A 57,671-nucleotide genomic window follows, 5' to 3' on the forward strand; every position below is an offset into this window, starting at 1 on the left:
TAACTGATTTGAAATTTATCTTTTAATATTGTTTTGTACTTTATTATCATTGATTAAGATAGGCTGGTATAAAACAAAAAATAGTACTAAAGATAGATGGCTCTGTTATTAGTCCGATTGTATACCAGCGAGGTAACCACTTAATATCATTGTCTATTTTATTTCCGATCTAATATTCCTTCGTTTTAGTTGCTCATACAATCTTTTTAGCGTGCTCAGGTATTTTGCTTTCGCTGTGAACGGTTTATTATGCTTTGATAAATCAATGTGTTTCTCTTCAGCGTAAGAGCTTGTTTTAAATTTATCAGTATTTTCAGCGAGAAATTGACAAACATCTTCGAAACGTTTCAAACAGATAGGATCTAAAACATGTATATTTTTGTCTTTCACTCTCTTGATCCACTCAAACGAATGCATAACAAGGACACAACAATATTGTTCATTAGCCCAGTTCGATAGTAAAACATCCTTTATCTCTGAAAATGAACAAGCAGATAACTGTAAATGACGATAATGATTAGGGTAATCAAAAAACTGTGTAATTGGATATTCTGTTGTTTTTTCAGCTGTATATGGAGATGTTTTAGTGCTTTTTTCAATGTTACACGGAGAGCCTAAATAAGAATGGTTGTAACTAGTATCATATCTAATACCAATGTTATGAAGTGCCTTTAATGTATTATTATCTGCACCATAGTTACCAGCCCTAAAGCAGTCAATTTCTCCACCTCCACACATCTGAAGAAGCTTTAACCCATCCTTCAGAATAGCCTCTTGTTCCTTTAATTCAAACTCTCCAATATTGTTGTAGATTTCATTCACTTTGAAGTCTAATTCATTTATCCCTTGAAGCCATTCTGTATGCACATGAAGACCTAGCTCTTGATTAAAACTTCTAATTTGTGTAATGGCTTCTAGTAAAGGTTCTGTACCACTATGATAAGAAAAAAAAGGCTCTAAAAAAAAGGTAGCTTTGAGGTTGTACTCTCTGAATTTTTCAAGTTGAAACTTTAAACCATATTCACCAGTATTTGTTATACCCCATAAACCACTATTGATATTATCATTAATGTTTTCATAAAACTCCCAAACTTCTGTATCTATGGTAATAAATACCTTTAATTTATCTTTCATTTCCATATTATTGAGATCCAAATACGTTGATATTAAATTGATTGATAACTTCTAAAAATAATGATTTGACTATATTATTACAATAATCGACTAAATTGAACTAAAGTGAACTAAAGTGAACTAAAGTGATCATGAAGCATAATTTGAATTATCAATTAGGGGAAATAATCCTTTATAAAAAACAAATACCTATATCAACAAGAATAGAAACGGACTTTTTAAATGATACTGCTTTAACTGAATTTCCAAATTATGATAGCCCCCTTCCTCTTTTACTTCCTCGAATTGCGATTAATAACGAATTAGCAAAGAAGAAAATAACCATTAATAATAATAAAATATATTACATACGATCTTCTTTTATCAATCATTTTATTAAATTAACTGAATTTACATCTTTTGATGATTATTTGCAGAAGTTTTCATCTAAATCTAGAGCCACACTCAAAAGAAAGGTTAAGAAAGCATTAAAAAATGATTTCATTGTGAAAATTTATCAAAAGGAAATTGAAGTTGACGAGTTTCACACTCATGCATGTACTGTGGGCAGAAATACATATCAAAATAAACTATTTAACGCATCATTACCTGAAGATATCAGATATAAAAACAAAATTAAGGAACAAGCTAAAAATGATCTGTTTTTAGGATTAGTACTATTTAAAGAGAGTAAACCTTGTGCTTATTTGTACATTCCTATTATCAATGATAGTTATCAATATGAATACTTAGGATACATACAGGAATACTCAAAATTCTCTCCTGGTACCGTATTACAATATTTTGCATTAGAAAATATTTATAATGATAAGCCAAAAGCATCTTACTTTGACTTCACTGAAGGTGATGGAGCGCATAAATCTTTCTTTGCTAGCCATAACAAACTATGTTGTAACGCATTGATTTTACCTAACACTTTTTTAAGTAAATTTTGGGTATCCTTACAAGTGATTCTTGATGATTTTTCATCTTTTATTGGGAATACATTAGAACGATTCAATTTAAAAAATAAGCTAAAAAAAATAATCAGGAAAGTATAAATGTTCAAAAAATTTATTAAAAAGGTGGCAAAGTCAATTTCTTTAAAATATGACATTTATAAGATTTTCAAAATAAATAAAAATAACACCGATAATTACGTGATGATGAACAACGTTCAGTTTATAGAACTTAACCAGACTTCTGAAGATAAATTCGACTCAACCTTGTTAACAAAATATAATTCATACCTAGGCAATGGCTCTCATTGTTTTGTATGTTTAAAGGAAGATGACATTGTAGGTATTTGTTTTTATTGGGTTGGAACAAGGTATCTAGAAAGGAATTTCATTCCACTTTTATCAACTGAAGCTAAACTAATTCAAATTGAAGTACTTGAGTCTGCAAGGGGCCATGGAATAGCTCCAAAATTAATAGATTTCTCATCTCAAGAGATGTTTAAAAAAAATTATAAATCCCTCTATGCACGTATTTGGCATTCCAATAAAGCTTCAATTAGAAGTTTTAGAAAGTCAGGGTGGCTTTACCAAAAAACAGTTATCGCCTTATCAATAGGAGGAATCAATTTAAAGTTTCATATTCCCCGTATCTTTAATAATGCATAACCCTCTAAAAATTAATCTAACGGGCTAACGATAACTAATTCCCTGCTTTTTACGGTATCGATATAAACCTGAACAGCACATATATTATGCTCGACTAGATTATATCACTGTTATTTCAATCCATTTTTTACGTGATTTGCTACTTGCTCTATTTCTTTTTTTTGCTGATCTGTTTGTTGTAGGTTTATCGCTTCATCTCTTGCATTGTCAGCAATGAATTCATTAATATTCAATAATTTCTTATAGCCATCACCAAAATTTAATAATGCTCGCTGTAATGCTGTTGCTGCATATTCAGCAGCATAATCTATTGTACTTTTAACTAGGTTTTCAATTATTGAGAGTAAATTTAAATTTTCTTCCTTTAATTTTTTATTTTCTTTTTTTAAAGAAGTATTTTCTAAATAATTTTTATCTTTTTGTTTTGCCAAATAATTAGCCGTATTATATTCACGATCAGCAATTCGCTTTCCTGCATCATTTTTAATAACTTCACGCTCAATATCTTTATGTAAAATGCTTTCATATTCTTTTTTAACAAACATAATATTGTGGTTTATTGATTTTTCATTTGCGAAATAATAAAAGTCTTCTTGTAATAATTTACCGATTTCTTGAACTTGCCGATTCCGGCACTTCGAATAGTTGTCAGGAAAATCTAAAAGCCCACATTTATTTTTTATGTATTCATATTGTTTTTGTACGAAATCACATTTTTTTGTTTGCTTGTTCATTCCATCAATTATTACGTGAACATGATCCCTAGTGGCTTCATCTTTATGAATCGATGACAAAATCACTTCATAATTTGAAAAATTTTCTTTGTAATAACTTAATAAGATCTCTTCCTGAATTTCAGCATCGAGTTTTATTGCGTTATGCTCAGGAATTTTAAATAACAGTGAAATTATTCTGGTGTTCAATTGAGATGATGAATCAATATTTAAACCAATTTTTTGATTATGCAGATCTGCAAATGTTTCTAATGCTCGTTTTTTATCATTAAATCTTGTTACTTGCTCACTTATGCTAGAAAATTTATTTATCAATGATTTTGAGTTAACTTTTCTGTCTGAAAATTCATCAGCAATTTTTAACAATTTCTTAAACAACTTTACTTCTGCTGAAGTCGTTTTTGTTGCTTTAATCCATTTTTTAAATTTACTTTTAACTTTGCTGAATTTAATATTTTCAAAATTAGCGTTATCGTTCATAAATAACGACTCAACATACAATAGTGCTTTTTCTCTATCTGATTTTGAACTGATTATTTTATCTTTAAATTTATAAATATTTAGATGTGATTTTGAAGTGATTCTGTTTTGTTTTAGCTGTTCATCACTCTGTAAAAGAATGTCATGTTTAACTAAAGCTAAAGCTTGGTTAACATTAAATTTAGCAACTCTTATCTGTTTGTATAGTAATGTACTTTTCTCCATGTATTCTGACCTCGTAGAGCCATTTGTTTAAACTTAAACATCTTTACACGTAGTGAAAGTGGTTAGTAACAAAATGGTTTGTTTGTTAACTACTCTTCACTTTCACATAATTATTTAATTTTAAAATAGCGTTCTACGAGACGGCTTTTAAAAGATATTATTTATTGAGTTATTTAATATTCTTTACATTTTTATGAATCAAAAAACGAATAATTTAAATACAAAGAAAACGTCAAAAAACATGTGATTACTAATTGATATATGTATTTGCTTATTTATAAAATAAGAAGTATCAAAAATGATACTTTAATTATCTTCATTCGTAATATAATCGTTTTCACCATCATCTCGATAATCTTGTTGATCATAGTGATGAGCATAATTACATTTAAAACATGAATATGTTATGAGTCTATATGAGTAATCAGAAGGAAAATTTTTAGGTTTATATTCTGAATAACATTCAACTTTTAAATCTGTTTTTTCATCGCATTCAGGACAATAATTTTTCTCACCAATTTCTGTTTCTGTTTCTGTTTCTGTTTCTACTATTTTTACTTGTCTTTCTATCATTTAAGTACCTTTATTATTGTTTTTAGTTTTAATAGTTATAATTTTTGATATTATTTAAATTCATCTTCATCATGTAAATCTTTGAAAATTGTAAATCTATACTGTTTTGAAGAGATTTTTTCTAATATACCAGTATCAGTTAATTTCTTTATAGAACGTGAAGTATTTGGCTTTTGAATACCTAAATCCTTTGATAATTCAGCTTGATTAATATCAAAAATGATATTCTCACCACCTTTTTTTAGAATCCATAAATTACTATAAATTGCTATATCGTTTTTAGATAAACCACTTTCTAATAATTGACATAATAAAACAGTAATTCCTGTTTTTTGATTTGAATAATTAACTTTTTTAAACTGTTCATTTTCAAATGATAATTGTTCATCGTTGCAACAATTAGAGCATTTAAATTTATTTTTACCATACACACCATTTAAAATTTCTTTCATCTCTAAATGACCATCTAGAGCTGAATTTTCATCTTCTTTTTTACCGCATGAAATACATTCATACACTTCAATGCTTTCAAATATTTTTGTCATTCTTTTAACCTTTCTTATTATTTTTAGTAGTTATTTTTTATATTTTAGTTTTTCTAAATCATATTAATTAGCTAGTTTCGGTGCAGCATTATTTCCCCCACTTGAAATAATGCTGCACATACATAAATTTTGTGTGCTTTCTTTCTGCAATTACATTTTTGTTTTTTAACGATTTAAGCGTTCTAGAAAGGTTAGTTGTATCCATGATTAACGCTGAAGCTATAACAACTGATTTATCTGTAATATCTTTCTCGTAATGCTCTAATAAGTGCAAAAGAACTTTTAATTCGGCTCTTGTTAAATTTGCTTCATACATAGCTTTCAATGTACTTAAATGTGTATTTGTATCTTTCACTGTCAATCCTTACTTATCGATTTCTTAATTCAACAATAACGATTAAATTTGATAATACAAGCGTATTTGACAAATTAGTTAACTTAGGGTAATCCATTGTTATTTAAGTGTTTATATCATTATAAATATACTTTATATTTTTATATTGTTATCAAATTTGACAAGTAAGATATGATTATATAATTACTTTGTATTTTAATATTATTCTGAATTTGACTATTTTAGGGATTGATGGCACTTGCACATTTTGACCTGTACAAAGTCACCGTAATTTTTCAATATTGGCAAGATCGTCTTGAGGGAATTTAAATGCAATCTGCTTGTGGGATTAGACAATAAATAATAATTTATATAAAAATACCGTTTACTACATGCATAAAATTAGATTTTGTGTGGTGGGGTACGTTATTTTAAAAAATATGAAAATTTTATTTTCTTTGTTAATTTTTTTACTTTTTAAATAAAAATTGAAAATTTATTTAAAAGTGATATTTATTAAATATAACAACAGAGAAAATCATGAGTAAAAGTACACATTCAGAATTAACAGTAGAAAAATTAAAAGCAAAAAGTAGAGAGAAATACGGAATTGAAAAGTATTTCACAGATGATGCAACAATTTATCAAATAGAAGCATTAATCAATCAATACCCTATATTAAAGTTCCTTAATTACGAGGATATGTCATTAAGCTTACTTCTTTCTAAATTAGCAGAAATACTCAAACATTTTGAATTAACAGAATTTCAAGAAGAAAATGAAAGTCTAAGCATATGCTTCGATGTTAATTCAGATACAAAATTAATATCAGCAAAAGGTTTATTATTAACTATTTTGTTTTTATTAGTTTCCGAAAACAAAGCAGATAATGTAAAGCTCTACTTTTATTCTAAAAGCGATAATATTATTGATTTTCCTGTTGGAATGAAAAGTTGTGATTATATTGAAACAGAAACTTATAAATTTACTTCAAGAATTTCATTTTCAATAAGTGAGTATTTACAAAATAACTACGAAGAAAATACTATTGATGCATCATTAAAAAATATTAAAGCAAAATTTAAAAACAAATAATTTATAAAACTTTCATTTAACAGTTTTAGTTATTCTCATCATTCAGATTATTCAATCAGATATTGATCATAAAAATATTACACAGTAATTAATACTTTTTTCATTTCCTAAAGTCACTTTTCTTTAACAACAGAAACATATCGTCTCGAAAACATGCAGGTATTAATAGTAGGTTTAATATTAAGCTATAAGTGGGTTTAAAGAGAGTTAGAGTTCTTAAAAATTAAGCTATGACAGCTAGTATAGACAAATTGAATTTTCGATCACCGTAATTGTGTGACTAAAAGCCTAAATATGTTTTCGTTCACCTTGAATTAGTTGTCCAAAATGTAAAATGGTGTTTGAAATAGAAAAAATGTGACCTAAAAAGCAAAAGAAAAAAGTGACTGAAAACGCAGAAATGTGACTAAAATCGTAAGTTATAATTTGAAAACATCATCAAAATATTTTTAATATACACAGCCAAAAAGATCAAAACTATTAAGTAGTTATTGACAAGACAATCCATACATGCTAGAAATACCCCAAATTAATATGAGGTGAAAATGGATAGTATCTACAATAACAATAAAAGTCAACAAAAAAACATTGAAAGTAAAAATAGAATAAAAACGAATAGTTATAACGAATCAATCCATCTGTCACTAATCTTAGCTTCGGATATGTTTATACCGAGAACCAAAGGTTATGGCACGAATGTAATCGTGAATGGTTTTCATAAGAGAACCGATTTTGAAAGAATTTCATACATTACTCCGCCTCTAGATACTGCTAGAGATTTTCCATTATTTTCTATAGTTGTTAGTAAGTTCCAAAGAGAAAAAACATCTTCATTTATATTGACAGAATTTGAAATATACAAAGCACTAGATATAAAAAGAGAAAAAATAATATCTAAGGATTTTGACGAAAATAATTTTAAGAAACTTAAAAATTCAGAAGTAACAATTATGGAAACAAATAAAAATGGCGAAGTAATAAAGTCATACAGTACAAGCTTAATTATAGATTTTGATTGGGATAGTGATGCTGAATGTTTCATGTTCCAAATGGATAATATTTTTTTAGAATTTTTCATAGAAGAATTTCAATATGAGCGCATTTATGCTGATAAATTTAAATCATTAAAAAATGGCCATGCAAAAGCTCTATATTTATATTTAGAAACAATGAAATTCAAAAACCAACGTTGGGTAAGTTTTAATGAAGATACCCAATTTAAAGAAAGGTTCTGTAAAAATATAAACCGTAATGCCGACAAAAATTCTAGCTTAAAGAAAGCACTAGAAAGACTTAAAGCTAAAGGAATGATTTATGAGTACTTGCGATATAAATCACAAAACGAAAATAACCCTCTCTGTAAAATCTATCGAGATAAAGAATCTTTTGATTTCGATACCCTTGACCGTAATAAAGAAAAGATTCAAGAAAACTTTGATCGTTTAGAAAAAAATAAAAAGCTTATAGATGATCATAATGAATCTATAGGTAAGATTGTTCCTATTCCTCCTGAAGTTGCAAAACCAACGTATTTTGAGCAAATATTTGATTGGGAGAATGAGCATCCTTTTTAAAAATAATATTGGTTTTGAAAAACATTAAATACTGATATTATTCAATTGATTGTCATGTAGGAAATGGACTTTCTGCACGCATGGAGAAGCATATTGGTGAAATAATATATGCAGAAGCAAGCAATGGAATTGTGGGTACTAAGACCGTATTAATAGAATAGGAACGGTTTTATGACTAATCAGAAAAAAGGCACCTCAACGACTATGTATCTTTTGATGGCTGAATTTGGCTCTAGAATGATGATACCTCTCGAAGAACTTGCTCAATCAGTTCTTGGAATGAGTATTAATACAGCTAAACGTAGAGCTAAGAGCTGCGAATTGCCCTTTCCTACCGTTAAGTTGAATGAAAGTCAGAAAGCTCCTTATCTGGTCAATATTCAAGACCTAGCTACTTATATCGAAGATCGGTGTACGTTAGCTAGAATTGAATGGACGAAGATTCATGATTTTTAAGATGTGTAACATTAAGGGGACAAGAAATTGTCCCCTTATTTTTTATTATAAAGCCTGCAATGATCCCCTACCATTAAAATTCATATCATCATGGCCTTCACGATAAAAATAGTTCCCCCCTCTAATACTAATAACATAGAGGCTAGAAAAGCTTTTCTTGATAGATACGAAGTAAAGTGTCCCACTGAAAGGACTCTATAGTTAAACAGGCAAAAGATAGCAGTAAGATATTGAAAAACAAGAAATTAATTATTTAATTATAGATTTAAGGGTCTATACATGCTAACTCGTTAGCATGTATAGAGGGTAGCATTAAAGTAGATTTCTTTCTAGTGACTTATAAATATTTAAAATTTTATAATCATAACGCTTCTGTAACGTCATAATAAGGAGGAGCTAGACAAGAAAAAATGCTGAGACTATATTTCTATATACTATTGTATGTTTTGAACTTCTGCTTCAGAAGAAGCATTAATTAAATCCTGCATATTACTAGGTACAACTCCTTGTGAAAGCATTTTTTTAAATACCTCATAAACATCTGTTTTACTATTGGCTTTTCTTAATGTTTTTTCATCATTAAACCATGCCAATACTATAGATTTATTAGAAGTTGAATACTTAAAAAACAACCTATAACGATTAGGCATACCTTTTTTAGCTCTACGCCAATCTCGATTTTCTTTACCAAGAGTATTACCAAGAACAAATTCAGCTGATTTAGGGTCAATGAAGATTCTATTTTCAATACAATCAGTTACACATTCAAAAAATTTATAAATTTTTGAATCATAGAAATGATCTGGATTATTTTCTATTTCGCGTTCTACTAATGTTAATAGTGCTAGATATTTTTCTTCAAAAATAGGGTGCCAAAGCTTTTCCCAATGCATTAATTACATCTCAATTAATTCATTGTTTTGTCTTGCAACAAGTGCCTTGTGTTTTATAGCAGCAATACGATCAAAAACAGAACTTGGAATAGCTTTTACATTTCCAGAGTCAATATCATCCGCAAGTAAAGTTAAAAACTGCTTTTCAGCTTGTTTTTCTTTTCTTACATCACTTAAATTGATAACTTTGTTTTTCATAATATCCTCGCCATGGGGCGTAAAAATAACTAATTCATATTCTGTTTTATTTTCAATCTAAAATTGAAAGCATCTATTTGTAAATCACTCATAAACGCGAAATAAACATAATACTCAATAAGTGTAGCATAGCGATTAAATAAACATCAAGAAATTAAGCTAATTTTAAATTCTAATGGGTATGCTCTATTCCAATAACATTATCATCCGAGCTATGAAAAATAAACATATTCTACCTTTACCCCCCACACAATATTTTCATACCCTTTTATACCCAATAAAAACACTAAAAAACATAAACACCTGAATTAAAATCACTTTTATTACCAGTAAGTCCAATCAAGCATTGGAGCAACAGAGAGTTTGTGAGAAATCATAAGGTTATAATAAAAAATTAGAGGTATAGATGATTCAGTGACAACAAGTTGCCACTGATGTATTCGCTAAATTATAATTGATTTACCGGTGTTAAACAAAGCAAATTAGTCGCTAATGAGTTATCTGCTCGCGAACTTCAGTGGAGTACAAATCACTCAATTGATCTAACTCGAACGCAGTATTCCACTCATTGAGCAACGTCTTAAATTCCTTTCTTTCTCTATAAGATATTGTATAGTTGAGAGATTTTTCAGAAAGAAAATTTAAACGTTCAAAGCTCTTTTTATTCATTTTCACCATCCCTGATTGGTTAATATTTTAAATGTAGTCAGGAATATTGATAAAAGCAAATAACCAGCAGATCAGGCTTAACGTCCTCCAAACAGTGATTATTTTTCTGTCGCGTTTGAATAACCCATAATAAACAAATGTGGCATATACTAATTGTCTAGAATACTTATTATTTTTTATAAATCCGATGCAATCCTTGAATTGCGGTAAACGGAAAAGCTGATGATTAGCTCCAGGAATAATGACAATTTTAGCTTTTAGATTTGCTTGCTTCCAACCGGTCATTTTTTCATAAAAAGCTTGTGCATCTTTAACCATTTCAAGTTGTGACTTTAAAGATGAGAAACGTGACGGGAGGTTGATTCAATATAGGAGCTAAACCATCATCGTATTATCATTTATCAACAGAGGTTATCAATTGAAATAAGGGATAAATTTAAAGGACTCATCCCATATTTCGTCATAAATAGTTAAGGATATAAACAAACAACTATTTTACTTATAATAAAATATAAATCGCAGCCATTGAGCAAAAACTTAGTGATTTTTTGATATAAATATCAACATTAACTGCAATAACATTTACCGTAAAATGTATGAGTATTAATAGAGTTATTACTGTGGAAGTAACATGCAATATTTTCGAAAATTAATATAGCAAATTAGAGTAAATCAAAACGCTCATGATAATCTGATAATAATTGCTGCTGTTTCGTTGTTACCATCTCGACAGTCGGAGTAATCCCTTGCTGGTATTGCACTTCAAACCAGTCCAATAAATCAATTCTAACTTGGTATCCTTCTTCAATACACAGCCCTTGATTATTAACCATAACTTTAGGAGCGCCCAAACTAGCCCCTGCATACCAACCACATTCCTTGTACCCATTATCGTGTAACCAGGCTGTTAACTGCCAGCTATAAATCATCCATCCAATTAAAAACAAAGGGAAACAACCTATTATGATAAACAGCCCCGCTTTTTGATTCTTCGCTGAAGCTTGATTTTTTAGCCTACTGACAACACCACAAATCAACACTACAAAAGCTGGCATCATCACTATGAGTGGAACTACCACTGTTCGAATTTTTAACAAAACACTTTGCTCGTAAACGCGTTTGAGCATAGCTATTTCAGCAAAAAGTGTATAAAAGTAACCAACGATGATGAGCACCAGTAGTACGATAAAAAAAACTGCTTTATAAGGATTTATTAAACTTTTTTTTTCTAATTGTTTATCCATAATTAGTAACGATTTCCATAATATGGAATACCAAATAAACGATGCATGAATCCAATTGGATCTGCATCGTAAATTCTTTCTAAGCGATTAATCTTGTATTCAATTTCTAGCAAACCTTCTTTTAGTCTTTGTTCTGCTTCTCTTAAACCATCAGAAATTCTCTTTGATAGCGCATCAGAATCAATAAAAGCAGCTGCTAGCACAGTTAATGCAGCACCCACTACTACTACAGCTAACAAAGGTCCAACAGCAACCATAGCTGCGGCTCCACCAACATAAGTAGAAACGGCTCCCCAAGCAATGCCTGATGCAACCGCCGCAATTCCAACATCCACGGTAAGTCCGCCAACAAAGTCATGCCAAGTCGATTTATCATTTAACATTTGTTCGAAAGAATGGAACGTAGCAGAAATAATTACTGTTGTGATAAAGCCTCCTTTAATTGCTTTAGCAGCTCCTAGCTTACCAATGCCAAATGACACAACTTTGGGATTATTAGCTAAATATTTTGTGCCCGTTAAGTGAGATCTTAAACCTGAATAGCCTTTAAAAATAACATTAGGCTTTCCGTTATATGTTTTAATCTGATATTTTTCAAAAACATTACCACCTCTTTGCATCTCCAATGCAAGAGCACCTAAAGCCAATGCATCTAAACCTAAAGGAATCATGCCTGTCGTTGTTTTAATAGATGTTTTATATTGTTCCCATTCCTTTGAAACTACAGTTTTTTTTGCGAAAACATCATCCACCCATTCAACAACTTGTTCTCGGTTCTTTCCCTTAAGTAGCTGAATATGAAACATAAAGTCTATGAACTCATCAGAATTCATTTGAACCAAAGTATGCTGATTATTTTTTAGTACTGCTTGAATTTGTTGTTGGCGTTGCTGCTGAGCAGCCTCACGATGAGCATATGTTGACATTAGCCATTCCTTTGTAAAGTAGTTTATTCCCACGAAAGATAACACTAATAAAATCAAATGATTTTTGCAACAGAAAACATTGAGTAATAAATAAACGTGGAGCTCTGTTTTTGATTTTTAATGTATCGTAAAAATTATTATCCTCTTAGTGCATCTAGATAAATCTAATAACTTACCTCAGATAGGCTGAAACCCTAACCATAGCATTCTGCTCTACGTCATTAATATTAAGGATTGGCTTATTTTCTTTAAGGTAATTAAGTTCATATAATTAACAACAATGATTTGGTTTGAATTGAAAGCACATTCCGGCATTTGCAATAACAACTGAAATGCCGGTTAACAATTAGGGAATTGAAAAAGTTAAACACAATAAATCATCGGTCAGTTATCTTATATTTGCTGCGGCTTTATCTTTCTGTCCAACCAACGAGTAAACTGAATTTGTAATTTACTCAGTGACATGCCAAAAATCTGTTCAATGTCGTTTGCAGAGGTTTTATCACATAAATTTTGTTGCTCATATTGAATTAGTTTCGCTAGCATAGCTTTTCGCTGCTGCTGTTCAAGCATGAAATAAATAAATGCCCAGCTGTTCGCATATAATCGGATCGTTAACGGACCATTCCAATCGTCAGCCGTTGCAGAAAACAATGTGTTTAACGATATTTTTTGCACCTTAAAGAGACGCTCTTCCGTCCAGTCTTTGCTTGAAAATAGTCGTCCTACTTTGGCCTTCACTTCAATTGATTCGCTTACCTCAGCCAATCCTTCATTTAACCATCGAGGAGTATAGCCGATCACAGCACGGTTAATAGCATGTGTTGCTTCATGCGTAGCAACCCTTAATGTATCGTCATTGCTTGTATAAAGAAGGTGAGCTTTATTATCATTGTGATTATAAAAACCTCGGGTATTATCACTTAACGAGATGTTATGGTTAGCTTTAATTCGATTAAAGTCAGTTTTTGACTCGTACACTTTCAAATCAATGTTAACTTTTTTTAATGAGGATAATGGCAGAAGATCACCATACAAAGTAAATAATTTATATAATTTAACCTTAAGTTTTTGGTTAAAATCATAAGCGAGCTTTTGTGTATTCAATGTTAACGAGAAATAATCAAACACTTTTTCTCCAGCAAAGCTTAACGAACTAAAGTTACCTATTTGCGGAGGGTTATCACTAAAATGAGAGATCCCTTGTTTATCAACCCAAGTGTACACCTGCGTTGCTTTCTTGCGGTTTACCTTACCAAGGGAAGTGTCTTTGCAGCGAGGTTGATCAGTATATTCAAAATGTTGGTTTAAAGTAGTGGCTGTGGAATTTTCAAAAGTGTTGGTTATTTGAACGGGGAGCTTGGTTACGTTGTTAGTCTCTAAATCACCTTCCAATATAGACTTTAACCACTGTTTGGCTGAAATATATTGAGCGGTTACATCAAGTCGATTATCGCTGAGATAATCAGCCAGAAAAAAACTACAAACAAAAGTAAAAGTAGTGAATAGCACTATCGCAATTTTACTTTTCAATGGCATTCCTTGCTTCTAATTTATACACGTTAGGACGAGACGGTTAGTCTCGCCCTTCTACGGAGACCTCTAAATATTTAGTCTTTGCTTACAACCGCTTTTACAGTTGTTTCAATAGTAGCAACAACTCGACGGTTTAATTTATGATCTGCTGCTGTAGTGCCAGTAGTGAGCAAGCGTGACTCGCCAAAACCAATAGTGGTTAAACGACTTGGTTCAACATTAAACTGTTTAACTAAAATTGTTTTTACCGCATCGGCTCGTTTTTGTGATAGCGACAAGTTATATTGTTCACTACCTACTGACGAACTATGCCCTTCAATAACAACATTAATACTTTTATATTCATTCATAAAGTCCGCTAGACGCGCAACATCATTAACCAAAGCGTTGGTAACGTTTGAACTATCATTGTCAAACAACACGTTTAAATTCACAGAAATCTGCTTTTCTGTGTATAAAGTGCAGCCTTGCGCATCAACTTTGATATTTGCTGGCGTGTTATTACAGTTATCTTGGGTATCCAGCACACCATCATTATCCATATCGCCATTAGCTAACATTGCTGTTTGTAAAGCTGGCCCAGTGCTCACTGGCTGTTTGGCTCTTTTCTTAGCTGACGTTTTCTTTACGTCACCAAAGGCATATTTTACACCTAATTTAATACCTTGGTCTGTAAAACCATTATTAATATCACGATACACCGCAGCTTCACTATAAACAGTGTAGCGATCATTTATTTGATAGTTATAACCTGCCCCGACATTTAACGCATTGTAATCTTGTGCATTATCAAAACGCTTAACACCGGTAAAAACGTAAAAATTACTATCTTCAAGCTTATATACGGCATCTAGGCCAAAGCGTGTGCCAAAATCAATATCATGGGCACGAGGAATATCGTAATAGGTAGTGGCTAATTCAAAACGAACATTCCACTTTTCGTTGATAATTTTATGCAAATCAAGACCGTAGCCCTTACCTGCATCGATATTTTCCCATTCACTAAGGCCTTCTTTGTTAGTACTTGTTTTTATATAGTCTACAAAAATACCCGCTTCCCATGTTTCGTCAAAAGTTTCTGCTGCTAATGGGGAGCTGATCAAGGCGGCTAACAGTGTAATTTTAAATGTGTTCATGAATAAATCCTTATTAAGTTTTCTGCAATTATATTTGATTTTTATCACTAAAACGAACAATAAAACAACAAACCACCAAGTTTTTATAAAAAAAACACTTTTCAACTGTTTCATGAGGTAGGAAAATACGAATCAATACAAATTTACATAGCAAACCGCCTGTTTTAAGGCGTAGTTACCGCTCAATAGGCATGCTTTTGACATATTGGAGCAGTAATTGCTCAGAAACAGGCCGACTAATATGATAACCTTGACCAACGTGACATTTTTGTGTTGTCAGCATGGCCATAATACTATCTGACTCAATGCCTTCAGCAATAACTTTAAAACCTAGGTTAATGCCAATATCGATAATACTTTTGACAATCGCTTTCGACTTGAGATCTTCATGAATGTTTTGTACAAAACTTTTATCTATTTTTAAAAAGTCTAACTCCATATCTCGCAAGTAAGCAAATGATGAAAAGCCTGTGCCAAAATCATCAATTGCTAGCTTAATGCCATGTGATCTTAACTTTGCTATTTTTTCTTGTACATTTTTGATATCAGTAAATAAAATTGACTCTGTTAACTCTAGTTCAATAAGTGCCGGGTTAATTTTATTTTCTCTAATAATTTCAAGTACTTGCTCTGCAAATAAAGGGTCAGCAAAGTCTATAGCTGAAATATTTAGCGCAATTGACAGATTCGCTAATTCAGTCCCTTGCCATTTTCTCAGCGTTTGACACGCCTTTTTTAACAGCCAATGAGTAATGTCTTTAATTAGACCGCTTTTTTCTGCTACATGGATAAATTCATCTGGATAGATGAGCTCCGAGGGTGTTTTTTGCCAACGGATAAGTGCCTCAACACCGCAAATGCTATTATCTAACAAAGAGATTTTCGGTTGATAATGTAAAACAAAATTTTCTTTTTGAATGGCTTCGCGTAATTGGTTGTCAATCAGTACGCTATTAAAGGCAATTTTTTCTAGTTTTTCATCAAAAAAATGATAGGAGTTTTTTCCTAATTCTTTTGCTTGATACATTGCCATATCAGCCTTGCGAATAAGTTCAGCAGAGTCTAATGAGTCATCAGGTGACAGGCTAATACCAATGCTGCAAGACATATAGTACTTTTTATCTTGAATATAAAAAGGCTCTTTGCATAATTCAAGAATTCGCTCATTGATTTTAACAATATCTGATACATCCATTATATCTTCTAAAATAACAACAAATTCATCTCCGCCAAGGCGCCCGAGAATATCCTCTGCTTTTAACGAGGCTTGAACTCGATTTGCAAACTCAATGAGATATCTATCACCTTCATGATGTCCTGCAGTATCATTAATCTTTTTAAAGTCATCTAAATCAATAAAAAGCAAACCTACTTTAGTGTGATGACGATTAGCCATCTTAATGGTATGGTTTAGCACATCTAAAATTAATGATCGGTTTGGTAAGCCGGTGAGCGCATCATGGTTTGCTTGGTGTTGCAAGAGCTGTTCATTCCTTCGTACTTCGGTAATATCTCGACAACACCAAACTCGGCCAATCAGTACCCCATCAACTACCTCAGGAACCGTGTAAAACTCATGATAGCGTTGATCTATGGTTGGGAAAAAGCCATGAAGAATCGCGAGTTCATTTTCTCTTATCGGCGTTATATCGTTCGAAAATTTTTCCCTATCAGCAAGCCGGTCCATAAATAAATCACAGGTCATAACCTCGTCTTGATTGATTTGATTTGCATCTAACGCTAAAAACTCAATTGCTGCTTGATTAAGTGCTTCAATGACGTTATCACGACTAAAACTAAAGATTGCTTCGGTAGTTGCATTAAATAATGCATTTTTTTTAGCGATTAATTTTTCTAAATATCGTTGATTTTTGTTATTTTTTTCTAAATTATCTTTTAAACTGTTATTGATTTCATTAAGTTCATCTGATGACAAGGTTAGCGTTCGCTCCATAAATATTCGCTCTTCTTCTTGTTGCGCAAATATTTTGGTAATTTCACCAATAAAGTCATTAACACTTTGATCATTTTTAAATTTGTCTAAATGCCTTTTTGTAAGACGCTTTAGTACTCTATTCATCGATTTCACATATTGTTGTAATTGTCATCGTTTGGTTGTGTAGCGCACAAGAGTTACTATCTACCATTGGCGATAATTCACCATAAGAATAAAAACCGGTATAGGTCCATTGTTCACCTAAGGTATCTTTAACTACTGCCAGCTCCTCTTCACAGTAATCAGCTAAGACAATCCTTCGACCCACGCAGCTAATGAGCAAAGCTAGACCATTAGTTTGGCAAGGGTTAATATTTTTTAATGCATGCTCTGCAGCAATTTCAGCGCCATCAATAAGCTTACTGGTATTAGCGCGCATTAGCTGTACAACCGCTCCTTCTGGCACATCACCCGCAAAAATCATTGAGCCATCCTGCTCATTAATATTAAGTATGGTTCTTGTCATGCGTTTACCATCAATTTTTAACACTAAAGGAAAGAGTAAAGCAGACGAAGGCAAATCAGCTGCATGTGGGCCTAAATATTTTTTGTATAAAGTTAACGCCGGCACATTATCTAATTCATATAACACATTACTTGCTGACTTGGTAATAGCTCTGTCCGGCCCAAAGGCATCCCAACCGCCAATACAACCGTGACCTAATGATAATTTATCACCATAGAAACCTACTAGCACAATTTGCCCTAATTCAACGGCATCATTGTGCCAAACCAGTGTTTCTGTAAAATTGATTCCATCACCTGCTAAGCCACCAGTTATTAATACTCCCTCCGGTAATGATGCTTGTAAGCCATTCACTAAATCAGTCCCGTTGATCTCATGACCATTGGACAAAACCATGACATATTTAAGACCATCTTGAAATAAGTCTTCGGCCAAGCTCTGAGCAACTGCTTTGGTTGAACCACCATTAAATGGAGCACTTTTAACTGCGATGCAAGTATGAGCAAACTCGATAGCCGTTAAACACAAACTATCATCGTAAATGTTCGTGTCTACTACTTCTCCCGAGGTGGTACAACCCACTATTTCTGCTTTTGGGTAACAGAGACTAATTTGTGCCATAATAGCTTGGTTATGAATGTAATCTCGGTTACCAAACAATAACACTAGATCTGCATTTTCAATACTTTCTAAGCGTTGTTGCCAAGCCCCAGAAAGATAAACATTTTGATGGAATTTCATAGACCCTCGACAACAACTTGAACGCTAATTAACAATAACGCTCGTAATTATGTTAGGTATTATAGCACATTACCGCAGGAGTATTATGAGATCTAAGTTTTCTCACTTGGTAGTTTAGCTGAAGTGCTTGTGTGCTTGATCATGGAACAAAATATAATTAATTATGACTCAGCACGCTCTATATACAGCTATTTTTTTTGATAGCGCAATATAAACTAAGTAAGATTATGCTAGAAACTTGAAAATCAAGAAAAGAAATATAAGGATGGGATAACCTGATCTTAGCAAACCGCTAGATCTAAATTATAGATCAAGCGGTTACTAAAATTTGTGAGTCAACACATAAGCCGGGTTTTGTATCTTTTCAAAGAAAAGTGACAATCATTCGTCTAGGCCTTAAATCGCTCTAAGGCTCAAGCAACCTACCCGGTTTCCACGCGAGCCACGCTTATACAAAATTAACTTTCATTAACTTTGTCATGAAACCCTATTTGGTCTTGCTCCAGGTGGAGTTTACCCTGCAATTACTGTTACCAGCAATCCGGTGCGCTCTTACCGCACCCTTTCAGCCTTACCTGTGCTATTGCTAGCCATCGGCGGTCTTCTCTCTGCTGCACTTGTCGTCGGCTTACGCCGCCCAGGCGTTACCTGGCACCCTGCTCATTGGAGCCCGGACTTTCCTCCCCCCACTAAATAAATTAGTAAGCAGCGATTGTCTCGTCAACTCGGGGGAGCATTCTACTTGTTTTAATCAAAATGTCCATGATAAAGCGCACGTTAAGGGTTGATAACAACACGATCTGATAATCTTAAATAATTGTTACCGCTTTAAACACAAAGAAAGCTTCAGTGTCAGCTTTCTTTACACAAGCTCCCCCTCTTGTTAACGAAAAGTAAAACAGCTGTTAAATAAATCGCAAACCACTGATAATAAAGACTATAACCATATAGGAATAACTTTTGCATAATCATGGACGGGTTAAATGTAAATGGGTTATCTAGTAAGGCATTTACAATCAATAAACATATAAGAATATAAAATAAAATAGGAAGTAACATGTTGAATAAGTTAGTTTTACACGTTTTTTTATCGCTGGCATTAGCCTTTAGCTTTGCTGGTGCAGCCAACGCAACGTTAATTACACAGGATATCATCTCAGAAGTAGATGGTGTTATTGGTAACATTTCAATTAATATTGATAATGCACAAGTATGGGACATAAATGAGTCATACGTTGAAAATTTCGAGCAATTTCAAATGTTTGGCATAGACATGCTTGATTTATCAGATGCTGGTTTAAATAACATATATTTTAATGCTTATTTTAACCCTAATGATTTGCTCGCTGGAATCCATGCTTTAAGCTTTGATATAGATGACGTATTAGGATTCTTCGCATGGGCTGGAGAAATTTGGGATTCTTCATTTTGGAATGATCCGTTAGTTAATGAAAATACTGTTGATGTTTTTGACGGTCCAAATAATATTTTATACTTCGCTAATGACGTTACACTTGGACAAGCAACGGTCGATGTACCTGCACCAGCAACATTAGTATTATTTTTAACTGCTTTGATGGGACTAGTAGTTCGTCAAAAAAACAGTTAAAAAATCGATATAAATACTCAAAAAGCTCTACTTCGTTAGAGCTTTTTTGTGCCTGTAAGAACTATATAAATCAACGCTAATACAACCCATGGTATATCCCAATATCACGTCTATCGAAGCAATACTTTCTGTCTAATGAGCCCGCTAGAGATAACAGACTAGCCCTTAAAACGATAATCCCCCTCTATCGACCGTTTTTATGTGCCGTAACATGCCGTGAAGTTATTCACTCATATGACAGCTATCAACTTACCTAGCTTTTTTCTTGGCTCGATTTCAATCAATAACAAGATAACTTATGTACGTTAATCAATCCGCCTGTAGTGCACTTATTTAGCCAAGTATGAATATTCAGCGATAGCGCGCAATACCCTCTGACACTTCGAGCGTTTTCGCCATGATAAGCTCTTTTGCACAATATTAATAAAGTGCTCTTGGTGTTTAGACACAAAAAAAGCCCCCTAAGTTATACTAAGAGGGCTTTGAATTATGTTTTTTTAAGGGCGCTTAATTCAAGCGCATATTGATAAAAAACTAGTTCTGTAACTCAACAACAGTAGTGCCTTCAGCTTCACCTTCATCATTATAGTAAGTTACCGCACCCATATAGGTAGAGCCTGTTGGTAACCCTCTAGTCATGATAGTGGTGTAGTTAAATCGACCTTCAATCGCTCTACGACTTGCACTTACACGAGTACTAGTTTCAGCTTTATCGGCAATCCAACCAATCATGGTGTAATCAGTGGACTCTGCAGCGCCAGTAGAGTAGCCGTGAATCATAGTTACATAAACATTACCAACACTTACATCAGCAGCTGGCTCAGGGTTAGTTAGCACAACATCTTCATTAGAGCCTGCATTTAATGAGCTATCAACCTGTGCACAACTCCACTCAATACAGCGATAAACGTATAGATCTAAATCTGCACCATCTTCTGTTACAAATGCATCTGCTAAGCTAAAGCGAACAACTTTTGATTCAGCAGGTATTTCGAACATATGATAGTCAGTACCTGCGCCTAAAAATTCAAATGTCTGAGCAGGATCAGCTGCTACATTGCCATCTGTGCCAAACGGTGCAACTAAACCTGTGTAATCGATACTGGTGTTGCCTGAGTAAAGCATTTTAACAGGGAATCTAAAGCGACCGCGCTTCATGGTACCTGAAATTAACTCTGGCACTTCAATTTTAACCGTTGGGCTAGCTTTAATTGCAAGCGGCAGTCGGACTGAATGATCTGCAGTATCTGTCCAAGTAATCGCACCAAATTTCCAAGCACCAATTTCACTTGCTTCTGTTTTGGTAAAGGTTACAGCAAAGCTTGCAGTGCCATCAGCATCAATCTCTAGTGTGGATGCTGGTGTTTCATTACCATCGCCATCAAACGTTTTAACGCTTACTTCAAAGCCTGCTGGTGCTTGAACATTCGCTGTATATACAGATGCTGCACTGGTTGCATTAGTGACCGTTCTGTAAATAGTTTCTGGCTCAATAAGCTCAGCAATAGCAATTGAAGGTAAATTTAATTGACTGGCGTCAGTACTAAAACCACTAGCCGCTAAATCGGCACATGTTTGGCCGTAACCTTCGACAAAGCTCCCTTTATCTTGACCGCAAAGGAATGCCAAATAATCACCAAGGTTAGTATCAAATAACAAGCCTGGATCTAAGGCAGAAACTGGGTCAGCATGCCCTGAGCCAAAATCATATGGGTCGGCTTGCGTTGTACCATCTTCTTTAGTCAAATCTTGACGTGCTGTAGTCATTAATGCAGATTTAATTTGTGCAGGACTCCAAGCGCTGTTTGACTCTTTAAATAGTGCAGCCATACCAGCAATATGCGGGCTGGACATTGAAGTACCTTGTAGATACTTGAATGTTTCACCATGTGCTTCAAACATAGGAGCAGAGGTAGTTGCTGCTAATATTTTCACACCTGGTGCGGTAATATCAGGCTTAATAATATCATAGGTATTTAAGTTCGGGCCACGAGACGAGAATGACGCCATGGTATTACCCACTTCAACCGCGTCTTCTGAAGCTGCATTTTCGGTAAACATCACGGAAGTACTTTCAGCAGCAACACTTGCAGTTAAAGCTTGACCATCGGCAAATGAAATCATAGAGCCAGGAATAGCCACCGCTGGATCGGTACCACCCATAGCAAATGCTGAAGTGCCATCATAGGTATAAACAACAACACCAAGCGCACCGGCATTTTGTGCATTGATAAACTTTTCAGTAAAAGCACAACTACCACGTGCGATAAGTGCTATTTTACCTGCTAAATCAGCGGCATTAGTTAACGGATCGGCATTACACGCCTCAACAGGCTGTGCTATTGTCAGTTCACCCGCAAGCTCAGCTGCAGCTGGAGCAAAACTAGCAGGAACAGACATTAATGAAGAGCCAGCAAGGGAGCCTGTAGTCACCTCAAGTGCTTTACCAATTACTTTAGAAATACCATCATACGTCGAAGCTGCAACACTCGTTACCCAAGGAGCAGGAGTGCCAATTGTTTCAGCATCAGGACCATCATTACCCGCAGATACTGAAACAAAAACACCCGCAGCTGCAGCATTTAACATAGCAGCAGTTGATGGGATAGTTAAATCAGTTCGGCTGCCGCCAATAGAATAATTGATAACATCAACACCATCGGTTACAGCGGCATCAATAGCTGCCATGGTATCACCGTAAAAACACCCGCGTTCTTTATTGCCTTCAGGGCTCTCATAATCACTATTCCAACACGCTTTATATGCAGCAATACGCGCTCTAGGAGCTATACCTGATACAGTGCCCACAGCTAAACCTGAGAGGGCTGCATCAACATTTTCATTACCACCAGCGGTGCCGGCGGTATGGCTACCATGACCATCGGCATCACGAGGTGAATCAAATTCACCTAAAGCGTACTGGATATCGTACTGGCTTTTAAAGCTTGCATCAAAATAACGGGCACCAATAAGCTTATTGTTACAAGCAAATTCTGCATCAGTTCCTGTATCACAAACACCTTGCCAACCTAAGCTCACTGGATCAGAGTAAGAATTGTCGTCAGCAAAACTTGGGTTTTCAGGCCAGATACCAGTATCAATAATACCGATTATGACATCTTCACCTTTAATATTTAAACTATGCTGTCCTTGAGGGCTTGTTAAACCTAAAAAAGCCGGTGTATTTGCAGTATTTACAATTTCTAGTTGATCTTCCCAAACACCAATAACATCTGGGTGCGATTCTAATTTAGCTTTTTGCTCAGGTGTTAACTTAGCCGAAAAACCATTATAAGTATGTTTAAAAGAATGAAGTATATTGATCGAGCCAATGCTACCAGCAACTTTATTTTGTTTATTCTCAAGTGCGGCTGTATAAGCCATCATGGCTGGGGTATAGGCATTGTAACGATTACCCGTATTAGCCACTAGTTGGTTCGATGGTAACAATTCTCCAATATCTTGTGCTTGTGCTATGGCTGTTTTACCTTTTAATTGCACAATGAAGCCATTAACATTTTGCTTCTTATTGATAGCTGTACTACTTGTGTCTTTAAATTTACTGATATCACCAGTGACTTCATTAGCAATGACTGTTGCAGAAGTACCTGCCGTAATTGCTAGTGTAATCAAACTCCCCAGTATGGATTTTTTAAAATGCATTTTTATCTCCAGTTTATTGTTATATTTCGCTAAGCATTGTTTTTGCTTTTATATTCTCATCAATATTCATGAAAATCGCGATCCTTACTATTAAGCAAAAATAGTGCCTTTGTTATAGGGGTGTTAACAGACTGTATTCTAGGTAGGTTAAAGCGGCCTTCTTAGTTAAATTTAATTAGACAAAGTAAATAAAATGTAAATATATTTTACATTAATTTAATCTTTGCCAGCCATTAATAATTATATAAACACCATTTTAATGTTGAATATTTGGAAAAATCAAAAAACTTAGAATTTCAGCCTGTAATGACAGATGAAAACTGTTAAAAAATCATCAATTGAACTAACAGCAAACAGCAAGCTATTTGTAAAAAAAGTTGACACCCGTATAGTTAACATATAGGAAAGGCAAGTTAAGCCATTGATATAAAGTGCCTTATCTTATAAGGGAGGTGTTTTAGTAAACTGATGAATATTCTTTATAAAACGCATCGCGGCTTAAATGACATAACTCGCGGCTTAAATAACATAACCGAAAACTAACAAAATGTGTGCTGACACTCGCGCAGTTTCACTAACGACAACTCTTTTTATAGGCTTTAGTCAGTTTTTGGTGCTTTGCTTTCAATTGTTCATCGCTATAGTAACTCTGCTCACCTTCAGGTGACATTGAATAAAAGCGACCACCGTGTTCAAGCGTTGCTAATTTGCTCTTTAATACATTACAAAAGATTTGTTTTTTTCTTTTTTGCTCAGCATTTTCTTTCGCTTTTTCAGCTTTTTCTGCTTTAGTTTTCAAATAATTTTGTTGCCATTGGCTATCTGAAGTTACGGTTTTGGCAATATTAGTATTAACTTTAGGTTTAATCGTGGCGGCTTTTTGATTAATGACAGGTTTGTCACTAAAATGCACCTTGCCGTTTTCGTCAGTCCAAGTATAAATTTTTGATAAGGCATTGCCTGTGAATGTAATGCCTGCAATAAGTATCACTAAAGATAACTGTTGACGCTTTTTCATAATATTCCTTTATTAATAAATTAGAGGTGATGCATATAATTAACAATGTTCTGTGCAATATACCTTAGCATAACTTTATTCATAAATGACAGGCTGTTATGATGAATTCGTTGGTGAGGTTTGTTTAAGCAAGGAAGTTATCAATGCAAAAGCGATTATTTATCTTTATTGTTCTATTTTTACTATTCAGTAGTTCCAGCACTTGTTATGCAAAAGAACTATATAAATATAAAGACGCCAATGGTCATTGGGTATTTAGCGATCAGCCTCCGCAGAAAGATCTAAGCTTCGAAACGTTCGAATATAAACAAAAGAATAAGCCTATCAGTAAAATTGAACTGCATAACGTTAAAATGAAGTCTGGTTACACCGTGTATGCCAAGAATAACTTTTACGCGCCCATCGAAATAGCGTTCATTTCTCCTTATACTCAAGTCTTAATTCGCAAAGTAATTCCAGCACGCGCAACTGAAGCCATATTAGAAGGTACCACTAAGGCGTCTAATTTAAATTATCAATGGGCGCTAGGTGATCCAAATAGTGTTGCACAAGCATACAGCTATCATGCGCCTTTTTCTTCACATAAAGGCCATAAAATCACCCAGGCGTTTAATGGTCAATTTTCCCACAATAAAGAATATAATAAATATGCTGTAGATATTGCTATGGAGATAGGCACGTACTTAACCGCGGCAAGAGCTGGTACCGTAGTGTGGGTAAAAGATGACTACCATATGAGTGGCACCAGCCAATACTTTTTAGATAAAGCCAATGTAATAAAAGTGCTGCATGATGATGGTACTTTTTCATCTTATGCCCATGTGCTAATGGATACAGCATTAGTCAAAGAAGGTGATAAAATAGTTTTAGGTCAACGATTAGCACGCTCTGGCTCTTCCGGCTTTTCGACAGGGCCGCATCTACACTTTTCTATTTCAAAAAATTCGGGCCTAAAAAATGTAACCCTACCATTTACATTTTTGAACGCAAAAGGCCAGCCATTTACCCCCAAAACCGGTATAAAAATGGTTGGGGTTAGGCTTTAAAGCTTAATGCTAAGTCATATAAAGCGTTTTTTTTCACACCATGAATTTCAGCCGTAATGGCACAAGCTTTTTTCGGTTTCATTTCAGCTAATAACAGTTTCAGTGTTTTGACTACTTCACTTGAAATATCATTGCGATCAGCTTGATAACCTTCAATCACTAATACCATTTCTCCTTTTAACTGATTCGGGTCTTGCTCAAGCCAAGCGAGTAAGTTTTCGGCATGATCAGAGTGCACTGTTTCAAACGTTTTGGTTAACTCTCGGGCAATAACAACATAGCGTTGTGGACCTAGGGTCTCGACAATATCTTTTATCGTGTCAATAGCCCGCCTTGGGGCATCATAAAACACCATAGTTCTAGGCTCAGCTGCTAACCCTTTTAATACACTTTGGCGTGCGCCAGATTTCGATGGCAAAAAGCCTTCAAAGGAAAACCTATCTGTTGGTAAACCAGCCACACTTAATGCTGAGATAGCGGCGCACGCACCGGGTATAGGCGATACAGCTAAACCTAAACTCCGACAATGTCGCACTAAATGAAAACCAGGGTCACTGATTAACGGAGTGCCTGCATCAGAAACTAAAGCAATACTTTTACCTTCTTGTAGCAAGCTAGCAATATAATCTTGACGTTGCCGTTCATTATGATCATGCATTGATATGGTTTTATTTTTAATAGCAAAAGCCGAAAGTAATTTTTGCGTATGACGCGTATCTTCACAGGCAATAATATCAACCTGCTCTAAGGTAGCTAAGGCTCTTGCACTAATATCACCTAAATTTCCAATCGGCGTGGCGATTATGTATAAAGTACTTGGATTGATCTTATTTTCACTCATGTTAAATTACTTAATTGAATAGTTGTGACTCACTGCAATGGCGTTTATTATAACCTTACACTGAGATAAAAATGCACGGATTTCTCCACTTGAATCAAACTTATTTTCCAGTATCTAATTACATGGATGCCGTTTTAGTAAAACCAGCTAAAAATATACGTTCAGGGTTTTGTATCAGCTTGTTGTTAATTACGGCTGTCATCCTGTCTGCTTGTAGCACTCCCCCCAAAATAACAACTAAAGAAATAACGATCACTCCTGCTGAAAAAAACATCATCACCACCAAAAACGCGAAAGAAATATTGGGATTAGCACAATCAATTAATAGCAAACTTGCGTCTAGTTCCCCACAAATTCTATTACAGCAAACCAAGATCATAACGCTGTTAATTGAAGCTAGTGAGTTATATTTACAACAACACAATTATACTGAGGCACTTTGGTTAGCCAGCCAAACCGCCGAATTGGTAACAGGTGATGTTGAAAACTCCTATCGTTTATTACTAGTAAAAGCGTCAAGCTTATATGCACTTAATTACAATAAACAAGCACAACAGCAATTAGCACTGACTGAACAGTTGGTCGCTTTAACTCAAACTAATATTTCCTTCCAGGCACTTGAGTTAACCTTAGACTATTATTTATTACTGAGTAAAATATTATCAGCACAAAATAAACCGGTATTAGCTATCGCGGCACAATTACAGGCATTTGCCTTAAACCCGGAAGCATCTACCGAAGATGCCTTTGCAATTTGGCATGAATTACAAATACTTGCGCCATGGCAATTAGCACAACTTGTTGAATCTCAACCTCCTTTTATCAAAGGTTGGCAGCAGTTATTGCTTTACAGCCAAAAGTTTGGTGCCAATACAGCGCAGTTTTCTCACTATTTACAGTTATGGCAACAGCAAAATTCAACACACCCAGCCAATAGTATTATTGCCCAATTGCAATCAACTAACGCCATTGTACATAGTGTTGAGAAACCAGTAGAACAAGTTGCGATATTATTGCCGTTGAGTGGTAACCAGAAAATGGCTGGTTTAGCAGCCCAGCAAGGTGTTTTAGCGGCATATAATGATAATTCCACTACGCAGCTACATTTTATCGATACTCATCTGTTGGATTGGCAAACTCTGGCAACGCGTGTTAGCGAACTTAATATTGATCATATTATTGGCCCCTTGTTACGGGATAATGTTGATGAGTTTCTCATGTTAAGTCAGCATGAAGTTGCATTACAAGTACCAACCTTGTTACTTAACTTATCCGCTGATTATCAATTAGCATCCTATCAAGTAGCATTATCGATGCGACCCGAAGACGAAGCTGAACAAGCCGCTGAAACACTGAGTTTGAGACACTACAAAAACCCTATTGTTTTAAGTCACCAAGACAATATATCTTCGAGAATCGCCAAAGCTTTTACCCAACAGTGGCAAAAATCATCAGGACAACCGGTTGATATTGTCTATTTCAATCAAGGCAAACAAATGCAAACAAGCTTAAAGTCTAGTCTCGATATCAACACTAGCGAAATGCGAATTGCTCAGTTAAATGGCCGCTTGAAGCATAATATTAAATCTGAACCAAGAAACCGCCGTGACATCGATATGATTTATTTAATTGGCAGCGATGCACAAACTCGGTTAATTAAACCTTACATTGACGTAAATACCAGCCCGTTTGCTGACATTATTCCCGTTTATGCGAGTTCAAGAAGTCATAGTAGCTTTAATGATAAACATCACACCAATAGCACCAATGATCTGCAAAACTTAACCTTCACGCAAATACCTTGGCTGTTGCAGTCCTCACAACAGAACAAAGCGCTAGTCAAGTTAAGTGATAAATTATGGCCTAAACGAACCGACAGCTTATCCCGTATCTTTGCAATGGGCTATGACAGCTACAACTTACTTAGCACAGCTTTTAGCATGAAAGAGCTTCCTTATATTCGCCATTTCGGCCAAACAGGGACATTATCACTGAACAACAATAATATTCTTACCCGTAGTCTTATCTGGGGGCGCTATCAGGATGATAAGGTGATGCAGGTTGTTTTGGAATAAAAAGCAAACCAGCCATAGTCGAGGGGTCGCTACAGAATCGTTTGCAAGACAGTACCTAATAGAAAAAGGTCTAGCCTATATCGATTCCAACTTCCATTGTCGTCAGGGTGAAATTGACTTGATAATGCAAGATGGTTCAACTTATGTGTTTGTAGAAGTTAAATACCGTAAGAATAGTAATTTTGGTGGCGCAATTTCAGCTGTTTCCTTATCCAAACAAGCAAAGATTAAACATTGTGTTGCATTTTTTCTCCATAAAGCCAAATTAAATGAATATAATACCCCTTGTCGTGTTGATGTTATTGCTTTAGAAGGTGATATCAATCAACCACAGGTTACTTGGCTAAAAAATGCATTTTAGTCTGATTAGTTTAAAACCGGAGTTAGCTATCACCCATGTTAGAACAGATCCAGAATAATTTTACCGAAAGTATTCAAACTCAAATTGCTGCCACCGAAGCGATTTCTTCCGCTATAGAGCAGGCTGGCATGATGATGGTACAGTGTTTGTTATCCGATAATAAAATGCTAGCTTGCGGTAATGGCGGCTCTGCGGGGCATACCCAACATTTCTGCTCACAATTATTAAATCGTTTTGAAACTGAGCGTCCAAGCTTACCAGCTATTTCACTAGTAGCAGGCAGCACAACCATAACGTCCATCGCAAATGATGCTCAATATGATGAATTATTTTCTAAACAAATTCGCGCTCTTGGAAATAGTGGTGATATTTTAGTTGCCATTTCAACCAGTGGTAACTCACGCAACGTGATTAAAGCAGTTGAAAGTGCGGTATCACGTGATATGCCGATTATTGCCCTTACCGGCCATGATGGTGGCGATATAGCGGGTTTATTAGGTGATGGCGATGTGGAAATTAGAGTTCCATCCTCACGCACTTCCCGTATCAATGAGGTGCATTTAATTGTCTTACATTGTTTATGTGAGATCATCGACACCACTTTATTTCCTCAATCGGAGTCTTAATAGCCATGATGAATTATGTTTCCTTTACTCGCCAGCAGCTAACCAAAGTATTAGTTGTTTTATTATGTATTACAACATTACAAAGTTGTACTGTTGCTACAGTTGTCGCCATTACCGCTGGCGCGAGTATGGCCACAGACCGCCGCAGTATTGGTAATCAAATTGACGACCAAAGTATTGAAGTAGAAGCTTATAATGAAATCACTAAAAATAAAGCCATATACAATAATACTAATTTACACGTTGTCAGTGTTAATGGCTCGGTATTAATTGTCGGTCAAGCACCCACTCAACATTTAAAAGCCCAAGCGATAAAAATTCTAAATAATATTAATAATGTGGTACGAATTCATGACCAAATCCGTATTGGCAACAAAACCTCAGTTACCACCCAAACTAATGATGTCTGGTTGACGTCAAAAGTTAAAACCGCGTTGTTTTCAAGTGATGGCGTTAACGGTAAAAATATCAAGGTGGTAACAGAAAATGGGGAAGTGTTTTTAATGGGAATCGTCTCTAAAAAAGAGGCGGATATCGCGGTAAAGGTTACCCGTAATATCAGTGGTGTTAACCGCGTTTATAAGGCTTTCGAATATTTATAACACGTTGAATCTGTTATATATAGCTCAACGCCAATTCAACAAAGCACATGTCGCTATTGCCGGCATTCCAACCTGAAATTTTATTAAACAAGGTTGTCTGCCCATAATAGCGACATAGTTGCTTACTTGATCACCTTTAAGCTAGGTTTACCCTTGGCCGATTTTTTCGGTTCAGTACTCGCTTTAGTGGTCGAAGCAACAGTACTTAAACTCGGCTTATGCTTGCTAGTTTTAGCTTCAGGCTCATCTTTTACCACGTCTAGGTCTTGCTCTTCACTAGGGTGTTCTATGGGTAATGAAGTACCAGCACCATTTTCTTTAGCGTAAATAGCAGCAATTGCGCCGTAAGGCACAAATAAGTGCTCAAGTTTACCGCCAAAACGCGCACTAAACTCAATACCATCTGCACCTAAAGCAATTGAGCCTATCGCAGAAGATGCTATATTTAAAACAATTTGACCATCGTTTACATAAGACATTGGCACTAATACACCATACACACTGACATCTACCACTATGTAAGGCGTTAAATCATTATCTGAAATCCAGTCATAATAAGCCCCAACAATATAGGGCTTATTTGAACTCATTTTCATAGAAGACGAGTCATCCATTAATCTGTATCACCAAATCTTAATTCACGCTCAGCTTCAGTTAATGATGCTTGGAATGACTCACGTTCAAACAAACGCAACATATAAGTTTTAAGTTCTTTAGCACCTTGACCTTCTAGTTCGATACCAAAAGCAGGTAAACGCCATAATAATGGTGCTAAATAACAGTCAACTAAACTGTATTCTTCACTCATAAAATATGGCGCTTCATTTAGAATAGGTGCCACACTTAATAAGCTCTCTTTTAGTTCAACACGGGCTTTTTGCGCTTCTTCAGCACTACCTGTTAAAATGTCGTTGGCTAAACTGTACCAATCATGTTCAATTCTGTGCATCATTAATCGGCTACGACCACGTGATACAGGGTATACCGGCATGAGTGGTGGATGCGGGAAACGCTCATCTAAATATTCAATAATGATTTTAGCTTCATATAAGGCTAACTCGCGGTCAATTAAAGTCGGTACCGTGCCATAAGGATTTAAGTCGATTAAATCTTCTGGCAAATCGGCTAAATCAACATAATTGATATCAACCCCAACGCCTTTTTCTGCCAATACTATACGTGTTTGATGACTATACATATCATCAGCATGCGAGAATAACGTCATTACTGAACGTTTATTTGCTGCTACGGCCATAGGGCCTCCTATTCATTATAAAGCAAAAGCGCGATTAAACTCCTAAAGGTAGGAACTCGTTCGCGCTATAAATATCATTGTAAAATAACGAGATAATTCATCCCGTTTTTTTATTATTAATGAACGTCTCTCCAATACTCTTTCTTAAGGAAATAAGAAATAATAAAGAAGATAAACAAGAAGATTAATACCTTGTAACCCATACTTTCACGTTCAAGTTTACTTGGCTCGCCAACATACTCTAAAAAGTTAGTTAAATCACGAACCACAACATCATATTCTTCAGCAGTTAAACTACCGCCCATCGCTGGCGTCACATTCCCCTGCTCGTCCAGTGAACTAACACCTTGTAGGTCTTGTAACACGTGTGGCATACCCACATCTTTGAATACTTTGTTATTAACGCCAAATGGGCGTTTATCGTCCATATAAAAAGAACGCAAATAAGTGTATATCCAATCAGGGCTACGTAAACGAGCTTCAAGGGTTAGATCCGGTGGCGCAGTACCAAACCAGTTAGCCGCTTCTTTGCTCGGCATAGTGTTAGTAATATGATCACCGACTTTTTCACCAGTATACATGTAATTTTCAATACCATCTGCTTCATCAATACCTAAATCGGTAAAAGTGCGATTATAGCGTTGGTATTGTAACTGGTGACAGCCTAAACAATAGTTGATATAGGTTTTAAAACCATTTTTTAATGATTCTTTATCGGTTAAATCATTATTGGCTTTGTCTAAGTGCATACTTGGGCCAGCGGCGAAAGCAAATAATGGAACAAGTGCACAAATTGCTAAAAGTAACTTTTTCATTATTTAGAAATCCTCTCAGGTACTGGCTTAGTTTTTTCGTTCTTACTGTAAAACCATAACGCGATGAAGAAACCAAAATAACCAAAACTTGCTACTGTTCCTATCATGTTATTTAATGGTGTTGCTGCTTTAGTGCCTAAATAACCCAAAACTAAGAAAGAAATAGCAAACTGGATTAAGTTAACTGTGTGTAAAGTACAACGATATTTCATTGATTTAACGGTACCACGGTCGAACCAAGGTAAGGCAAACAACATAATAATTGCACCAAACATAGCAACCGCACCAAGTAACTTATCAGGCACAACACGCAAAATCGTGTAAAATGGGCCAAAATACCAAACAGGTACAATATGTTCAGGTGTTTTCAAACCATTTGCTGGCTCAAAGTTTGGCGCCTCAATAAAGTAACCACCGCCTTCTGGTGCAAAAAACATGACCCAACAGAAAACAATTAAGAACCCTGCAACACCCATAATATCTTTAACCGAGTAATACGGATGGAACGGTATAGCATCAACAATATCGTACTTATCCGTATATTGTTTATGGAATTTAAATTTACTTTGTTCTTCTGGTTTTATTGAGCCTTTTTTCTTCTTGACCTCAACCCCTTCAGGGTTATTAGAGCCTACTTCGTGTAATGCTAAAATATGTAAAAACACCAAAATAACTAACACTAGCGGCATTGCAACTACGTGTAATGCGAAGAAACGATTTAAAGTAGCACCTGAGATAACATAGTCACCTCGAATCCATTGGGTTAAATCATCACCAACAATCGGAATAGCACCAAAGAGCGAGATGATAACCTGTGCTCCCCAATACGACATATTACCCCAAGGTAATAAATAGCCCATAAACGCTTCAGCCATTAATACCAAGAAAATCAACATCCCGAAGATCCACAATAACTCACGTGGTTTTTGATACGAGCCATACATCAAACCGCGCATCATATGTAAGTAAACTACAATGAAAAATGCTGAAGCACCGGTTGAATGCATATAGCGTAATAGCCAACCGTAATCTACATCACGCATGATGTATTCAACAGATGCGAATGCGCCATCACCTGAAGGTTCATAACTCATGGTCAACCACACACCCGTTAAGATTTGGTTAACAAGTACTAACATGGCTAACGAGCCAAAAAAGTACCAAAAGTTAAAGTTTTTAGGTGCTGGATATTGTGCCAAATGCTTATTCCAAGCATCAGTTAAAGGCAAGCGTTTATCCATCCATGCCATAAAATTAGTTAACATTATGCAGCTCCTTCATTTGAGTCAGGTCCAACACCAATTAATAATGTGTCTTCACTGGTGAATGAATGCTCGGGTACCATTAAATTTAATGGTGCTGGAACGCCTTGGAAAACACGACCAGCCATATCAAACTTACTACCATGACATGGACAGAAGAAGCCATTAGGTACACCATCAACAAACTGGTCGAAGTCGCCAACATGGTGAGTAGGAGCACAACCTAGATGCGTACAAACACCTAATGCTACTAAAAATTCAGGTTTAATAGAGCGATAAGCATTGGTGGCATAAGCAGGCTGTTGTGCTTTTTCAGAAGCAGGATCGCGTAACTGATCATCGTGTTTCGCTAACCCTTCCAGGGTTTCTTTTGTACGGCGCACTACATAAACAGGTTTACCACGCCATTCTGCACGGATTAATTGACCCGGCTGTAATTTACCTACATTGACTTCTACTGGAGCACCCGCCGCTTTCGCGCGAGCACTTGGATTCCAGGAACCAATGAAAGGCACAGCCACACCAACCACTCCAGCTCCACCAACAACGGCAGTTGCCGCAGTCAAGAAGCGTCGGCGGCCGTTATTTTCAGGCACATTGCTCATTCACACTCTCCAATTCACATTGACTACCAAACAACATCAGTCACTACCCTCTAAAAAATAGCACAAAGCATCTCCCTCTTTGCACTTAAATAGTAAGTGTTTTGTTTGATTAAATTAATACCAAGCGGTATATCGACAAAAAATTTTTATGATCATAAAGAAGTAGGCTATTTTTTACAAGGTAAAAAGCCATCTAAGCACTGTAAAAATAGAATTATTTTGATATTTATCACTATAGCGCTCAATTTATCAGTTAAGCTTATAATGTTTATTTATAGTGGCAATCGTTTTCTTAAATGAAGGGGGAATGAAATAGTCAACATCTTTGATTTGGAAATCAGCGGCTATATCAACATTTAAACAGCTCTCCGGCGCAGAAAACCCAGTGAGCTGTTTAAATTTAAAAGAGCCTAACGATCTTTGCAGGTTATTATTTACATGCTAATACGAGTAATATCTGCACCTAGTGCTTGTAGTTTATCTTCTATCTTCAAATACCCGCGATCAATATGGTAAATACGATCTATTTGTGTCGGTGATTTTGCCACTAAACCTGCTATTACTAAGCTGGCTGATGCACGTAAATCGGTCGCCATAACTTGAGCGCCATTTAAAGAGTCAACCCCTTTAACAATAGCAGTATTACCTTCAAGCGTTATGTCTGCACCCATGCGTTGTAATTCAGGCACATGCATAAAACGGTTTTCAAAAATAGTTTCAATAACAGTTGCTGTGCCTTTAGCCAGAACATTCATCGTCATTAACTGTGCTTGCATATCCGTTGGAAAAGCCGGATGTGGCGCAGTTTTTACGCTAACAGCCTTTGGCCTATGTGGCATTGATAACTCAATCCACCCTTCACCCTCGCTACTGGTGCCAGTGGTAATATCTGCCCCAGCTTCCGTTAACTTTGAAATAACAGCTTCTAACGCACTTGGATCAGTATTCAAACACTTCACTTGTCCTTGAGTCACTGCGGCGGCGACTAAGAATGTACCGGTTTCAATTCTATCTGGCATCACGCTATACTCGCTGCCTCGCAGCTCACTAACACCTTCAATAGTTAGCGTATCAGTACCAGCACCATTAATTTTAGCGCCCATGCTAATTAAACAGTTGGCCAAATCGACAATTTCAGGCTCTCGTGCCGCATTTTCAATAACCGTAGTACCTTGAGCCAATGCAGCAGCCATCATTAGGTTTTCTGTACCGGTAACACTGACAACATCCATGAAGATATTGGCACCTTCAAGTCGGCCTGCTTTTTTGGCAATAATATAACCATTTTCAACATCAATATCCGCAGCCATTGCTTTTAAGCCTTGAATATGAAGATTCACTGGTCGAGCACCAATGGCGCAACCACCAGGTAAAGACACTTCAGCATGCCCCATACGTGCAAGCAAAGGGCCCAATACCAAAATTGACGCACGCATAGTTTTAACAAGATCATAGGGCGCACAACATTGGGTAATATTACTCGCATCAATGGAGAGTTTACTATCACTTAACCATTGTGTTTTAGCACCCAACTGACCTAATAGTTTCACTGTGGTTAAAATGTCATTCAGCTGCGGAACATTACTAAAAACAATGGGTGTTTTTGATAACAGTGCTGACATTAAAATAGGGAGTGCGGCATTTTTAGCCCCAGAGATAGTGACTTCGCCACGTAGTGGCTTGCCACCAATTACTTTAAATGCGTCCAAAATAACTTACTTTCTTAATGTTGATTGATAAGGAGGAGACTGCTCGTCAGTGCCCTGTGTATATTTAATTGAAAACAGTATTACATTAATTGGTTCAATGAGCAGCTTTTTTCTTTATGAATGCTAAACAAGCACTCATATTGCTAACTAAATTACATATTAAACAATTTATCACGTTGCCATTGCGCTTTAGAAAATGTTTTTACCGTCACTGCATGTATACTGCCATCTTTAATGGCATCAGCAAGGGCTGCAAAAACCACTTGCTGGCGTTTAACGCGAGAGAGATCCTCAAACATATCGGCCACGGCTACAACGCTACATTGTGAGCCATCAAATTTAACGTGCAATTCATCAAGGGTTAGCGCGTCATTTATGAGTTTTTCTATATCTTGTACTTCCAAGGGGAATTCCTTAACTATTACGAATTGTTTGTGATAACTATCAATATCTCGATTAATTTATCTTTGTTCTGGCAAAAAGCCTGCTACACCACTTAAACGAATTAATTTATCTAGCTTAGCAGGAAAATGGCTAAACGTAAGCTGACAATTAACATGATTGGCATGCTCAAATAAATAAAACAGCCAAGCTAGCCCTGCGGTATCAATGCGCGTCAGTTGTTGCAAATTAACAATCGAGCGCTCTTTAGCTACTAACTGTTTAAGCTCTTTTTTTGTTATTTGCATAATAGTATGCCTTGTTAACTCACCCACTAACTGGTTGCTGTCGTGGTTTGTTTCAATCGTTATACGTCTAGCAGATTCTGTCACGTGTTAACCTGCTTTCTTTTCAGCAGAGTCATTTTGCTGTGCTTTATTTTTGAAAACAATATCGCGTTCAGCTTTTGTTTTTAATAACTCAGTGACGTAAGGCAGGCCTTTTTGACGAATAATGCTATTAAGTTCAGCTTGTTTACTGTCTAACAAGCTAACACCTTCAGCAATCATATCAAAGGCCTTCCATTGATTAGTTCGACGGTCTTTTCTTACTTTAAAAGACACATCAATATTATCTCTGCCAGCCATAATAACCCGTGTATCTACGGCTACTATTTTCTTATCATCAAAATTTTCTGCCGGCGCAAATTCAACCGGTTGTTTGTCATACAAAGTGAATACTTGCGCATAAGAAGTAACTAAATACTCTCTAAAAACAGGTACAAAATCTTCTCGCTCTTGAGCGGTAGTGTTCTTTAAGTGAGGGCCTATTACTTTAAATGCAGAGTATTTATAATTAATATAAGGCATCAATTCTTCACGCACAATAACCTTAAGAAGGTTAGGATCTGCCTGAATTGCTAATTGCTCATTTGCAAAACGCTCAAAAGTTTTGCCCGCAACCACTTTAATCATATTATAAGGATCGGTTTTATCTACTGTGGCTTCTGGCTCTACAGCATATGCTGCTGGCATTAACACACTCAAAAGCATGGCCGTTATAAGCATGATGGCTTTTAAATTACTATTCATTTTAATCGTCCTATCTTCCATTATTAATCTCCACTTCCTTGGCTAAATAAAAATTGTCCAATTAACTCTTCTAACACTAAAGCTGGCTTGGTATCTTCAATATAATCATTTGGCTGCAGTATTTCGACTGATTCGTCGATAAAACCTGGTTGTAAACCAATGTATTGCTCGCCTAACAAACCTGCAGTTAAAATGGCTACAGAGGTTGCTTCAGAAAACTGGTTATATTGTGCATTTATTTCCATAGTTACCACTGGTGTGAAGTCATCTTGATCGAGTGATATATCACTCACTCGACCGACAACTACACCACCTACCTTGATAGGTGAGCGCACTTTTAAGCCACCTATATTATCAAATTTAGCAAATAAGTTATAACTAGCCCCATTGCCGGAAACACCGCTATCAGCAACTTTTAGCGACAACATCAGTAATGCAGCAATACCCAAAGCAACAAAAAAACCCACTAATATTTCTACTTTTTTTGACATCATGTCATTCACCCAACGCCTTATTACAATTTAGGTAAACCTTCGCTTACCATTATGGAGAGTTTATAAATGCTCACCTACATTACATTGCGATTATCTTGCAAACATCAATGCAGTCAAAATAAAATCTAATGCCAGTACCAACAATGATGATTGAACCACGGTCGATGTGGTCGCTCTTGAAATCCCCTCAGAAGTGGGTTCACAATCATAGCCCTTGTAAACCGCAATCCAAGTCACCACAAAAGCAAAAACGATACTTTTGATAATACCATTGACAATATCTTTACTAAAATCGACTTGATCTTGCATCACGGACCAGAATGTTCCGCCATCTACACCTAGCCAATCAACACCTACCAGATGCGCACCTAATATTCCGACCATAGAAAAAATAGCCGCTAATAACGGTAGGCTAATAAAGCCAGCCCAAAAACGCGGCGCGATAACTCGTCGTAATGGATCAACGGCCATCATTTCTAAACTGGATAACTGCTCTGTTGCTTTCATTAAACCAATTTCTGCGGTTAATGCCGAGCCTGCTCGGCCAGCAAATAATAAGGCTGCAACAACAGGCCCTAACTCACGCAACAATGACAAAGCGACCATAGGGCCTAAACTAGCTTCAGCGCCATAGGCAACTAAAATAGTATAGCCTTGTAGTGCTAGCACCATCCCAATAAAGCCACCTGAAACCACAATAATTATCAGCGACATTACACCGACATTATATAATTGTTGCAATAATAATGGCGTACCTTTACCTATGCTAGGAATGTGCAGTAAAGCAGAAAGCAATACAATAACCGCTCGACCTAAGCCTGCAATCATTGCGATGGTTTTCCTGCCCAATAATTGAATCTGCTCCATTAACTTCTACCTTTGCCAGTTAACGCAACTGAACGTTTAATTAATTCACCTTGATAATCAGGTGCCTTAAAATGAAAAGGTACGGGACCATCGGCTTCACCTTGTACAAATTGTTTCACTAACGGCGAGTCATCAACACGAATTTGCTCAGGCGTGCCCTGACCAATAATTTTCTGCTCAGCAATAATATAAATATAATCAGCAATACTGATGACTTCCGGCACATCATGAGAAACCACTACAGATGTCAGTCCTAACGCATCATTTAATGCACTAATTAAACGCACAATTACCCCCATAGAAATAGGGTCTTGACCTGCAAAAGGTTCATCGTAAAGAATTAACTCAGGGTCAAGTGCGATGGCTCGAGCCAAAGCAACACGTCTCGCCATGCCGCCAGATAATTCACTTGGATGTAAATCACGCGCTCCACGCAAGCCTACCGCTTCTAGCTTCATCAATACTATTTTTTCAACAATGGCTTCAGGTAACTTGGTGTGCTCTCGAATAGGAAAAGCGATATTTTCATATACACTCATATCAGTAAAAAGGGCACCACTTTGAAAAAGCATACTCATGCTTTTACGTGTTTCATATAAGTCATTACGTGATAATTGTGGTATATCATTGCCTTTAAATAATATTTGCCCAGCTTGCGGACGAATTTGACCACCAATCAAACGTAATAAAGTTGTTTTACCAATGCCACTGGGTCCCATAATCGCCGTAACTTTTCCTTTAGGAATAGACAAGCTGATGTCATCATAAATAACCCGCTCTCCTCGTTTAAAGGTCAGGTTTTTTATTTCAACTAAGGGGGATGTGGTTTGATTTGGTGTCATTTAGCGCTATTACATGTCAAAAGTTACCAGCAATTTTACCTGAGCGCCTATGATTGTTCACTAAAAATTAAACATTTAACCGATAAAAATTGTCAGAAAATGTAAAAGCGTGCCATTTCATTTCAATTGCTGAGGTAAAACAGGACAAACTCAAACTTTTTTGCCTTCGATTGCATAATTTACTTTTTATTTAGCTCACAACGGGCGACAATTTAGCATCAAAAATATGGAGTCATGAATGTTAGAACACGTTGGTATATTACTAGTTGCCCTTAGCGTACTCGTTTGGAGTGCCGATAAATTTGTTTTGGGTGCCTCATCATTAGCAAAAAACTTAGGCGTTTCCCCCATGATCATTGGCCTAACAATTGTTGCTATGGGCTCATCTGCACCAGAAATGATGGTAGCTGCAGCGGCATCCATCCAAGGCTCTCCTGATACCGCTATCGGTAATGCGATTGGCTCTAACATTATCAATATTGCCCTTGTACTCGGTTTTACTGTGTTAATAAAGCCGTTAGTGGTTTCATCAACGACCATCAAACAAGAACTCCCCCTTTTGCTAGTAATCACTGTGTTGGCGTATTGGATTTTTTCTGATGATTATTTTAGCTTTGCTGAAGGCATTGGCTTAATGATTGGCTTTATCTGTTTTATTTCAGTACTTCTCTTTAGAGCTATAAGGCAACGTAAAAACAGCCCCATTGATGATCCTATGTTGTTAGAAGCCGAACTAGAAATTCCGGAGTCTACCAATACTCTTAACGCTTTTTTTTGGCTAGTTTGTGGTATTACTCTTTTAATAGTCAGCGCACACTTTTTGGTAGACTCAGCCGTATTTATTGCCAAAGCTTACGGTATCAGCGATCTGGTGATTGGGTTAACTATTATTGCTATTGGCACCAGCTTGCCAGAGCTCGCCGCTAGCATTGCCAGTATATTGAAAAAAGAAGACGATCTAGCCATGGGCAATATTGTCGGCTCAAATATATTCAATTTATTAGCGGTATTACCTTTTGCTGGCATTATTGCTCCTGGGACCGTTAATGCTGAAGCTTCACTTCGAGATACGCCAATTATGTTGGGTATCACTGTCTTGCTTTTTCTCTTATGTTTTAGCCGAAAGTCTGGCAGCTTTAGACTAACGAGGTTAAAAGGCGCATTATTACTAATATGCTTTATCGCCTACCAAGTATTACTTTTTAGTCAAACCAGCATTCATTAAACGTATAGTTAGCATCACACCCTAACGAGAATAATTATAGCCATGAAGAATTTTAAAGAACTTGCTAAAAATGTTATCAATATTGAGCAACAAGCAATAACTGAGTTACTTCAGTATATTGATGACAGTTTTGAATGCGCTTGCCAATTAATGTTTAATTGTCAAGGTCGCGTTATTGTTATAGGTATGGGAAAGTCAGGTCATATTGGTGGTAAAATTGCAGCAACATTAGCGAGCACAGGCACCCCTGCTTTTTTTGTTCACCCCGGCGAAGCCAGTCATGGTGATTTAGGCATGATCACTAAAGATGATGTGGTATTAACCATTTCAAACTCTGGAGAAACTGGTGAAGTATTAGCTATTATTCCGGTGATAAAACGTATTGGCGCTAAACTTATCTCTATGACAGGTAACACCACCTCAACATTAGCAAAACTGGCTGACACCCATATTTGTATCAAAGTATCGATTGAAGCATGCCCACTTGGCTTAGCGCCTACTTCAAGTACAACAGCCACCTTAGTAATGGGCGATGCACTTGCGGTTGCCTTACTGAATGCCCGTGGCTTTACCGCCGATGATTTTGCCTTATCGCATCCAGGTGGCAGTTTAGGAAAACGCTTGCTATTGCGTTTAAGTGATATCATGCACCAAGGCGAACGCTTACCCGTGGTTAATAACAGTGCATTGATCAAAGACGCCTTAGTAGAAATGTCTCTTAAAGGCTTAGGTATGACGACAGTTGTTGATAACAATCAACAACTGGTTGGTTTGTTTACTGATGGTGATTTGCGTAGAATTCTTGATTTAAAAATTGATATACACCAAGATAATATCGCGACAGTAATGACAAAATCACCAACCGTAGCACATGCTAATATGCTAGCAGCCCAAGCACTTAACATTATGGAAGAGAAAAAAATAAACGGCTTAGTGATTGTCAATGAGCAACAAGTCCCCATAGGGGCAATGAATATGCACGATTTACTCAGATCAGGAGTACTGTGATGAATACTATACACAAGCCTAACACCCTATACGGTAATGTTAGTCCCAACGTGCTAGCGCTCGCTAAAAAAATTAAATTATTGGTGTGTGATGTCGACGGGGTTTTTTCTGATGGTAGAATTTACTTAGGGAATGCCGGAGAAGAGCTGAAAGCTTTTCATACTAAAGATGGCTTTGGCATAAAAGCACTGGGTAGCAGTGGTGTTGAGGTTGCAATAATTACTGGTAGGCAATCAGCAATTGTCGCTAATCGTATGTCTGCTTTAAATGTAAAGCACATAATACAAGGACAAGAAGATAAATTACCCGCGCTCCTTACTTTGGCCAGTGAGCTTAATATAACGCCCGATGAAATTGCCTATATTGGTGATGATATTCCAGATTTAGCTTGTATTTTACAGGTTGGTTTAGGAATTTCAGTGCATGATGCCCATCCTAGCGTGATAGCACAGGCCGATTACACCACCTTTATTCGTGGCGGATTTGGTGCAGTTAGAGAAGTCTGCGATTTAATTATGCAATGTCAGGGTACGCTAGATAATGCAACAGGCGCAAGTGTATGACACGTACCAACTTCCTAGCGTTATTAGTGTTACTATTAGGCGGCCTAACTTATGGCATTATTGAGTGGCGCGACTCTCAAATCATGCCTGAAGAAAGCGTTGACCGTGAACTCAGCCCAGATTTTATTGCTGAAGCCCTTAAAAGTGATATCTATACAAAATCGGGTCAATTATCACATGCTATCATTGCCGATAGAATGGAACATTATGCTAAATTGGAAGTCACCCACTTTGAATTACCAAATTACACCTTATATCCCAAATCAAATGCCAGTAACCGTTCCAGCGCAGACAAATTGGCTAATAATAGCGCTGAGATCAATAATCAAACAGAAAAAGTCAGTTATCCGTGGAAACTTAGTGCAAAAGAGGCGACACTTTACAAAAACAATAGGGTTATCTTAAATCATCGCGTACACTTAAGCGCAACCGATGCAAATAGTTTGATACAAGAAATACATTGCAAATATTTAGAGCTTGATTTAAATACTAATATTATCAGCTCAGACCAAACAGTGATGGTACAAGGGAGGGACTTCACTATGTATGGCTCTGGTTTGATAATTGACTTAAACACCAAACAGATGACACTAACCGAACATGTACGTACTATTTACAAAAAAAACAATAGCTAGCCCTATGATATTAATTAAAAATGTAATCAGGGGCGCACTACTAAGCTCTCTCCTTTTCACCCTAGCTGCCCCTGCCAATGCGGCAAAGAAAGATCTCACTCAAGAAATCACTATCAAATCTAAACGCCAATCTGCGGATCTTAAAAACAAGATAGCCAGCTATTTAGACGAGGTGAGTATCAATCAAGGATCAATTTCTATTGAGGCTGATCTAGTTCAGGTATACAGTCAAACCAACAAGACTACTAAAGAAAAGTCAGATACTTACCTTGCTAAAGGCAAACCTGCACTCTTCAAACAACAACTAGAAGATGGAAGTTTAATTAGCTTACAAGCCAATGAAATAAAATATCAGCCAGAACTGCATATCATTACGGTCTCTGGTAATGCCCTCGTTAAGCAAGCGGGTAGTCAAGTTACTGGTGAAACCATAACGTACAATACATCTAGTGAAAAGCTAGAAGCCATTAGTAGTGATAACGAATCGGTAACTACCATTTTGCAACCCGCCCAAATAAAAGCGCAACAAAGCAAGAAAAAGCAATGACGATAACAAATAATACTGAGCGTAATGATAAGCAGTCGACCTTAATTGCCCAAGGATTATCAAAATCATATAAAAGTAAAACCGTGGTGAAAGATGTCAGTCTAGCGGTTAATGCCGGACAAATTGTCGGGCTGTTAGGCCCCAATGGAGCAGGTAAAACCACCTCTTTTTATATGATAGTTGGTTTAGTGCCCAACGATGACGGTCAAATCATTCTCAATGATGAGAATGTTACCCTTGCTCCAATGCATGAACGCGCTCGTCGTGGCATTGGTTACTTACCTCAAGAAGCTTCAATCTTTAGAAAGCTGACCGTTACTGACAATATTATGGCCATTTTACAAACGCAAAAAGGCCTTAGCGAACAAGACAGACAAGAACATTTGGAACATTTATTAGAAGAGTTTAATATCAGCCATATTAAAGATAATTTAGGCATGAGTTTGTCGGGTGGTGAAAGAAGGCGAGTAGAGATAGCTCGCGCACTTGCCGCAGAGCCTGAATTCATTCTACTTGATGAACCTTTTGCTGGGGTTGACCCCATTTCGGTTGGCGATATAAAAAAAATTATCATTCACCTTAAAGAGCGTGGTATCGGTATTTTAATAACCGACCATAATGTTCGTGAAACGCTCGATGTTTGTGAACATGCTTATATCGTTAGCCATGGTGAAATTATTGCACAAGGCAATGCAGATCAAATTCTTGCAAATCAGCAGGTGAGAGATGTATACCTTGGTGAACAATTCACGTTATAGTTAACACATACACTACAAACTTAGGCTATGCTTACTATTAAGCGAGCATAGTTAATAAAAGAAACAATATGAATAGGATGTATATAAGGTAGATGCGCCCAACTCTGCAGCTCCGTATAGGACAACAACTCACCATGACGCCACAACTGCAACAAGCTATTAAGCTGTTGCAGTTATCAACGTTAGAGCTTCAACAAGAAATTCAAGAAGTGCTTGAAAATAACCCTTTGCTTGAGGTTAATGATCAGCAAGCATCAGATAATGATGCCGATAATAATACTGATAATCTAGAAGAAGCTTATTCTGCAACGGTTTCAACCGCCGACAAAAATACCAATGACGGCAGTGAAGAGGCTAGTGCCACCATTGATGAAATCAGCACCACCGAAGCAATGGAAAAAAATGATATTCCTGAAGAGCTAAACATTGATACTACCTGGGAAGAAAGTTACAGTGCTGGTGTGTCAAATACCGGCGCCGTCAGTAGCCCCGGAGAAGATTACACATACCAAGGCGAAACCACTGATTCAATTCAAGATCACCTGTTATGGCAAATGGAGCTTACACCTTTTTCAGAAACAGACCGTGCTGTCGCTATCGCCATTATTGAAGCCGTAGATGACGCGGGCTATTTAACCGTTTCCAGCGAAGATATTTTAGATAGCGTTGGTATAGAAGACCTTGAACTTGATGAAGTTGAAGCGGTTTTAAAGCGTATTAATGTATTCGATCCCATTGGCGTAGCCGCTCGATCTATTGCCGATTGTTTACTCATTCAATTGAATCAATTTGAACCAAACACGCCTTATTTAGCCGAAAGTAAGCTAATCATCAGTGAGCATATTGATTTATTAGGCAACCGTGACTACCGTCAATTAATGCGCAAAACTAAATTAAAAGAAGAGCAATTACGAGAAGTCATGCGCTTAATTCAGAGTTTGAACCCGCGCCCTGGTGATACTGTCATTAAAAGTGACGATCAATATGTGATACCTGATGTCACGGTTGAGAAAAAAAATGGCCGATGGGTTGTCGAATTAAATGCTGATACTGCACCTAAATTATCGGTAAACCAGCAATATGCAGCGATGACCAAAACAACTAAGTCTTCCAGTGACGATGGCCAATTTATTCGCGCCAATTTACAAGAAGCCAAGTGGTTTATTAAAAGTTTAGAATCGCGCAACGACACCTTATTAAAAGTGTCTAATTGTATTGTACAACGACAGCAAGGGTTTTTAGAGCATGGTGCAGAAGCTATGCGACCTATGGTGCTAAATGATATAGCCGAAGCTGTAGAAATGCACGAGTCAACTATTTCTAGGGTGACTACCCAAAAATACATGCATACGCCCAGAGGAATTTTTGAATTAAAATACTTCTTTTCTAGTCATGTTGGCACTGAAAATGGTGGCGAGTGTTCATCGACGGCTATTCGCTCTTTAATTAAGAAACTCATTTTAGCGGAAATACCTGCTAAACCGCTAAGTGATAGTAAAATGGCCGAATTATTGGCCGAGCAGGGAATTAACGTTGCTAGGCGAACCATAGCCAAATATAGAGAATCTTTGTCTATACCACCGTCAAATCAACGTAAGAGTTTATTATAAACTGTGTTTATATTTTCTAAATTTACGTAAATAAGGATCAATATTATGCAAATTAACCTTACCGGACACCATGTAGAAATCACTTCATCGTTACGCGAATACGTGAATACCAAGTTGACCAAATTAGAGCGACATTTCGACCATATTAACAATGTGCATGTTGTCTTAACCGTTGAAAAATTAGATCAAAAAGCCGAAGCAACTATTCACCTAAAAGGCACTGAAATTCATGCTTCAGCCATCAACACAGACATGTATAATTCTATCGACACCCTCGTTGACAAATTAGATCGCCAAGTACTCAAATACAAAGGCAAAATAACCCAACATTAGTTTTCTTCTTATTTAATTATGACATTACAAGATATCTTAACGCTGGACTGTACTCAATGTGCAGTTCCAGCAAGCAGTAAAAAGCGACTGCTCGAACAAATTTGCCAACTTGCAGCCAATGAATTAGGCGATAGTAGCCCCGGTGATTTGCTTGACAGTTTACTTAATCGAGAAAAAATGGGGAGTACCGGTATTGGCAATGGCATTGCCATTCCTCATGGCCGCTTAAACAATACCAGCAAGGCAATTGCAGTTTTCATAACGACTGAGCACGCTATTGATTTTGATGCCATAGATAACAAGCCGGTTGATATCTTCGTTTGTCTGTTTGTTCCTCAAGATAACACCCAAGAACATTTAGAAACCTTACAAAGTATTGCTAAACTATTTAGTGAACGTAAAACGGCAAAGAAAGTACGCAAATGTACTAACAAACAAGAGATGTTTAACCTTATCCAACAAACAATATAAGTTAGCAATACATGACTTTACCTAGAGCACAAACACCAATATTTTCAGTGAATAAACTCAACTCTGGGATCTCACCACTATGAAACTAATTATTGTTAGTGGCCGCTCAGGTTCAGGAAAATCTGTCGCTTTAAGGGTGTTAGAGGATTTAGGTTATTATTGTGTAGATAATATTCCAGTAAATTTACTACCTGCATTAACCCACACAGTTATTCATGATTACGAAAATGTTGCGGTAAGTTTAGATGTGCGTAACCTGCCTAAAGATCCGCGCGATATTTTAGATATCATCGCCTATTTACCTAATGCGGTTGAAGTGACCACATTGTTTTTAGATGCCAATGATGATGATTTAATTCGCCGTTTTAGCGAAACTCGACGTTTACACCCATTAATTAAAAAGAATATTCCTTTAGATCAAGCTATTGCTTTAGAAAAAAAACTGCTTACCCCTATTTCTACCAAGGCCGACTTATATATTAATACCAGTCAATTAAGTCCTCATCAGTTAGCTGATTTAGTAAGAGAGCGGATTTTAGGAAAAAAAACAGGCTCAATGGTACTGGTTTTTGAATCTTTTGGCTTTAAACATGGTATTCCAACCGATGCTGATTATGTTTTCGATGCTAGATTTCTACCTAATCCGCACTGGGATAAACAATTGAAACCTCACACAGGGTTAGAGCAACCAGTACAAGATTTTCTTGCTAGTCAACCGATAGTCACTAAGTTCATCTGGCAAATTAACAGCTTTATGATGACTTGGTTACCTCATTTAGAGCGTAACAACCGAAGTTATGTCACTATTGCTATAGGCTGCACTGGTGGTAAACATCGCTCGGTATATATTGCAGAGCTATTAGCCAGCAACTTTCGCAAAGAACAAAAAGATGTACAAATACACCACAGAGATATTGACAAAAGCAACGGGTAACCTCAAACAGTAGCTACTTAACGCCTGAGTAAATAATGACTTTAATACAAAACGCCAATTCAACAACTGTTAGCAGCGAATTAACTATAGTGAACAAATTAGGTCTGCATGCTCGTGCAGCAACTAAACTGGCACAACTATGCCAACAATTTTCCGCTAAAATCACCTTAACTCTAGAAGATAAACAAGCAGATGCTGCCAGTATTATGGCAATCATGCTATTAGCCGGAGGACAAGGAAAAGTGGTTAAAGTAACCGCAACAGGCCCAGATGCCAACGCAGCTTTACAAGCAATAAGTCAGCTGATTTCTGATAAATTTGATGAAGATGAATAATTCTTCTCTGCGCCGCAAAAAAACTGATTTAAATTCAAAGTTACGATAAACTTACTATAGTCTATAATGACTTAGTACTATTTCAGAAAATTCTTACGCCAACTTTCAAGTGATATTCTTATGCCTGAAATGATAGAACAAGACAATATTCAGCAAAGACTGCATCAAGTTAACGAAGCCCTTGAAAGCGGCATGTTCGTCTATGTGCGTAAATTACTCCAAGACATGTCGGCTTATGACTTAGCACTTTTTCTAGAATCCTCGCCCGCCAAAAGCCGTCCGGTATTATGGCAACTGATCGATGCTGAATACCATGGTGATGTACTTGAAGAGCTAAATGAAGAAGTTCGAAAAGGCATTTTGCAAGGCATAGAGCCTGAAAAACTGGCCGCTGTTGCCGAAGGCATGGATGTTGATGATCTTGCTGAAGTATTGCGTACACTGCCCGATAGTGCTTATAGAAAAGTACTTAAGTCAATGGACTCGCAAGATCGAAGCCGCGTAGAAGCCGCTTTATCTTACGGTGAAGATACCGCTGGCGGTATCATGAATACGGATACCATCACTCTGCGCCCAGAGGTCAGTGTTGATGTTGTTTTACGTTATTTACGCCTTAAAGGTCAACTCCCCGAAGCCACTGACTCCTTCTATGTAGTAGACCGTAATAATCGCTTTATAGGGGCGGTATCACTAGCTGCCATTATTACCGCTAATCCTCAAGTAATTATCTCTAATTTGATCAATGCTGAAATTGAAGCGGTTCAAGCAGATCTGGACGAACATGAAGTTGCACAACTGTTTGAAAAACACGATTGGTTCTCGGCTCCCGTTATCGATAGCGGCGGACATTTGTTAGGGCGTATTACCATTGATGATGTCATTGATATTATTCGTGAAGATGCCGAGCACTCTATGATGAGTATGGCGGGTTTAGGCGATGAAGCCGATACTTTTGCCCCAGTTATTCAAAGTACCAAACAACGCTCTTTATGGCTAGGCGTTAACTTAATTACCGCATTACTTGCTGTTGCCGTCACCAGTATGTTTGAAGGGATCTTTCAACAATTGGCCATTCTCGCCGTGCTCAACTCGTTAGTACCTAGTATGGGCGGGGTTGCGGGTAATCAAACGTTAACATTGGTGATTCGTGGTATGGCACTGGGGCATGTTGGTGACAGAAATGCCAGTGCATTATTAAATAAAGAAGTCGCTATTGGCTTTCTCAACGGCCTAATTTGGGCATTGCTGATCGCTACAGTCGTCAGTGTTTGGAAACAAGATTTAATGCTAGGTGCAGTAATTGCATTTGCTATGTTAATGAATATGACCGCTGCAGGTTTAGCTGGCGTGGCCATTCCATTATTATTAAAGCGTCTTGACATTGATCCGGCGTTGGCCGGTAGTGTTATCATCACTACCGTTACCGATGTGGTCGGAATTTTTGCCTTTTTAGGTACAGCGACACTGTTTTTGACATAAATGTAGGGGGTAATTTATTACCCCTTATCTGACTCAATTGCGCCCTACACTATAGGAAGAGATCTATTGCCCTGCAACTTGCATCTCGTCAATTAATATCGAGCCAGTACGAATACTGCCATGGGTATCAACGTCAGTACCAACAGCAATAATACCCTTAAACATTTTAGCTAAATTACCGGCAATGGTAATTTCGCTGACGGGGTACATAATCTCGCCATTCTCAACCCAAAAACCCGCAGCGCCACGAGAGTAATCACCATTAACGATATTAACGCCTTGACCCATTAACTCTGTAACTAATAAACCTGTACCTAGTGTTTTTAACATCGCATCAAAATCAGCGTCCTTATTACCTTTACTGGTGATGTTTTTATCATTAACCTGCCAGTTATGAATGCCTCCAGCATGTCCTGTTGTAGTAAGCCCTAACTTACGTGCTGAGTAACTGGTTAATAGGTAAGTTTGCAAAGCTCCTTGGGTAATAATGTCACGATCCTGAGTCAGCACACCTTCACTGTCAAAAGCACTGCTAGCTAGCGCTTTAAGAATGTGTGGGCGCTCTTGGATAGATAAAAACTCAGGAAAAATGTCTTTACCAATAGCATCAAGTAAAAATGAGGATTTACGATATAAATTTCCGCCACTAATAGCAGCAACAAAATGCCCCCAAATTGTATTGGCAATATCGGCACGAAATAGTACCGGCACTTTCATTGTTGATAATTTTTGTGGATTTAGACGTGATATGACTTCTGTTGCCGCTTTTTTACCTATGCTTGTACCGCTTTCAAGTAACGAGAAATCACGATTAACATCATAGGCATAATCACGCTGCATATCATCATCACTTCCTGCAATAACCACACAACTTAAGCTGTGTCGAGAGCTTGGATAGCCAACCAATTGACCATGGCTATTGCCATAAACTTTAAAACCAGAGTAACAATCTAAGTTCGCACCATCAGAATTAGTTATGCGCTGATCGCTTTCTAACGCACTCACTTCACAGGCTTTAGCTATTTCTATTGCCTGTTCGGTACTAAGTGCTACGGGATGATATAGGTCTAAATCTTGCGCCTGCATCGCTAACAGCCCTTTATCGGCCAAGCCAGAGCAATCATCCACTGAGGTGTATTTTGCAATATTAACCGCTGCTTCAACTGCTTGTGCTAACGCTTTTTCAGATAAATCGGCGGTTGATGCACTTCCCTTACGACCTTGTTGATACACAGTGATCCCCAAAGCGCCGTCATTGGTAAATTCTACATTTTCAACTTCGCCAAGGCGTGTACCCACGCTAAGCCCTTGTTGACGGCTCATCGCAACTTCTGCACCATCTGCACCTAATGATTTGGCTAATTCAAGTACTTTGGCCACTCGATCTTTTACTTGCTCAAGTTGCGTTAATAATGGATCCGTGGCTTGCTTTTGTGCTGTCATAGTATTTTATCTACTTATTTTTACTTTAGTTTGAAAATATCAACTTTAGCTGTTTTTGCATATTTAAATTCAAGCTATAATAAAGGTAATATTTATATCATTTACATTAGCAACTATTATGCCCCAGTCAGCCAACGATATCGACGACTTAACACCAGAAATAGAAGAATTAAAAAGTAAAACGGAAATAAAGCGAGAAATGCATCAATTGCAAGACTTCGCGCAATCCTTGGTGGAAATGTCAAAGCATCAGCGCTCCCTGCTGCCATTAAGTGACGATTTAAAAGATGCCATGGTTGTTGCCGATAAAATAAAGAACAAACATGAAGCCTTGCGTCGCCATATTCGCCATATTGCGAAAATATTACTGGAAACTGATTTAGCACCCATTCATCAAGCCATTGATGTAATGCAAAATAAACATCAGCAAGCAACGGCAAAATTTGAACGCTTAGAAAGTATACGCGATGAGTTGATTGAACAAGGCAATGACGCTGTTGAAGCCCTACTCAGTGAATTTCAATCGCTAGATCGACAAAAATTAAAACAACTGGTTCGCCATGCAGCCAAAGAGAAAAAAGCAGAAAAATTAGGTAAGCATTATCGTAATTTATTTACCTACCTGAAAGAAAATAGCTAACAAGATAATGCGGAATTTATTCCGCCTATTCTGATTAAAATACAACCGAGATTATTGCGTACCACCAATCGTCATACCATCAATTTTCAAGGTTGGCTGGCCAACACCCACAGGTACGCTTTGTCCATCTTTGCCACACACACCAACACCAGCATCAAGCTTAAGATCATTGCCTACCATAGACACATTCTTCATTGCTTCAGGGCCACTGCCAATTAACGTTGCCCCTTTAATTGGGGTAGTAATTTCACCATTTTCAATTAAATACGCTTCAGAACTGGTAAAGACAAATTTACCAGAGGTAATATCAACCTGCCCACCAGCAAAATTGGGAGCATAGATGCCTTTTTTAACCGATCTAATAATATCTTCTGGTTTAGACTCGCCGGCCAACATATAGGTATTGGTCATACGTGGCATAGGTAGATGTGCATACGATTCACGCCGGCCATTTCCTGTAGGTTTTACTCCCATCAATGACGCATTGTGTTTGTCTTGCATATAACCTTTCAAAATACCCTTTTCAATCAGTACATTGTATTGTCCCGCAACCCCTTCATCATCCATACTAAGTGAGCCACGACGATCTGCAATGGTTCCGTCATCAACTATAGTACATAGTTCAGAGCAAACTTTTGTGCCAATTTTTCCTGAGAAGGTTGAAGACCCCTTGCGATTGAAATCACCTTCTAAACCATGACCTACAGCTTCATGTAGTAATACTCCTGGCCAACCAGCACCTAGTACCACTGGAAAGGTTCCAGCAGGGGCATCAACTGCCACTAAATTAACTAATGCTTGTCTAACCGCTTCTTCTGCGTAGGCTAAATAACGTGGTTTGTTCTGACCGGCACCATTGTTTTCTAACTCGAAAAAATAACTATAATCAGTTCGGGCTCCACCACCTGCACTAGCACGTTCACGCTTACCGTTTTCTTCGACTAAAACCGAGCAATTCAAACGAACCAATGGCCGAATATCAGTGCCATAGGTGCCATCGCTTGCCGCGACTAATACTTTTTCATAGACACCCGATAAGCTAACGATAACTTGGCTTACTCGGCTATCTATTTGCCGTGCATGTGCTTCTACTTGATGTAACAGCTCAATTTTTTTCTCTTGAGTTAAACTGCCAAGTGGTTCAACCGCTTGATAAATTTTGATGGGTGATTGGCGCTTAAATGCTTGCACTTGCCCACCCTGCCCTGAATGAGCAATACCTTTAGCTGCATCGGCGGCTTGTTGTAATGCCAGTGGCGAAATATCATCTGAATAAGCAAAACCTGTTTTTTCGCCCGAAATAGCACGTACGCCTACACCTCGTTCAATATTATAAGAGCCTTCTTTGACTATGCCATCTTCAAGCATCCATGACTCATGTTGGCTTGATTGAAAATACAGATCAGCAAAATCAACTTGATGTCCCATGATACTTGATAACGTGTTAGACAAAATAGCATCATCAATGTGGCTATCGATTAATAAGGCTTGTTCAACAATATTCATTTATCACTCAACTTAAGGTTAGGTATCAGCGGTATGCTTTAAAGGCATACTTGTTCGAATTCGGTTAATTTCTTCTGGGATAAAGTCAGCGCTAATGCTGCCTTCACCTTGTTCAAGGCAAGCTAAGATTTCTCCCCAAGGGCTAATAATCATAGAATGCCCCCATGTTTCGCGGCCATTTTCATGGACACCTTCTTGCCCAGCAGCAATGATATACACTTGATTTTCTATCGCTCTAGCTTGCAGTAGTGTTTGCCAATGCGCTTTTCCAGTGACTCGGGTAAAAGCACTAGGTACGGTAATAATATCAGCTCCCATACGTGTCAATGTTTGGTATAAATGCGCAAAGCGTACATCAAAACACACGGTTAAGCCAACATTGGCGAATGACGTATTTATCACTCGAGGGCTTTGTCCTGCTTGGGTAAAGCGTGATTCACAATAATTTTTTGAATTATCATCTACATTAACATCAAATAGGTGGATTTTATCATACCGACCTATTAATTCACCCTTTGGGCTAAAGGCGCAACTGCTATTAGTAAACTTCTCCTCGCTTTCTGCCAATATAGGAATGGTGCCCGCAATCAAGGTTACTTGGTATTGTTTAGCGAGTTGACTTAATGAACGCTGTAATTGATTATTCGCTTGCGACTGAGTTGCCAGTTGCAATTGCGCCTTATCATTAGCACCAAAAAACAAACAACACTCAGGCAAAACCACCAGGTGCTCAATAGTGTCAGCACTAACTTCACTGGTTAATCTTGCTAACTGTGCTGCGATAACAGATAGGTTATGTTCAACATTTGCTTTGGAATTTAGTTGAATAGCGCTAAGTTTTATCATTCGTTGAACTCTTTAAATGATTTGTTTTTTGGTGTATCTGGTTGCAATAACGTTGAGTTATCACTAGTGTCGACAAACTCAGGTGGCTTAGAACGTCCAACACTGACATCACGGCTTTTACGGTTGACCTCTTTAAAGTTTGGCTCGCTAACACTGCCCGTTAACTCAAAATTAAGCTCTGAAACCACTTTAGAGGTGATCACTTGATCGATTGCCACCCCCGCTAAAAACACCACAGGATTTAAAGTTGCGATCCAAGCTAATACTGGTAGGCTTGACGTTAAATTAGGTTTATAAGACATCTTATAATCAAGCATATTGGTTACAAAACTGGTGTTACCTTGGATGAATAAATCACCAGCGGAGCCTTTCATTCGGGTATTATCAGTATATAACACCCCTTCCTTTATATGATAATCACCCTTGATATCTTTATAAAACATGCCGTCACTAAAAATATCTCGAAAATCTAGCGCTAGCTTTCTAACTATTGATTGTAGACTTAACACCGAAAATATCCGCGCTTTATCACTAACTTCGGCTAAATACCCATCATCTATTTTTGCATTGATCTCACCATTTAAAGCGCTAAAATCAAACTCGTGCGGCCCACCTTGCCAATTCAGATCAAAAGCAAGTTTGCCACCACTATCGCGAATGATCGAGCCGTAGCCTAGCTGCTCTAATTCGTATTCAATATTGTTTAAAGCTAACCTGCCATTAACACTTGTGGTTGATGCCGCCCCAGTCTTTTTCCATACACCAGATAAATTCAATTCGGCTTGCTCACGTTTGGCTGTAAATTGTTCTATTTTGATGGTGTTTTCATCACTGTGCAGTAAGGAAAAAGCGACTTTTCCTAAATTGATATTATCAATTTGGCAGCGTTCACAAAGAAAATTCATTTTCGGCATATTAGCAAACACTTGATCGTCGTTTAGCAATAAAGCGCTTTGTTCATTTATTGATTGTGCCGATTGATTTTTAACCTCGTCAAGCTCTGCTCTAGTTAACTGGATAAAATCTGCATTAATGTCTAGCCCTTGCTCAAGCCAATCTGGGTAAAACTTAATTTGACTACGGGTTTCTTTGGCATTTAACTCTAATAACCACCAATTTTTTTTGTCTAACAAATTAAATGATACATTATGTAAATTTTGCCCGAATAATTCTAATTGACCAATCGTGCCACGAATACGTTCAGGTTTCGAAAATATAGGTTGTTGCACACTATTGCTATTGGACGCAGATTGTTCATCAACAGCAACACTACTAATGATATCAGAGATTAAAGGTTGCCATACACTGACATCCGCCTGTTCAAGATTGGTCGTTATATGAAAACCATCCATAGGTAACAGCATTTTTTCATTACCAAGGACAACATGAACACGGGAGAAATGACTAGTATCGTGCGCTAAAACACCGAAAAAGCTTAACTGCTCGCCATAAGTGGCATTAAAGGTTGATTGTTCAAGTTGGCCATTGACTTCAATAGTCAGTGGCACCTTGGATTGTGGCAGCTTATTATAGGGTGTTGGCAATTTTAGTTCGACTTGGGCTAAATCAGAGTCCACTGTAAATTGATAGGAAAATCCACCACTATGATGTTGAAACATTGCCAACTTGCCTTGCAACTGAAGTGGGCCGTCAACATACTGCTTTAACTCAGAAGAGATATGTGGCAACCACATATCCTTTTGCCAATCAGCGGCTAACTCGATATTCGTGCCATAGTAATCAGTAAAATCTTGACCTGTGACGTCCAAAGTTAACGGCAAACCTTGCCAAGATAATGATAAGTTTTTTGTTGAAATTTTATCATTTTCAAAACGTAATTGTCCGGTAACTTGCGCAAAATTCATTCGAGGCGTTTGCAACGACATATGGTTATCGTTAAAGTGAATTAAACCACGAGCCAGCGTTTTTTCTTTCGCTTTTAACGGTAAGGTTAAATGAAACTCACCACGAACATCACCGTTAATTTGTAATTGCTCTAATACTTGGCCGACACTTTTTTTCAGTGGACTTTGTGCCATTAACCGAGCAACATTTTTTGCTGACGACGGCTCTATCAAGGTATCAACCGTAAGTACTGCCTCAGTAGCTAAATCATCAATTGCCGCTTGCACACCACTGACATTAAGCTGACTCAACTGGCCGGCCCGTCCGGTAATTAACATGCTGTTGTTAGTAAAATTCAAATTAGCGGAAAAATCTTCAATGACAGGCCATTCATTGCTAAATTTAAACCTTGAATTAACAAGTTCGGCATCAACCACAAACACACCAGAGTTATCCTTAAACGGAAAGTTAGCTAATGGGCCATTAAGTAACACTTGCGCTTGGCTTATGGTGCCGCCTAATAAAGCGCCATTTAAATACTCCACTAGATCACCACTCATGGTAGTAAGTGGATAGTAGTGCCCTGCTTTACTGGCATCACCCTTTGTAATATTAGCCAACAGCGCTATTGTTGCTTGTTGATCTTTAGCTGACTCAATTGCAAAATCAGCATCAAGTGTTAACTCTTCAGAGGTCAAGTTCAAATCGTTTACTTGCAGCTGCCATCCGTGTTCAGCAACAGATAAACCGATTGATGCCGCGAGTGATTGATAAGCGATAGGTGCACTAAAGTGCTTATTAAAATCTAATGCTCCTTGCGTTGCAGTTAAGTTTACCTGCAAGTTATTGTCAGCAAAACTTATGGTGCCTGACAAGTTATCAATGCCGGGAATGCCTTGACTATAATGGCTTGACGTTTCAGTAAAACTCGCTAAAGCTTGAATGTCTGTTGCCGTTTTTTTAACGTAAATTCCATCCGCTTGGCCGCTAATATCTAGTTCAGAAAGCAGTTTGTGTGTGCTATTCGCCCCCTTAAATAAAGGAGAGACTTGGCTGATTAAGGCAAGGTCAAATCTTGATAAATAGAGTGACAGCGCTGCAGAGGTTTTATTCATCTGAACAATGTATTCTTGCTCTTTTTGTTGGTCAAATTGTAATTTAAGTGGTGTGGTATATAACTTGAAACTTGACGGTTCTTTCCCTTTAACCATTAATACCTGAGCTGCACTTGAGTTTAGGCTATGTGGCTCACCGCTCAATTTGCTTTTCATATTACTTTTACCTTGCCAACTAATAAAATTATCATGCAAAGCAAGTTGTAAACGTTCGATACCGCCATTATTTATGGTCAACCAGGTTGAAAAGCCGATATCCGTTTTGGTTTTATTGTTATCAATGGCTAATACGCTATCTAACCAAGGGGTAATATCGAGGTGGTTAGCTTCGATATACATCATGCCGATGAGTTCATCAATTGACTCACCAGCCATATCTATTTTTAAACTGAGGTTATTCGAGCTTATTTCATCAACGGTGATATCACCTTGTGCTTGATGGCGCTTATTGGTATTAAGCCAGTTTAAGCTGTTAATCCGGAATTTTCGCTCGAGTGCTTTGTTTTCTATTGAAACTTGGCTATTGATCAAAGAAAAGCGATTTATACGATTTAAGAAGATATCAGTAATTCGTTGAAAACCATCAAGCTGCGAATCAGAGGATTGAGCACTTGGATCGCCCTTGTTATTATCATTTACCCCATGCCAAACACCTTG

57 protein-coding genes and 1 other RNA gene (1 of these 58 running past the window's edge) are annotated in these 57,671 nt (G+C 37.0%); 24 read left to right on the forward strand and 34 right to left on the reverse strand.

Annotation, left to right across the window (positions count from 1 at the left end; all coding sequences use genetic code 11):
- Positions 1-153: 153 nt before the first annotated feature.
- Complete coding sequence (locus tag ABXG98_RS10225; protein ID WP_353538583.1) at positions 154-1,140, reverse strand: polysaccharide deacetylase family protein; 987 nt, start codon at positions 1,138-1,140, stop codon at positions 154-156.
- A gap of 125 nt (positions 1,141-1,265) precedes the next feature.
- Between ABXG98_RS10225 and ABXG98_RS10230 the strand changes: the two genes are divergently transcribed.
- Complete coding sequence (locus tag ABXG98_RS10230; RefSeq protein ID WP_353538584.1) at positions 1,266-2,174, forward strand: GNAT family N-acetyltransferase; 909 nt, start codon at positions 1,266-1,268, stop codon at positions 2,172-2,174.
- Positions 2,175-2,738, forward strand: coding sequence for a GNAT family N-acetyltransferase (locus ABXG98_RS10235; protein ID WP_353538585.1), 564 nt, complete (start codon positions 2,175-2,177; stop codon positions 2,736-2,738).
- 110 nt (positions 2,739-2,848) lie between these two features.
- Here the strand turns inward: ABXG98_RS10235 and ABXG98_RS10240 are convergent, their stop codons facing one another.
- The 4 genes from ABXG98_RS10240 to ABXG98_RS10255 all read right to left on the reverse strand — a co-directional run bounded on the left by ABXG98_RS10240 (position 2,849) and on the right by ABXG98_RS10255 (position 5,650).
- Positions 2,849-4,177 carry a hypothetical protein gene (locus ABXG98_RS10240; protein WP_353538586.1) on the reverse strand — a complete coding sequence of 443 codons (1,329 nt, stop codon included), beginning with the start codon at positions 4,175-4,177 and terminating at the stop codon, positions 2,849-2,851.
- Positions 4,178-4,483: 306 nt separating this feature from the next.
- Complete coding sequence (locus tag ABXG98_RS10245) at positions 4,484-4,750, reverse strand: hypothetical protein (RefSeq protein ID WP_353538587.1); 267 nt, start codon at positions 4,748-4,750, stop codon at positions 4,484-4,486.
- 50 nt (positions 4,751-4,800) lie between these two features.
- Positions 4,801-5,295: a winged helix-turn-helix transcriptional regulator gene (locus ABXG98_RS10250; protein ID WP_353538588.1), complete on the reverse strand. Its 495-nt coding sequence runs from the start codon at positions 5,293-5,295 to the stop codon at positions 4,801-4,803.
- A gap of 88 nt (positions 5,296-5,383) precedes the next feature.
- Positions 5,384-5,650 carry a hypothetical protein gene (locus ABXG98_RS10255; RefSeq protein ID WP_353538589.1) on the reverse strand — a complete coding sequence of 89 codons (267 nt, stop codon included), beginning with the start codon at positions 5,648-5,650 and terminating at the stop codon, positions 5,384-5,386.
- A 519-nt stretch (positions 5,651-6,169) separates the two neighbouring features.
- On the opposite strand from ABXG98_RS10255, the gene ABXG98_RS10260 reads away from it, so the two are divergent.
- From ABXG98_RS10260 to ABXG98_RS10270, 3 genes are all read left to right on the forward strand, one after another.
- A complete protein-coding gene (locus tag ABXG98_RS10260) occupies positions 6,170-6,724 on the forward strand; it encodes a hypothetical protein (RefSeq protein WP_353538590.1) in 555 nt (184 codons plus the stop codon).
- Positions 6,725-7,269: 545 nt separating this feature from the next.
- Positions 7,270-8,298, forward strand: coding sequence for a hypothetical protein (locus ABXG98_RS10265; protein WP_353538591.1), 1,029 nt, complete (start codon positions 7,270-7,272; stop codon positions 8,296-8,298).
- Between the two features lie 171 nt (positions 8,299-8,469).
- Positions 8,470-8,754, forward strand: coding sequence for a pyocin activator PrtN family protein (locus ABXG98_RS10270; RefSeq protein WP_353538592.1), 285 nt, complete (start codon positions 8,470-8,472; stop codon positions 8,752-8,754).
- Between the two features lie 434 nt (positions 8,755-9,188).
- Here the strand turns inward: ABXG98_RS10270 and ABXG98_RS10275 are convergent, their stop codons facing one another.
- From ABXG98_RS10275 to rnpB, 10 genes are all read right to left on the reverse strand, one after another.
- The gene (locus ABXG98_RS10275) at positions 9,189-9,647 is read right to left on the reverse strand and encodes a type II toxin-antitoxin system YhaV family toxin (protein ID WP_353538593.1); all 459 of its coding nucleotides are present in this window, start codon (positions 9,645-9,647) and stop codon (positions 9,189-9,191) included.
- Between the two features lie 3 nt (positions 9,648-9,650).
- Positions 9,651-9,845, reverse strand: coding sequence for a hypothetical protein (locus tag ABXG98_RS10280; protein ID WP_353538594.1), 195 nt, complete (start codon positions 9,843-9,845; stop codon positions 9,651-9,653).
- 696 nt (positions 9,846-10,541) lie between these two features.
- Complete coding sequence (locus ABXG98_RS10285) at positions 10,542-10,832, reverse strand: hypothetical protein (RefSeq protein ID WP_353538595.1); 291 nt, start codon at positions 10,830-10,832, stop codon at positions 10,542-10,544.
- Between the two features lie 344 nt (positions 10,833-11,176).
- Positions 11,177-11,758: a hypothetical protein gene (locus ABXG98_RS10290; protein ID WP_353538596.1), complete on the reverse strand. Its 582-nt coding sequence runs from the start codon at positions 11,756-11,758 to the stop codon at positions 11,177-11,179.
- 2 nt (positions 11,759-11,760) lie between these two features.
- Entirely contained in the window at positions 11,761-12,684 is a 924-nt protein-coding gene (locus tag ABXG98_RS10295) for a hypothetical protein (RefSeq protein ID WP_353538597.1), read from the reverse strand.
- A 393-nt stretch (positions 12,685-13,077) separates the two neighbouring features.
- A complete protein-coding gene (locus ABXG98_RS10300; RefSeq protein ID WP_353538598.1) occupies positions 13,078-14,217 on the reverse strand; it encodes a DUF4124 domain-containing protein in 1,140 nt (379 codons plus the stop codon).
- A gap of 77 nt (positions 14,218-14,294) precedes the next feature.
- Positions 14,295-15,356 (reverse strand): OmpA family protein, encoded by a 1,062-nt coding sequence (locus ABXG98_RS10305; RefSeq protein ID WP_353538599.1) that lies wholly within the window; start codon positions 15,354-15,356, stop codon positions 14,295-14,297.
- 175 nt (positions 15,357-15,531) lie between these two features.
- Positions 15,532-17,436: a putative bifunctional diguanylate cyclase/phosphodiesterase gene (locus tag ABXG98_RS10310; protein WP_353538600.1), complete on the reverse strand. Its 1,905-nt coding sequence runs from the start codon at positions 17,434-17,436 to the stop codon at positions 15,532-15,534.
- Positions 17,429-18,559, reverse strand: a complete 1,131-nt coding sequence (locus tag ABXG98_RS10315) for an FIST signal transduction protein (RefSeq protein ID WP_353538601.1) — start codon at positions 18,557-18,559, stop codon at positions 17,429-17,431. Before ABXG98_RS10315 ends, ABXG98_RS10310 begins: the two co-directional genes overlap by 8 nt.
- 327 nt (positions 18,560-18,886) lie before the next feature.
- Positions 18,887-19,287, reverse strand: an RNA gene (gene rnpB / locus ABXG98_RS10320) — RNase P RNA component class A.
- A 329-nt stretch (positions 19,288-19,616) separates the two neighbouring features.
- Between rnpB and ABXG98_RS10325 the strand changes: the two genes are divergently transcribed.
- A complete protein-coding gene (locus ABXG98_RS10325; protein WP_353538602.1) occupies positions 19,617-20,168 on the forward strand; it encodes a PEP-CTERM sorting domain-containing protein in 552 nt (183 codons plus the stop codon).
- 534 nt (positions 20,169-20,702) lie between these two features.
- Here the strand turns inward: ABXG98_RS10325 and ABXG98_RS10330 are convergent.
- Both ABXG98_RS10330 and ABXG98_RS10335 read right to left on the reverse strand, forming a co-directional pair.
- Complete coding sequence (locus tag ABXG98_RS10330) at positions 20,703-23,831, reverse strand: S8 family serine peptidase (protein ID WP_353538603.1); 3,129 nt, start codon at positions 23,829-23,831, stop codon at positions 20,703-20,705.
- 574 nt (positions 23,832-24,405) lie between these two features.
- A complete protein-coding gene (locus ABXG98_RS10335; RefSeq protein WP_353538604.1) occupies positions 24,406-24,849 on the reverse strand; it encodes a DUF4124 domain-containing protein in 444 nt (147 codons plus the stop codon).
- Between the two features lie 143 nt (positions 24,850-24,992).
- On the opposite strand from ABXG98_RS10335, the gene ABXG98_RS10340 reads away from it, so the two are divergent.
- Positions 24,993-25,895 (forward strand): peptidoglycan DD-metalloendopeptidase family protein, encoded by a 903-nt coding sequence (locus ABXG98_RS10340; protein ID WP_353538605.1) that lies wholly within the window; start codon positions 24,993-24,995, stop codon positions 25,893-25,895.
- Here ABXG98_RS10340 and rsmI read toward each other — a convergent pair.
- Positions 25,885-26,736 (reverse strand): 16S rRNA (cytidine(1402)-2'-O)-methyltransferase, encoded by an 852-nt coding sequence (gene rsmI, locus ABXG98_RS10345; protein WP_353538606.1) that lies wholly within the window; start codon positions 26,734-26,736, stop codon positions 25,885-25,887. The genes ABXG98_RS10340 and rsmI overlap by 11 nt on opposite strands.
- Before the next feature lie 89 nt (positions 26,737-26,825).
- On the opposite strand from rsmI, the gene ABXG98_RS10350 reads away from it, so the two are divergent.
- From ABXG98_RS10350 to ABXG98_RS10365, 4 genes are read left to right on the forward strand one after another with little or no spacing between them, the layout of a single operon-like run.
- A complete protein-coding gene (locus ABXG98_RS10350) occupies positions 26,826-28,811 on the forward strand; it encodes a penicillin-binding protein activator (RefSeq protein WP_353538607.1) in 1,986 nt (661 codons plus the stop codon).
- Positions 28,798-29,172, forward strand: a complete 375-nt coding sequence (locus ABXG98_RS10355) for a YraN family protein (protein WP_353538608.1) — start codon at positions 28,798-28,800, stop codon at positions 29,170-29,172. The genes ABXG98_RS10350 and ABXG98_RS10355 overlap by 14 nt, the downstream gene beginning before the upstream one ends.
- Before the next feature lie 35 nt (positions 29,173-29,207).
- On the forward strand, positions 29,208-29,798 hold the full coding sequence (locus ABXG98_RS10360) for a phosphoheptose isomerase (protein WP_353538609.1): 591 nt from the start codon (positions 29,208-29,210) through the stop codon (positions 29,796-29,798).
- Between the two features lie 5 nt (positions 29,799-29,803).
- Positions 29,804-30,400, forward strand: coding sequence for a BON domain-containing protein (locus ABXG98_RS10365; RefSeq protein ID WP_353538610.1), 597 nt, complete (start codon positions 29,804-29,806; stop codon positions 30,398-30,400).
- 122 nt (positions 30,401-30,522) lie between these two features.
- On the opposite strand, the gene ABXG98_RS10370 is transcribed toward ABXG98_RS10365, so the two are convergent.
- The 12 genes from ABXG98_RS10370 to mlaF form a co-directional block, all read right to left on the reverse strand.
- Positions 30,523-31,014, reverse strand: coding sequence for a ClpXP protease specificity-enhancing factor (locus ABXG98_RS10370; protein ID WP_353538611.1), 492 nt, complete (start codon positions 31,012-31,014; stop codon positions 30,523-30,525).
- Complete coding sequence (sspA, locus tag ABXG98_RS10375) at positions 31,014-31,655, reverse strand: stringent starvation protein SspA (protein ID WP_353538612.1); 642 nt, start codon at positions 31,653-31,655, stop codon at positions 31,014-31,016. Before sspA ends, ABXG98_RS10370 begins: the two co-directional genes overlap by 1 nt.
- A gap of 116 nt (positions 31,656-31,771) precedes the next feature.
- On the reverse strand, positions 31,772-32,470 hold the full coding sequence (locus ABXG98_RS10380) for a cytochrome c1 (protein ID WP_353538613.1): 699 nt from the start codon (positions 32,468-32,470) through the stop codon (positions 31,772-31,774).
- Positions 32,470-33,735, reverse strand: coding sequence for a cytochrome b (locus ABXG98_RS10385; protein ID WP_353538614.1), 1,266 nt, complete (start codon positions 33,733-33,735; stop codon positions 32,470-32,472). Before ABXG98_RS10385 ends, ABXG98_RS10380 begins: the two co-directional genes overlap by 1 nt.
- Positions 33,735-34,337 (reverse strand): ubiquinol-cytochrome c reductase iron-sulfur subunit, encoded by a 603-nt coding sequence (petA, locus tag ABXG98_RS10390; protein ID WP_353538615.1) that lies wholly within the window; start codon positions 34,335-34,337, stop codon positions 33,735-33,737. The genes ABXG98_RS10385 and petA overlap by 1 nt, the downstream gene beginning before the upstream one ends.
- Positions 34,338-34,771: 434 nt before the next feature.
- Positions 34,772-36,046: a UDP-N-acetylglucosamine 1-carboxyvinyltransferase gene (gene murA / locus ABXG98_RS10395; RefSeq protein ID WP_353538616.1), complete on the reverse strand. Its 1,275-nt coding sequence runs from the start codon at positions 36,044-36,046 to the stop codon at positions 34,772-34,774.
- A gap of 152 nt (positions 36,047-36,198) precedes the next feature.
- Positions 36,199-36,450, reverse strand: coding sequence for a BolA family protein (locus tag ABXG98_RS10400; RefSeq protein WP_353538617.1), 252 nt, complete (start codon positions 36,448-36,450; stop codon positions 36,199-36,201).
- A 57-nt stretch (positions 36,451-36,507) separates the two neighbouring features.
- On the reverse strand, positions 36,508-36,819 hold the full coding sequence (locus ABXG98_RS10405) for an STAS domain-containing protein (RefSeq protein WP_353538618.1): 312 nt from the start codon (positions 36,817-36,819) through the stop codon (positions 36,508-36,510).
- A 3-nt stretch (positions 36,820-36,822) separates the two neighbouring features.
- A complete protein-coding gene (locus ABXG98_RS10410; protein ID WP_353538619.1) occupies positions 36,823-37,518 on the reverse strand; it encodes an ABC transporter substrate-binding protein in 696 nt (231 codons plus the stop codon).
- Positions 37,519-37,541: 23 nt separating this feature from the next.
- On the reverse strand, positions 37,542-38,012 hold the full coding sequence (gene mlaD / locus ABXG98_RS10415; RefSeq protein WP_353538620.1) for an outer membrane lipid asymmetry maintenance protein MlaD: 471 nt from the start codon (positions 38,010-38,012) through the stop codon (positions 37,542-37,544).
- A 90-nt stretch (positions 38,013-38,102) separates the two neighbouring features.
- Complete coding sequence (mlaE, locus tag ABXG98_RS10420) at positions 38,103-38,879, reverse strand: lipid asymmetry maintenance ABC transporter permease subunit MlaE (RefSeq protein WP_353538621.1); 777 nt, start codon at positions 38,877-38,879, stop codon at positions 38,103-38,105.
- Positions 38,879-39,721, reverse strand: coding sequence for a phospholipid ABC transporter ATP-binding protein MlaF (gene mlaF, locus ABXG98_RS10425; RefSeq protein WP_353538622.1), 843 nt, complete (start codon positions 39,719-39,721; stop codon positions 38,879-38,881). Before mlaF ends, mlaE begins: the two co-directional genes overlap by 1 nt.
- Positions 39,722-39,959: 238 nt before the next feature.
- On the opposite strand from mlaF, the gene ABXG98_RS10430 reads away from it, so the two are divergent.
- The 12 genes from ABXG98_RS10430 (at position 39,960) to mgtE (ending at position 49,619) form a co-directional block, all read left to right on the forward strand.
- A complete protein-coding gene (locus ABXG98_RS10430; RefSeq protein ID WP_353538623.1) occupies positions 39,960-40,946 on the forward strand; it encodes a calcium/sodium antiporter in 987 nt (328 codons plus the stop codon).
- Between the two features lie 36 nt (positions 40,947-40,982).
- Positions 40,983-41,954: a KpsF/GutQ family sugar-phosphate isomerase gene (locus ABXG98_RS10435; protein WP_502901557.1), complete on the forward strand. Its 972-nt coding sequence runs from the start codon at positions 40,983-40,985 to the stop codon at positions 41,952-41,954.
- The gene (gene kdsC / locus ABXG98_RS10440; RefSeq protein ID WP_353538625.1) at positions 41,954-42,517 is read left to right on the forward strand and encodes a 3-deoxy-manno-octulosonate-8-phosphatase KdsC; all 564 of its coding nucleotides are present in this window, start codon (positions 41,954-41,956) and stop codon (positions 42,515-42,517) included. The genes ABXG98_RS10435 and kdsC overlap by 1 nt, the downstream gene beginning before the upstream one ends.
- Positions 42,514-43,152 carry an LPS export ABC transporter periplasmic protein LptC gene (gene lptC / locus ABXG98_RS10445; RefSeq protein ID WP_353538626.1) on the forward strand — a complete coding sequence of 213 codons (639 nt, stop codon included), beginning with the start codon at positions 42,514-42,516 and terminating at the stop codon, positions 43,150-43,152. The genes kdsC and lptC overlap by 4 nt, the downstream gene beginning before the upstream one ends.
- A gap of 4 nt (positions 43,153-43,156) precedes the next feature.
- The gene (gene lptA / locus ABXG98_RS10450) at positions 43,157-43,699 is read left to right on the forward strand and encodes a lipopolysaccharide transport periplasmic protein LptA (RefSeq protein WP_353538627.1); all 543 of its coding nucleotides are present in this window, start codon (positions 43,157-43,159) and stop codon (positions 43,697-43,699) included.
- A complete protein-coding gene (gene lptB / locus ABXG98_RS10455; RefSeq protein WP_353538628.1) occupies positions 43,696-44,457 on the forward strand; it encodes an LPS export ABC transporter ATP-binding protein in 762 nt (253 codons plus the stop codon). Before lptA ends, lptB begins: the two co-directional genes overlap by 4 nt.
- A 92-nt stretch (positions 44,458-44,549) precedes the next feature.
- A complete protein-coding gene (locus ABXG98_RS10460; RefSeq protein ID WP_353538629.1) occupies positions 44,550-46,067 on the forward strand; it encodes an RNA polymerase factor sigma-54 in 1,518 nt (505 codons plus the stop codon).
- Between the two features lie 45 nt (positions 46,068-46,112).
- Entirely contained in the window at positions 46,113-46,400 is a 288-nt protein-coding gene (gene hpf / locus ABXG98_RS10465) for a ribosome hibernation promoting factor (RefSeq protein WP_353538630.1), read from the forward strand.
- Between the two features lie 18 nt (positions 46,401-46,418).
- Positions 46,419-46,871, forward strand: a complete 453-nt coding sequence (gene ptsN / locus ABXG98_RS10470) for a PTS IIA-like nitrogen regulatory protein PtsN (RefSeq protein ID WP_353538631.1) — start codon at positions 46,419-46,421, stop codon at positions 46,869-46,871.
- 79 nt (positions 46,872-46,950) lie between these two features.
- Entirely contained in the window at positions 46,951-47,805 is an 855-nt protein-coding gene (gene rapZ / locus ABXG98_RS10475; protein ID WP_353538632.1) for an RNase adapter RapZ, read from the forward strand.
- Between the two features lie 35 nt (positions 47,806-47,840).
- Positions 47,841-48,140 (forward strand): HPr family phosphocarrier protein, encoded by a 300-nt coding sequence (locus tag ABXG98_RS10480; protein WP_353538633.1) that lies wholly within the window; start codon positions 47,841-47,843, stop codon positions 48,138-48,140.
- Between the two features lie 120 nt (positions 48,141-48,260).
- A complete protein-coding gene (gene mgtE, locus ABXG98_RS10485; protein ID WP_353538634.1) occupies positions 48,261-49,619 on the forward strand; it encodes a magnesium transporter in 1,359 nt (452 codons plus the stop codon).
- 63 nt (positions 49,620-49,682) lie between these two features.
- On the opposite strand, the gene pmbA is transcribed toward mgtE, so the two are convergent.
- Positions 49,683-51,062, reverse strand: a complete 1,380-nt coding sequence (pmbA, locus tag ABXG98_RS10490) for a metalloprotease PmbA (protein WP_353538635.1) — start codon at positions 51,060-51,062, stop codon at positions 49,683-49,685.
- A 118-nt stretch (positions 51,063-51,180) separates the two neighbouring features.
- Here pmbA and yjgA point away from each other — a divergent pair, with 118 nt between their 5' ends.
- A complete protein-coding gene (gene yjgA / locus ABXG98_RS10495) occupies positions 51,181-51,702 on the forward strand; it encodes a ribosome biogenesis factor YjgA (protein ID WP_353538636.1) in 522 nt (173 codons plus the stop codon).
- Between the two features lie 51 nt (positions 51,703-51,753).
- On the opposite strand, the gene tldD is transcribed toward yjgA, so the two are convergent.
- The 3 genes in view from tldD to ABXG98_RS10510 are tightly spaced (at most 18 nt apart) and all read right to left on the reverse strand, a layout consistent with a single transcriptional unit that may run on beyond the window.
- Positions 51,754-53,208: a metalloprotease TldD gene (tldD, locus tag ABXG98_RS10500; protein WP_353538637.1), complete on the reverse strand. Its 1,455-nt coding sequence runs from the start codon at positions 53,206-53,208 to the stop codon at positions 51,754-51,756.
- 18 nt (positions 53,209-53,226) lie between these two features.
- Positions 53,227-54,054, reverse strand: coding sequence for a carbon-nitrogen hydrolase family protein (locus ABXG98_RS10505; protein WP_353538638.1), 828 nt, complete (start codon positions 54,052-54,054; stop codon positions 53,227-53,229).
- On the reverse strand, positions 54,051-57,671 hold the 3' portion of the coding sequence (locus ABXG98_RS10510) for a YhdP family protein (protein WP_353538639.1). 372 nt of this gene lie beyond the right edge of the window; 3,621 of the gene's 3,993 nt are visible here — the last part of the coding sequence; its start codon lies beyond the right edge, outside the window — the gene reads right to left on this strand; its stop codon occupies positions 54,051-54,053. Before ABXG98_RS10510 ends, ABXG98_RS10505 begins: the two co-directional genes overlap by 4 nt.

Origin of the sequence: Colwellia sp. KU-HH00111 (genome assembly GCF_040362745.1) — a bacterium.
In the GTDB taxonomy this organism is placed as follows: domain Bacteria; phylum Pseudomonadota; class Gammaproteobacteria; order Enterobacterales; family Alteromonadaceae; genus Colwellia.

Bases quoted from the DNA above. Each gene is read 5' to 3' on its own strand.
- mlaD (WP_353538620.1), bottom strand. From the start codon at position 38,012: ATGATGTCAAAAAAAGTAGAAATATTAGTGGGTTTTTTTGTTGCTTTG.
- ABXG98_RS10260 (WP_353538590.1), top strand. From the start codon at position 6,170: ATGAGTAAAAGTACACATTCAGAATTAACAGTAGAAAAATTAAAAGCA.
- ABXG98_RS10325 (WP_353538602.1), top strand. From the start codon at position 19,617: ATGTTGAATAAGTTAGTTTTACACGTTTTTTTATCGCTGGCATTAGCC.
- ABXG98_RS10365 (WP_353538610.1), top strand. From the start codon at position 29,804: ATGATGAATTATGTTTCCTTTACTCGCCAGCAGCTAACCAAAGTATTA.
- ABXG98_RS10250 (WP_353538588.1), bottom strand. From the start codon at position 5,295: ATGACAAAAATATTTGAAAGCATTGAAGTGTATGAATGTATTTCATGC.
- hpf (WP_353538630.1), top strand. From the start codon at position 46,113: ATGCAAATTAACCTTACCGGACACCATGTAGAAATCACTTCATCGTTA.
- ABXG98_RS10310 (WP_353538600.1), bottom strand. From the start codon at position 17,436: ATGAATAGAGTACTAAAGCGTCTTACAAAAAGGCATTTAGACAAATTT.
- ABXG98_RS10285 (WP_353538595.1), bottom strand. From the start codon at position 10,832: ATGGTTAAAGATGCACAAGCTTTTTATGAAAAAATGACCGGTTGGAAG.
- rsmI (WP_353538606.1), bottom strand. From the start codon at position 26,736: ATGAGTGAAAATAAGATCAATCCAAGTACTTTATACATAATCGCCACG.
- pmbA (WP_353538635.1), bottom strand. From the start codon at position 51,062: ATGACAGCACAAAAGCAAGCCACGGATCCATTATTAACGCAACTTGAG.
- ABXG98_RS10270 (WP_353538592.1), top strand. From the start codon at position 8,470: ATGACTAATCAGAAAAAAGGCACCTCAACGACTATGTATCTTTTGATG.
- mlaF (WP_353538622.1), bottom strand. From the start codon at position 39,721: ATGACACCAAATCAAACCACATCCCCCTTAGTTGAAATAAAAAACCTG.
- lptA (WP_353538627.1), top strand. From the start codon at position 43,157: ATGATATTAATTAAAAATGTAATCAGGGGCGCACTACTAAGCTCTCTC.
- ABXG98_RS10290 (WP_353538596.1), bottom strand. From the start codon at position 11,758: ATGGATAAACAATTAGAAAAAAAAAGTTTAATAAATCCTTATAAAGCA.
- mgtE (WP_353538634.1), top strand. From the start codon at position 48,261: ATGCCTGAAATGATAGAACAAGACAATATTCAGCAAAGACTGCATCAA.
- mlaE (WP_353538621.1), bottom strand. From the start codon at position 38,879: ATGGAGCAGATTCAATTATTGGGCAGGAAAACCATCGCAATGATTGCA.
- ABXG98_RS10230 (WP_353538584.1), top strand. From the start codon at position 1,266: ATGAAGCATAATTTGAATTATCAATTAGGGGAAATAATCCTTTATAAA.
- ABXG98_RS10330 (WP_353538603.1), bottom strand. From the start codon at position 23,831: ATGCATTTTAAAAAATCCATACTGGGGAGTTTGATTACACTAGCAATT.
- ABXG98_RS10380 (WP_353538613.1), bottom strand. From the start codon at position 32,470: ATGAAAAAGTTACTTTTAGCAATTTGTGCACTTGTTCCATTATTTGCT.
- kdsC (WP_353538625.1), top strand. From the start codon at position 41,954: ATGAATACTATACACAAGCCTAACACCCTATACGGTAATGTTAGTCCC.
- ABXG98_RS10360 (WP_353538609.1), top strand. From the start codon at position 29,208: ATGTTAGAACAGATCCAGAATAATTTTACCGAAAGTATTCAAACTCAA.
- ABXG98_RS10340 (WP_353538605.1), top strand. From the start codon at position 24,993: ATGCAAAAGCGATTATTTATCTTTATTGTTCTATTTTTACTATTCAGT.
- tldD (WP_353538637.1), bottom strand. From the start codon at position 53,208: ATGAATATTGTTGAACAAGCCTTATTAATCGATAGCCACATTGATGAT.
- ABXG98_RS10235 (WP_353538585.1), top strand. From the start codon at position 2,175: ATGTTCAAAAAATTTATTAAAAAGGTGGCAAAGTCAATTTCTTTAAAA.
- ABXG98_RS10370 (WP_353538611.1), bottom strand. From the start codon at position 31,014: ATGGATGACTCGTCTTCTATGAAAATGAGTTCAAATAAGCCCTATATT.
- ABXG98_RS10480 (WP_353538633.1), top strand. From the start codon at position 47,841: ATGACTTTAATACAAAACGCCAATTCAACAACTGTTAGCAGCGAATTA.
- ABXG98_RS10505 (WP_353538638.1), bottom strand. From the start codon at position 54,054: ATGATAAAACTTAGCGCTATTCAACTAAATTCCAAAGCAAATGTTGAA.
- ptsN (WP_353538631.1), top strand. From the start codon at position 46,419: ATGACATTACAAGATATCTTAACGCTGGACTGTACTCAATGTGCAGTT.
- rapZ (WP_353538632.1), top strand. From the start codon at position 46,951: ATGAAACTAATTATTGTTAGTGGCCGCTCAGGTTCAGGAAAATCTGTC.
- ABXG98_RS10265 (WP_353538591.1), top strand. From the start codon at position 7,270: ATGGATAGTATCTACAATAACAATAAAAGTCAACAAAAAAACATTGAA.
- lptB (WP_353538628.1), top strand. From the start codon at position 43,696: ATGACGATAACAAATAATACTGAGCGTAATGATAAGCAGTCGACCTTA.
- ABXG98_RS10245 (WP_353538587.1), bottom strand. From the start codon at position 4,750: ATGATAGAAAGACAAGTAAAAATAGTAGAAACAGAAACAGAAACAGAA.
- ABXG98_RS10275 (WP_353538593.1), bottom strand. From the start codon at position 9,647: ATGCATTGGGAAAAGCTTTGGCACCCTATTTTTGAAGAAAAATATCTA.
- ABXG98_RS10305 (WP_353538599.1), bottom strand. From the start codon at position 15,356: ATGAACACATTTAAAATTACACTGTTAGCCGCCTTGATCAGCTCCCCA.
- ABXG98_RS10335 (WP_353538604.1), bottom strand. From the start codon at position 24,849: ATGAAAAAGCGTCAACAGTTATCTTTAGTGATACTTATTGCAGGCATT.
- ABXG98_RS10385 (WP_353538614.1), bottom strand. From the start codon at position 33,735: ATGTTAACTAATTTTATGGCATGGATGGATAAACGCTTGCCTTTAACT.
- ABXG98_RS10430 (WP_353538623.1), top strand. From the start codon at position 39,960: ATGTTAGAACACGTTGGTATATTACTAGTTGCCCTTAGCGTACTCGTT.
- ABXG98_RS10295 (WP_353538597.1), bottom strand. From the start codon at position 12,684: ATGTCAACATATGCTCATCGTGAGGCTGCTCAGCAGCAACGCCAACAA.
- petA (WP_353538615.1), bottom strand. From the start codon at position 34,337: ATGAGCAATGTGCCTGAAAATAACGGCCGCCGACGCTTCTTGACTGCG.
- ABXG98_RS10280 (WP_353538594.1), bottom strand. From the start codon at position 9,845: ATGAAAAACAAAGTTATCAATTTAAGTGATGTAAGAAAAGAAAAACAA.
- ABXG98_RS10410 (WP_353538619.1), bottom strand. From the start codon at position 37,518: ATGAATAGTAATTTAAAAGCCATCATGCTTATAACGGCCATGCTTTTG.
- ABXG98_RS10460 (WP_353538629.1), top strand. From the start codon at position 44,550: ATGCGCCCAACTCTGCAGCTCCGTATAGGACAACAACTCACCATGACG.
- ABXG98_RS10315 (WP_353538601.1), bottom strand. From the start codon at position 18,559: ATGAAATTCCATCAAAATGTTTATCTTTCTGGGGCTTGGCAACAACGC.
- lptC (WP_353538626.1), top strand. From the start codon at position 42,514: ATGACACGTACCAACTTCCTAGCGTTATTAGTGTTACTATTAGGCGGC.
- ABXG98_RS10225 (WP_353538583.1), bottom strand. From the start codon at position 1,140: ATGGAAATGAAAGATAAATTAAAGGTATTTATTACCATAGATACAGAA.
- yjgA (WP_353538636.1), top strand. From the start codon at position 51,181: ATGCCCCAGTCAGCCAACGATATCGACGACTTAACACCAGAAATAGAA.
- ABXG98_RS10240 (WP_353538586.1), bottom strand. From the start codon at position 4,177: ATGGAGAAAAGTACATTACTATACAAACAGATAAGAGTTGCTAAATTT.
- sspA (WP_353538612.1), bottom strand. From the start codon at position 31,655: ATGGCCGTAGCAGCAAATAAACGTTCAGTAATGACGTTATTCTCGCAT.